Raw genomic sequence first — 57,671 nt, 5'->3', positions numbered from 1 at the left:
CGCATTTTTTGTCATCCGCCAATTCAATAGGGTACTTTTTGATTTTTGATTGGAGGAATCGTATGAAAACAGCAATTTCTAATAATACACAACACGCATGCCAGTCTTCTGTTGATCAATGGGCAGAAGAAATTCGTCCGTATTACAAAAATGGACAAAACGCTGGCTACATTCCAGCACTCGGAAAAGTGAATTCCTCTCAACTTGGTATCAGCGTGATAGGCCCAGATGGATCATCTGTACGATATGGTGATTGGGACGTTCCCTTTACCCTGCAAAGTATCTCAAAAGTCATCAGCTTTATAGCTGCCTGTTTAGGAAGAGGCGTTCCTTACGTCTTGGATCGGGTAGATGTAGAGCCAACTGGTGATGCATTTAATTCCATCTATCGTCTTGAGATGCATAAACCAGGGAAGCCCTTTAATCCAATGATTAATGCTGGAGCTATTACCGTATCCTCCATCCTTCCCGGAAAGACTTCTACAGAAAAGCTAGCATATATTTTCGATTTAATCGAAAACTTAATAGGAAAGCGTCCATCTGTTAATGAAGAGGTTTATCAATCAGAATGGGCAACTGCGCACCGTAACCGTGCTCTTGCTTATTACTTAAAAGAAACCAATTATTTAGAATCAGATGTCGAAGAGACATTAGAAGTGTACCTAAAGCAATGTTCCATCGAGGTCACAACAGAGGACATCGCCTTGATTGGACTCATTATTTCAAGTGATGGCTACCATCCCTTTAAACAAGTCCAAGTCATCCCAAAAGATATCGCAAGACTAACAAAGGCATTGATGCTGACATGCGGCATGTATAATGCATCTGGTAATTTTGCTGCTTTCGTAGGCGTACCAGCCAAAAGTGGCGTGTCTGGAGGAATTATGGCTTGCGTTCCGCCAAGCGCAAGAAGAGAATTCCCATTTCAGACAGGCTGTGGAATCGGTATTTATGGTCCCGCCATTGACGATTGTGGTAATAGTATTACCGGTGTTATGATGCTGAAAAAGCTCGCTAAAGAGTGGGATCTCAGTATTTTTTAAGAAATAGGATGAATTAGAAGAGGTGATGTTATGAATGGTTTATTAACAACAACAAATGGTTTTCTATGGTCATATATTATTGTTGCACTATTAATTATTGTCGGCCTTTATTTCACATTCAGGTCTCGTTTCCTTCAAGTGCGTATGCTTAAGGAAATGGTGATTGTTCTGAAAGAAGGAACAAATAAACAAAAATCTGGCGTATCACCGTTCCAAGCCTTTGCTATTAGTATGGCGGCTCGGGTTGGAACTGGGAACATTACTGGGATTGCGATCGCAATTGCCATGGGTGGTCCTGGCGCTATTTTTTGGATGTGGATTCTAGCCATTATTGGTTCTGCGTCAAGCTTTGTTGAAAGTACGCTTGCCCAAGTGTATAAAGTAAAAGATCCATCCGGCTTTCGCGGTGGTCCCGCCTACTATATTGAAAAAGGCTTAAAGAAACGCTGGATGGGGGTTTTGTTTGCTGTATTAATCACCATTTCTTTCGGTATTGTCTTTAATGCTGTACAGTCAAACACCATTACCATTGCTTTTGAAAATTCATTTGGCACAAATCGTTTGCTCGTAGGCGTCATTATGGCTATTGGATTTAGTATCATCATTTTCGGCGGGGTTAAAACGATTGCCAAGATGGCAGAATACATTGTGGTCTTCTTAGCTGTCGCTTATATTGGTATTGCTCTTTTTGTGATGATTACAAACATTACTGAACTGCCAGGAGTTATCCAAACGATAATTTCACATGCATTCGGTATTGAGCAGTTTGCAGGTGGTACCATGGGTGCCGTCATTATGGAAGGGATCAAACGGGGTCTATTCTCAAACGAAGCTGGGATGGGTAGCGCACCAAACGCTGCTGCAGCTGCCGTGACGAGCCACCCTGTAAAGCAAGGATTGATCCAAGCATTTGGTGTCTTAATTGATACACTGATTATTTGTACAAGTACTGCCTTTATCGTTCTTTTCTCAAGTGCATATAAAACGACAAAATTAACAGGTATTGAGCTTACTCAAGCATCTTTGAGTGAACACATCGGTCCTTGGGCTTCTGGTGTTCTTGCCATTATGGTTTTCTTATTTGCGTTTAGTACGCTGATCGGGAATTATTACTATGGTGAAACGAACATTGAGTTCCTTAAATCAAGCAAGGCCTGGTTGATTGGATACCGTATTGCGGTCATTGCCATGGTTTTATTCGGTGCTGTAGCAAGTGTTCCTTTTGTTTGGAATCTTGCCGATCTGTTTATGGGCTTAATGGTCATCGTTAACCTCATTGCCATTACCATGCTGTCCAAAGTCGCCTTTGCAGCATTAAAGGATTATTCAAGGCAGAAAAAAGAGGGGAAAGATCCAGTCTTTTATAAAAATGCCGTTCCAAACAATGAGAACATTGAATGCTGGGACGATGAACCTGCTTCGTTGAAAAAGAATCATATAGGGTAAATCACAAAAGCTCTGGTCCTCTGACCAGAGCTTTTTTCTTTAGTTCAAAAATTCGAGGATGAGTTTGTTTACTACTTCTGGTTTTTCATGATTGATCCAATGAGAAGCATCATCGACAAAAATCAGTTGACCATTAGGGCATATCTTCATCGTTTCCTTCGCCAGCTTTCTACTTAAATACTTGTCTTCCATCCCCCAGATCATGCGTACAGGTACTAAAATGCGCTTTGATATCGGCTTTTCAAAGCCTCCCTTTTTGATCGCACGATACCAATTCAGCATTGAGGTCATGGCACCTGGCTGCGTCCAAGCCAGCTTATAGCTTGATACATCTTCCTTCGTGAACAAATGGGGTCTTGCAGTCAGTCCAATGGCTTCATCCAGCTTTTGAAAGTGATTTTCTTGGAGTGCTGCCTCTGGAACATTCGGAAACTGAAAGAAAGCAATGTAGGAGCTTTTCTTCCACTGTGGCGGATAAAACGGAAGAACCTTCATCATCACCCGCGGATGCGGCATGTTGACAATGATGAGTTTCTCTACATATTGAGAACGTGTGGATGCTAAATGCCAAGCAACTGCTCCGCCCCAATCATGACCACCTACAATCGCCTTTTGGTTCGGACTAAGCCTCTTAATCAGCCCTACGATATCATCTCTCAATTGATCTAATACATAGGACTCGATTCCTTCTGGCTTTTCACTTAGATGGTAGCCCCTTTGATCAGGAACGACGACACGATAGCCTGCCTCGGCCAGGGGCATGATTTGGTTCTTCCAGCCGTACCAGAACTCAGGAAATCCGTGCAGCAGTATAAGCAGCGGTCCATCCTCAGGTCCAGCCATTGCTGTGTGAAGTGTTACACCGTTTGTTTGGATTGATTGAAATTCAATTTGCTCCATCCCTTTGCCACCTTTCTCCTTGTTCTTTTATTCTTCCAACATAGCATATTTTCCATTTTTCAGAAAATAAAAGCACTCCCAAAAAAACCTTCACGAAGGTGAAGGTCCAGATTGGTGACAAAGGGCTAAAATGATCTCGATTTTAGCCTTTTGTTTTCTTTTCAGCGTGATAGAAAACCTTTGCAGTCTAGAATGGACGAGTACTGGCGCGGAGCGAATTTGTCATTCGTGAGCACCAGCACGCAGGACTGACACCGAATGCGAGGGTTTGTCTACACGCTGAACCTTCACGAAGGTGAAGGTCTTGGTTCATTTCATATAATTCAGCACCCAGATCAACCCATTTTTGCGGTCCTGTACTTGTCCGTGAAGTGCCCCAAAGAACGTATCCTGTAATTCAACCAGTACATCTCCATCAGCTTCTAGCGCTTCATACACAGCCTTTAGTTCTTCTTCATTGTCAAACTGCATAATCAATCTGAGATGTTCGGGCTTTGGTGTGCGGCCAAACGTATCTGAAAAGTGAAGCAATGATTCTCCAAGGTGCAGTTCCGCATGTAGCACACGATCTTGATGTTCATTTAGAATATGAATATCACCACCAAAAATCCCTTGATAATATTGAAGAGATTCCTTCACATCGTCTACCACAATATAAGGACTAACACTAATCATATCCCTCATCCTCCTCTTGTTCCGTCCATCTTCTCTTTTGTAGCTTATCCCAAATCGTATGAAAAAAGGCACAAATCGTCAACGGATTTGCACCTTTTTCTCATGAAGATTTCGCTAATTCACTATGTTTGTTTGAATACGCTGCGTACATGACGACACCGATTAACAGCCAAACTCCAAAATAAAGCCACGTGCGGCCTGGTAAATTGAGCATAAGGAACAAGCAGCAGCCCATTGAAATAATCGGCAGGACTGGCACAAAAGGAACCCGGAATCCCCTCTCAAGCTGCTGATGGGTCTTTCTCAAAATAAGCACAGATAAACTCACCATCGCAAACGTCAATAAAGCACCGATATTCGCTAAATTGGACAAGTCCTTTAAATCAATAAACCCTGAAATAACAGCTGTCATGCCGCCAATCATCCATATGCTTGCAACAGGCGTATCGCTTTTGTTTGTCTTCGAAAACACTTTCGGCAAAAGACCATCTCGGCCCATCGCATAGGCAATTCGAGTCGCTGCATAATTATTGGCGAAAATCACAGCCATCAATCCAATGACCGCACCGACAGAAATAATACCGGCTACGCTATTTTGATGTACACTTTGCAGGACATAGGACATAGCCTCTGTGACATTCAGTTTTGTATAGTGCACCATACCCGTCATAATCAAACAAACGACAATGTAAATGATCGTGCAAATGAGCAATGAACCAATAATACCAATTGGCAGGTTCCGCTGTGGATTTTTCACCTCTTCTGCAGAAGCAGAAATCGCATCAAATCCTAAAAAGGCAAAAAACACAGCAGCAGCACCGGCAATGACGCCTTCTGCACCAAACGGCATGAACGGCTGCCAATTGGCTGGCTGTACATAAAATCCGCCTACTACAATGAAAAGAACAATAATACCGAGTTTCACAAACACCATGATATTATTGAATTTTTTACTTTCCTTCGTTCCTCTTGATAAGATCCACGCAATCAGTAAGGCAATGATAATGGCTGGCAGATTCATATATCCGCCTTGTTCGGGCCCCGCTAAAAATTGATGGGGAATCGAAATTCCAAACCCCTCAAGCAAGCTGTTGAAATAGCTCGACCAGCCACTGGCGACAGCCGAAGCAGTCAACATATAGACGGACAATAACGTCCATCCCATTAGATGCCCGATCAGCTCCCCCATCGTTGTATATGAATAAATGTACGCACTGCCGAATACAGGAAGCGCTGAAGCCATTTCTGCATAGCAAAGTGCTGCCAAACTACACACAATCGCTGCGATGGCAAAGGAGAAAATGACAGCTGGTCCTGCATCCTTAGCCGCTGTAATTCCAGTTAACACCATGACCCCCGTGCCGATCACTGCTCCTATACCAAGGAGCGTGAGATCGAGCCCGCCCAGTGTTTTCTTTACCTTTTGCTGCCTGCTCTGTTCTAACAAGTCGTGAATGTGTTTCTTACGAAGAATATGTCGCAAACCCTTTCCCTCCAAAACGTTAGAAAAACAAAAAATCACTCAAATTTCATTATAGCAGAATAGGTACTACGCATTCACAACCAATTCACGTAAATCTTTCTTCATGATTTTACCAAGCTTGTTTTTTGGCAGCTCCTGTGTGAAATGAATGGAGGGCACTTTGTAATCTGCCAAACGTTCCTGGCAATAGTTCACCACATCTTCTTCGCAAAAATCGACGGAATCGTCTTTTACGATATACGCACTTGGCACTTCACCATATAATTCGTCCGGTACCCCAATAACAGCTGATTCAATCACACCTGGAATTTGATCAATGACTTCTTCTACTTGGTCAGGATAGATATTATCCCCGCCGTAAAGAATCACATCTTTGTATCTACCTGTGATGAAAAGAAAACCGTCTTCATCTAAATATCCTGCATCTCCCATATGGAACCAGCCATCTTTGAGTACCTTCTCTGTAGCGTCAGGCTGATGATAGTAGCCTAAGAAATAAAATGGGCTTCTCATGACGACTTCACCAATTTCTCCAGCTGGCAATGTCTCGTCTGTCTCAGGGTGCACGATTTTCACTTCTACATCTGGATCCACTTTACCCGCAGAGCCCATTTTATCCTCGCCCATCGCTGGATGCCACGCACTCACAACCCATGCTTCCGTACTTCCATAGCCATGCATCATCTGAATGCCTACTTCTTTGTAATCTTTAATTAAGCGTACCGGCACCTTCGTACCGCCAGAAATTGCAATTTCAAAAGATGAGAGATCGTACGAACCGCGTTTCATTTCTTCTAGCATGTACGTGTAAGCTGATGGGAAAGCCATCATGAACGTAATTCTTTCTTTCTCAATCGTTTCTAAAATGCGTTTCGGTGTAGCATCATGTAAAAAGACAAGTGTATACCCTTCAATCGCGGCTGCAATCAGGTGATTAATTGAACTCATATGATACAACGGATGACTCGCCAAATATCGTTTTCCTTTCAGATCGAATCCTCGATTCCCACGTCTTGTTAAAAATTGATAGATTCGCCCATGTCCGACCATACATCCTTTTGGATTGCCTGTTGTTCCAGAGGTGAATAAAATCATCGCTAGATCCTCTTCTGATACCTCTACAGCAAGGTTACTGCCATCATTTGATGCCAAAATGTCTTCAAACAGCTGTGTTGTTTTCGCATTGACACCGGATTCCACCATCAGGCAATCTTCTAAAGATACATTCACTGCCGCAATGATGTCACGGAATTCACGGTCAAAAAATAAAGCCTTTGGTTCTGCTTTTTTCAAAATACCTTCCAACTCAAAGGAAGTAAGCTGCCAGCTAAGCGGAACTGCGACTGCACCTGCTTTGATGGCTGCCAGCATAATCGTTGAAAAGTGGTGATGGTTTTGGCAAATAAAGCAAACACGGTCCCCTTTTCGAATCCCCTTTTGATTCAGGTAGTGAGCAAGCTGGTCAATGCGCTTTGCATATTCTTCAAATGTATAAGACACACCCCCGCCAGTTACCGCTTCAATTTGTGAAGAGCGTTCCATTCTGTCGTTAAGTAATGCCTGTAATGTATTCAATATCTTCATCTCCAAACGTTTGATTTACAATAGCCAATTTCCAGTGAATGGGTTGGCAGATTTTATCTCATTCACATTCTAAAATAAAACCAGCTGAAAGTAAAATCATTTCATTTTGGAATTGTTCTTTATATTAATTGATAATACAGGTAATTTTATAGCCGTTTTCCATTTTGGTTTAAATGATGATAACTATTATGATAAGATAGACCTAGTAATTGATCGGGAAATGCAAATGCAATAGGAAAAGAGGTATGGAGAATGCAACATTTCGAGCTAGAGGCAAGTTTATTAGACCATGCGCTGACAAAGTATTTAAAAGCGACGAAACAAATAGATGAAGAGAACATCCCGAAAAACGTCACGAATGTGAAAGGGTTTATTTTACGCATCATTTATCGTCATCAATCATGTACTGTGAAAAATATTCTACAGGAAGTTTCATTATCTCCCTCTGCAACAACAACCGCTCTCAATCACTTAGAAGATGAAGGGCTCATTATCCGCTCTCGAAATAATAATGACCGTCGTACTGTATGGATTGAACTCTCTGAATCTGGTGAACAAATTGCAAAACAAATGATCGACAACCGCCAATTGCTTGTCAATCAGCTGTTCAACCACCTTTCAGAAGAAGATAAAAAAACATTTTTTGAATTAATTGAAAAAATGATGGACGAGCATACATTAAAGGCTTAGGGAAAAACCTAAGCCTTCTTTTTTATGGCTTTAAAATGACCTTTATACAATCATCCTTCTTATCATTAAATATATGATACGCATGAGCGGCATCATCTAACGGCAATTGATGTGTGATGATCGCTCTAGGATCAATTTCACCAGTTGTCACTTTTTGATAGAGCTTTGACATGTAGCCTCTCGCCGGAGCCTGTCCCATTTTCAGGGTGACGTTTCTTGCGAAAAAGGCGCCTAATGGGAACATGTTGTATAGGCCACCGTACACACCCGTCATCTGCACCGTTCCACATTTGCGGACGGCTTTTGTGGCAATTTGAATGGGTCCGATTGTTCCACCTTGCAGTTTGAGCTTCTGCTCAATTTTTTCAAGCGGTGACTTCTTCCCGTCCATTCCCACACAGTCGATTACAACATCGGCTCCGCCCTTGGTCAGCTCCTTTAACGTTTCTCCCATGTCGGGATCTTCTGTAAAATCAAATACTTCTACACCGCTCATCCGTTTTGCATGTCGCAGACGGTAATCAATGTAATCGACCGCAATCACACGTTCTGCCCCTTTTTGCCATGCAAATTGCTGCGCCATTAGCCCAACAGGTCCACAGCCTAACACAATGACCGTATCACCTTTTTTCACACCAGCATGCTCAACACTCCAGTAGGCAGTTGGAAGAACATCCGATAAGAACAACAATTGTTCATCCTCCAGCTCACAATCATCGGGGATCTTAAACGGGGTGTAATTGCCAAAAGGCACGCGTAAATATTCTGCCTGTCCTCCAGGATAGTTGCCATATTTCTCACTATATCCAAAAAGTCCACCCGAATCGTAGTGCGGGTTTGAGTTGTCGCATTGGCTTTCTAAGTGGTGATGACAATATTGGCATTGCCCACATGCAACGGTAAATGGAATAACGACACGGTCTCCCTTTTTTACTGCCGTAACATCCGGGCCAACTTCCTCCACAATCCCCATTGGCTCATGCCCAATCACATAGCCGATTGGAAGCGGGAAATTCCCCTGATACAAATGTAAATCAGATCCACAAATGGCTGTTGATGTTATTCGGATGATCACATCTTCCCGATCTTGAATCGATGGCGCATCTACTTTCTTCACTGCGATGCTATTTTTCCCTTGGTACGTAACAGCTCTCACATGCATTTCCTCCTTTAACGAAATCATCTGTACATAGCTTCACCTTAAATGGATGGTTCATGCATCAGATCAGGAATCCTTGAAAAACAAAAAAGCCCGTCGATCGGTTCGACAGGCGTTTATTCAATCATGTGTAACGCGTTACATATTTATCCTTTTTCAATAAAGACCAAATCATATTGAGAAGAAGTCTCTCGATCGATCATCAAGTTCCCTTCTTGAATAAAATAAGGACATATACTCGGGCTTTGCGCTTCTTCAAACTGCTCATACAACTGCTCAATCTTTCCTGGGAGCAGCAAAAGTAAAAATTTATTAGAATGAGACACGAATTCATAAGAGTGAACCGTATCCGGCGGTATATAGGCAAAGTCACCCGGCATCAGGCATATATCCTCTCCGTTCAACTGAAGATTCATTTTTCCCTCAACGCAATAGAGTGCTTCTGTATGTACTTGATGATAATGCGGGGGAAAATACTTTCCCTTCGCGCCTTCAATTACAAAATGAGTGAACCCGCCTCCAGTTGTTTCTGTTGTTGCGATCAGCTCATGTAGCTGACCATCCACAATATATTGCTTCCCTTCACCAGCCTCTAATACGTAAGGCTGCACCGCCTGAGGGAGCTGACTATGAAATAAAACGGAGGGCTTAGTTGTATTGGACAGCTGCCGGATACCATGCATCAATATGAGATCGCTTTCTTTTTCAGCTTGTTCAAAGCTGTCTGCATCGAAAGCAAGATCGATCATCGGCCATTCGTTCCGCTGAAGCTTTTTCCCAATTTGCTGATAGACATCTGTCATCTTTCCGCCCAACGTATATGAAATAAATCTTGTTTTGTGACTATGCATTCTGTAGCCATGGATTGTTTTGGGCGGGATATGAATATAATCGAAGGCTGTGACCATATATTTTTTACCGTCCAAGATCACCTCAAGCTTTCCTTCCAGCACAAATATGGTTTCAAATAAGTGCTCATGACAGTGAAGTGGAAAATAAGCTCCTTTCCCACCTGTGATTAAGACAAGCTCAAACAGCTGATTCGTTTGATTTGCTTCTGCCAGCACATGAACAAGCTGATTTTCCAGCCCATACAGTTTCCCTGAACCAGACACGGTATAAAAAGAGGTACCTTCGGATTGCTTGATCGATTGCGGTTGCTCCGACATCCCATCACTCCTCATGACGAATTGACTATCTTTATTATATAGACCAATTGATATAATAGATAGACAATATGCGAGAGATTTTACTCATCTCGCATAAATAAGTGTCTAAGGTAACATTTCACATGTTCTAACGGGGTCGTTTGTTTGAGTGCTGTGGTCATCGATAGACCCCCAATCACCATTGAATGAAGGAGAGAAGCCAACTCATCCGCTTTGTTTTCTTCATATCCGCTGTTCATGAGCTTTTCTTTCACAAGCTTTTGCCAGCGGATCATCTCTTGTTTACATGCAGTATGAAGCTGCGTATGTTCTGGCTTGGATTCTGCCGCCAGTAAGACAATCGGAATCCCTCTTTCATTTTCCTGCTCCGTAAATCCTCGGATGATGTTTGTCATAAAACGCTCGATGGCGAGATAAGGATCGTCCGAATAGGCAAAGCTTTCTTCAATTCGATTGATGACCTTTTGACTAATATATTCAACGGCTGCTATGGCTAGCTCTTCTTTTCCGTTTGGAAAATAATAATAAAGAGATCCTTTAGGCGTGCCGCTCTCTCTAATGATTTGATTCAATCCTGTCGCATGATACCCCTGTTTGCGCAAAAGAAGTGCGGCCGTTTGAATAATTCTATCCTTCGTACTCACGTGTGACACTCCTTTCCCTCCATAGACAAATGTCGTTTCAACGTATAAGTTGATTGGTTCCTTTCCAAATCGAGGATGTTTCCATTTCTGCTGCAAGTCGAAGCAGCCAATCCTCTTTCCCCTTAGGTGCTGTGACCTGTACACCCAAGGGCATGCCCGCCTCAGTAAGATGAACAGGGACGCTCATAGAAGGCTGACCCGTTAAGTTGGCAAGCTGTGTAAATGGTGTGTAGGTCAAACTCTTTAAGAACATGTCATAAATGAGATCCTGCTGCGCTTGCATTGAGAGAGATGACACACGTAAAAGTTGAGTAATTTCTTCTTTCGAATGCATCAACTCACCAACCTTAGGAGCTGAATAGGCAGTCGCTGGTGTCACAAAGAGATCATAGGTTTGATGAAATGACGCCATTTGTGCAGCCGCCATATCCCATGCATCAAGGCTTTCTGTGTAAGCAGCAGCGGTTACGTTCTTGCCAGCCTCCGCCAACACCCAAGCCACGATGTCTGTTTCTTCTGGATTGACTGGACGTCCTAATGAACGATTCAAGGACATGAAAAGTGCAGACATTTCTCCGCTGTTCATGACATAGTATTGCTGCATCAGATGAATCCCATCGATTGCCGGTTTGGCTTCTTCTACTTGGTGCCCTTGATCACTCAGCCATTTCACTGTTTGCTGCACCGCCTGCTTCGCTTCCTCGCTGACCTTCGTACCTACTGGAGATTCTACACTGTAAGCAATTCGCATAGAAGATGTCCGTTTCACTAGATCTTCCTGATAGCTGCCGGCGTATAATGGCGTTTGGAAAGCCGCTTCAGGCTGAATGACTTGAAGCAGATCCAGAAGGGCTGCACTGTCCCTCACTGTTTTTGTAAGTGTAAAGTCAATGGATGCCCCTTGCCACTGCCTTCCTGCACCTGGTCCTACCGGCGTTCTTCCTCTTGTTGGCTTGAGACCGAACAACCCTGTAAAGGATGCTGGAATCCGGATGGACCCCCCACCATCACTCGCTCCACCAGCAGGTACGATGCCGCTTGCAACTGCTGCTGCCGTCCCGCCACTTGAACCGCCAGGGGAATAGTCAGGATGCCAAGGGTTTCTCGTTGGACCATGTAAAGCAGGTTCTGTGACATTCCTTAATCCGAATTCTGGTGTGTTTGTATGACCCACCATAAGAAATCCAGCCTGCTTCAATCGCTGGACAAAATGGGAGTCCGTTTTTGCCTTTACATCCTTTAACAAAGCAGCACCAGCTGTCAGCGGTTCATTTTCCAGTCCTTGCGATATATTTTTCAGTACAAATGGAACACCCACAAACGGCTGATCCGTATGTAACGTCTTCATTTCTTTTACTACTTGATCTTGTCTTGTCTGAGTCAACGCATTTAGTTCAGGATTGACCTCATTCAATCTAGCAAATGCAGCTTGTACAAGCTCGTCTGGCGTTACCTGCTTATTCCGTACAAGTGCTGCCAAGCCTGTCGCATCGTACGTCATATACTCTTTTACGTTCATCAGCATATCCTACTTTCTCTTATTATGATCTCTCTATTGTCTACTAGTTTTATATGAATTTCAATTTCAGGTTACTTGTAAAAAAACTTTCTGACAAACATTATGATTCTTCTAACCATCCTTCTCATTTCTCCGATATAATAGAGAAAAAAAGACGGAGGTCATCGTATGCAAGGGGCTATCGCCTTGAAAAAGAAAATCGTCGTAGTCATCGCGTTTCTTCTTGCGTTGTCAACTGCTTCGCCTTACCATTCGCAGGCAGCTGCACCGCCAAAAGAAACAGATGTCATCATCGTCTATAAAAACCAAAAAGGAAAGCAAACAGCTATTGAAGAAAGTGAAAAAGTGAACGCACAGTACATACATCTTCCCGCTGTCGCTGTGACAGCAGATGAACAAGCGGTCACGTCACTCAAACAAGATCCCAACATCGCGTATGTCTCAAAAAACATAAAGGTCAAACTCGCTTCTTCTACGATGAAGCAAACCGCTGCCGCTACTGGTCAGAATTTTTTGGTTCAACAATCTTACAACCTGCAAAAGCTGAATGTAAAGCAAGCGATAAAAGAAGGCGTGACAGGGAAAAATGTGAAGGTAGCCGTTTTGGATACTGGTATTTCTCCACATGAGGATTTAAAAATATCCGGCGGTAAATCATTCGTGAACTACACATCTTCCTATAAAGATGATGAAGGACACGGCACACATGTCGCAGGAACGATTGGTGCCCTCAATAACGATTACGGCACAGTAGGCGTCGCTTCTGGCGCGAAGCTGTATGCTGTGAAAGTGTTAGATAAAAAGGGAGAAGGCGACTTGTACAGCCTGCTCCGAGGAATCGATTGGGCCATTAGCAACAAGATGGATATTATGAATTTAAGCCTAAGTTTTGAAGACAATATCCCCATCTTGCAATCAGCAGTGGATGCAGCATACAAAAAAGGACTGCTTGTGGTCGCTGCAAGCGGGAATGATGGGAAGAAGAATTTTATTAGCTACCCTGCCGCTTACAATAGTGTCATTGCCGTTTCTGCAACGAATGAAAAGGATAAGCTCGTTTCTCTCTCAAATACAGGGAAAGGCATTGAATTTTCTGCCCCAGGAGAGAAAGTCATTAGCACTTATTTAAAGAATGAATATTGGTATGCAACAGGTACATCGCAAGCTGCACCTCATGTCACAGGCATGCTGGCACTGTTGAAACAGCTTCATCCGAAGAAAACAAATGTACAGCTTCGCACTTTATTGCGCAGCTATACAGTGGATCTTGGCGCAAAAGGAAAGGATCCACAATTCGGCTATGGCCGCGTGCAATATATTCCCCAGTCTAGCTTTTTGAAGACTGCGACTAGCGCTGTCAAAACAGCCGAAACGTCTAAAAAGCAGGCAGATGTCAATCAAGCCAAAACGAGAATTGGCCGACTCACTGCAAGTAAACAAAAAACAGCACTCACCGAACGGGTGAAAAAGGTACAAGGAACCATTGATATCCGCTCCGCACGTGCAAAGGTTCAAACAGCCGAAAAAAGCAAAACACAAGGTGCCATTAAAAGCGCCCAAACGGCTATCAAAAAGCTAAACAAAGGCAAAGAAAAAACAAGCCTGCAAAACCGGCTCGACAAAGTTAAAAAACAGTTGGCCTATCAAAAGAAAGTAACAGACGCCAAACAAAAGGTGAAAAAAGCAGAAGCCAAACGAACAAAGAAAACAAAAGCAGCAGCGCAAACCGCTGTGAAACAGCTAAAAGCTTCTAAAACGAAAACAAGTTTACAAAAACGATTGAACCGGATTAAGGTGTAACAGAAAAAAACGATTCCTCGCTTTAAAGGAATCGTTTTTTTATTTCAACAGCGGCACAAACAAGCTGTGATGATATTTCCCATCGGCATCTGCCCTCACTTGATCCAGTATGCTTTCTAACGAAGCCATCACAGCCTCTAATGCTCGGCGCACCGAACCTTGTTCAAAATCCGCTAAACTCTCTGGCAGCTCATCTTCATCCAATACAAAAAAATCACCATTTGGAAGAACGAGAAGATCAACAATGAGGTCTTCAAACATGACCAGCTGGCCATTGAACCATGTATGCCCCACCATATTAAAATAAGAACCTAGTTCCTCCCCTTGATCATCTCTCCAGAAATACATATTGTAAGGACGATCCTTCCAATAGTAGGCGGTCGTATAGCTTCCTTTTGGAATCGTCAGCGTATCATCATCTGCACTCATCGTAAACGTCTCTTCAATTTTGTGAAAAAGCACCATTTTCTGTCCCTGTGCGTCTAACAGCTGACACGTATGTTCCACAACCTTCTGATCGTATTTGATTTTTCTCTCGATTACTTCATTCCACCGATCCACATGTAGCGAAATCAACATGTCACAACTCCCTCTTGCATCTAGTTTCTCTCTTTCCAGTATACACCGTTTTTTTATGAAAAAATAAAGGGTTGCTGCATTCACATATGGAAGACCTATGATGAGGTGAAATAAATGAACGGAATCACGATTCTTGAAAACCTGACACAGCTTGGACAAATCATCCTCATTTTTTGCGGCTATGCCCTATATAGGCAGCTGGTGAAAACGAAGAGAGAACGAAAGCTTCTCCTTATGAACGCATGTTAAAGTTCTTTGTAATGTTCGGTTTAATCTCATGGGGAGTATCCTATTGGGCGCTTGTACTGTGGGCGTAAATTGAAAAAGGAAGAGCTGTCCATTGAGGACATGCTCTTCCTTTTATTATGAGTGATGTGATGAACGTGCCGGCTGTTCTTTCTGGATGACATATTGATAGCTCTTGACATGCGTCCCATTTTGATTCACAAATTCTTTATCTAGTGCACGCTCAAAGCCCATTCTTTCATAAAGGCGAATGGCAGCCTGCATTTTATCAGATGTATGAAGGTACAGGACATTTTCGCCCCATGATTGCGTGAGTTCAATGCTTTTACGTAACAATGACTCTGCGATTCCTTTTCCTCTGACATCGGGATCTACCCCTAAAAACCGGACGATGGCTGATGTAATGCCCATTTCGGGTTTGTCATACGCTTGCTCTGATGATCGGAACATTTGAAGTGTCCCCACGACCTGACCTTCAAGCTCCGCCACAAGCATCAGTTCCATGTTGGGATTATCTACAGCTGCTGCAAGCGCAGCAGAATAATTTTGCCAGCCTTCCTCTGTAAATTGAGGCTCATACTGCGAATAGGATTTGATGAGTACGATTCTAATAGCCTTATGGTCTTCTTTGACTGCTTGACGAATGATCAGCTCTTGCTGCTCCATGTCAGCACCTCCTGCTCTCTATTGCTAGATATACGTATCATGCAAATACTGCATGTCGATGACCTTGTTCTTTTCTCTACTCATTCAATGTAAAGAGTCTGATTCGAAAGATCAATTATTTTGCACGAAATCATCTTTGAAAATTTCCATTGAAAAGGAACGCTTGATTCATTATGCTGTTTTGAGGAAGTATACGAGGAGTGTAATGTCATATGAGTTCTTTATCTTATCCCCAAGAATCGAAAAAAAACCGATTTCTCCTTGCCGCATTGCTTGGTTCTTTAACAGCCCTTGCACCGCTTGCAATGGATATGTATTTACCTGCATTGCCTCATATTGCGCGCGATTTTGAAGCAAGCACTGCTTTGTCCCAATTAAGTCTGATGGCTTGTCTTATTGGACTGGCGCTTGGACAACTGATTGCAGGCCCTATTAGTGATACGATCGGTAGAAGAAAGCCGCTGATGATCGGCTTAATCATTTTTATCGCTGCATCTCTTTTATGTACAGTGGTTTCGTCGATTTGGATGTTCATCCTCTTAAGACTGATTCAAGGACTCGCTGGTTCAGCAGGCATTGTCATTGCACGAGCCATTGTGCGTGATCATTATGAAGGATCAGAAATGACGAAATTCTTTGCACTGCTCATGTTGGTCAACGGGGTTGCTCCTGCAGCGGCACCTATCGTGGGCGGACAGATGTTACGCTTTACCACATGGCAGGGTGTGTTTGTTCTTTTAGGAATTCTCGGAGCCTTGATGCTGCTGAGATCCATTTTTTCACTTCAAGAAAGCTTACCTGCGGAGCGCAGACAGACAGGAGGCTTTCAACAGATTGTAAGTGCCATGAAAATTTTAGCGAGTGATCGTCTCTTTGTTGGGTATGCCCTCTCGCAAGGTCTTGTATTCGCAGCGATGTTTGCTTATATTTCTGGCTCACCGTTTGTGCTTCAGGAACTTTTTCACCTATCTCCACAAGGATTCAGTGCTGCCTTTGCGGTGAACAGTCTTGGGATCATCACAGCTGGACAAGTATTTGCCCGCGTCGCTGCGAAAATTGGCGAAGAGAAGGTTCTTCGCATTGGATTGCTGATAGCTGCTTTAGGCGGCGTCACCTTATTTTTGATGATCTCCATTGATGCAGGGTTGTATGGCATCCTTATTCCGCTCTTTTTCGTGGTCTCAAGCGTTGGAATTGTTGGCACCTCTGCCCCGTCTCTTGCGATGCAGCATCACGGCGCACATGCAGGAAGTGCAGCCGCACTCATCGGAGTGGCACAAATGCTGCTAGGCGCCTGCGTGACACCTCTTGTCGGATTAGCCGGAAGCCAAACAGCCTTTCCAATGGGCCTGATTATTATGCTTTGTGAACTAGGTGCACTTTGCTGTTATTTCTTCTTTGTAGTTCGAGCGAAAAAAAGACCCGCATAAGCGGGTCTCAGATTGTTGACAAAGGGCTAAAATGAACTTGATTTTAGCCCTTTGTCTTCTTTTTAGCGTGATAGAAAACCTTTGCAGCCCTAGGAAGGTCGAGTACTGGCGCGGAGCGAATTTGTCATTCGTGAGCACCAGCACGCAGGACTGACAAGAATGCGAGGGGTTGTTTACACGCTAAGACCCGCATAAGCGGGTCTCAGACCGTAGACAAACCCCACCTTTACTTCAAGTAAAAGTGGGGTTTTTACATTTTTTTGATAAAAACTCATGTTTTTTACGCTGGACATGGTCCTTTCCATGTCCAGTTTGCTAGCTTTTTGAGATTCATGGCAGCGAAAGTAAGCATCGCCTGCTTTGAAACTTTTTTGAGTCCACGAAGTTTCGTCCAACGCATACCATGCTTTTCTTTTGCATCCGCAAAAACGCGTTCTATTGTTTCTTTCCGTTTTGCATAGATGTCTTTATTCATTTGTGTCAGTCTCAGATGGTCTGCTTCATCTAGGTAATCCTGCCAAATATGCCGATGAATTTGTTTGGTGTGGTTTTGACTTTGGGTACAGTTATCTAAAAACGAGCAGGACTTACATACTTCTGAATCGGACGCATATTGCTTATAGCCTTCTCTAGTCGTTGTACGATAAGAGAGAATTTGCCCGTTGGGGCAAATGTAACAATCAAAATATGCATCATATACGTATTCATTCTTTTTCAAATAACCAGCTTTTGTTCTTGGACGAGTGTAGGGCATGACAGGTCTTATCTCTTGATCCATTAAGAACTTAGCGATGTAAGGTGTTTTATATCCCGCATCTACTGCGACTACATTTGGTTTTCCGACTTTCTCTGTCACCTTTGATACGAGTGAATCCAACATACGACTATCATGAACATTTCCGCCTGTGACCAGCGAACCTAAAATAAATCCTTTTGAATCACAAGCTGTATGAAAAGAATAAGCAAATGACTTTTCACGTTCACCCTTTACATAATAGCCACTCTCTGGGTCAGTTGTACTGACCTTCATTTCTTTTTTCTTCTCTTTATTCTGTAGGGGTAACGGCTTTTTTCCATGTTCCTCACGATCAACATTGATCTCCTCATGAAGCTGATTTTGATAACTTCTCGTCTCTACCCGAACGATTTTCTTTTCAAGTTTTTTCTTATTGGCATTTGCTTTGACATGAGTGGAATCAATAAAGGCAATAGACGGGTCAACGAACCCTTTTTTCATCGCTTCTCTTAAGATTCGGTAAAAAATTTGTTCAAATAAATCTGTATCGTGGAAGCGTCTCACGTAGTTTTTACCGAAGGTAGAAAAGTGCGGAATTTTCTCCGAAAACCCATATCCAATAAACCAACGATAAGCCACGTTGGTTTCAATTTCTTTAATGGTTTGACGCATAGAACGAATACCAAATAGATATTGGATTAAGACCATCTTAATGAGAACAACAGGATCAACACTTGGTCTACCATTATTAGAACTATAATGATCTTTGACAAGATCATAAATGAAATCGAAATCGATTGCTTGTTCAATTTTCCGCACAAGATGATCTTGAGGCACTAATTCATCTAAAGCCACTACTTCTAATTGATTTCTTCTTTCTTCTTCACGTTTCGATAACATGTTTATCCCCCACAGATTATTGTTATTACCCTTATTATACAAAAAAGCTTGTAGACTTTGTCTACAAGCTGAGACCCGCATAAGCGGGTCTTTCATTTATGGCTTGCTCCAATTGATCGTGCGGAACACATTGTTCTGGTCATTATTGTCATATGCATCTAGATCAAAGCCTGATATTCCAAAACCAATTGTCATGACAATTCCTCCGGCAACGGTGAAGATGATCCCCCATTTGATGCATTGTTTTTTTAAATCATTCACGTTCATACTCTCACAACCTTCTTTTTAAACATTCCCATGAATGCCTTAGTGGTTTGAAAAGTCATTTGAACAAATAGCTTTGTCAAATACACCGTAGCCATGCCGCATAATAATCCAACACCTAATAGAAAAATACCAACGCCAATTTGCGTCACCACCACATGCAAACCGTCCTGAAAGATAAACGGAGAACCAATGATGCTCCAAAAACCGCCGAGAAGACCAACTAGCGTCATTGTACCTGTCACGAGTGGGATGCACCAAATTACAATATACATAGAAAGAATTAGCAGGAAAACTGCGGCCAGAATACTACCCCATAATGGAAAGCCTAAGATGAGGATGGAGAGCCTTGTGGCTTTTTCTCCAAACGTGGGCACCTGAACGGTTTTAATTCCTTGTTCCTTCAAAATCCCTTCAGCAATCATCGCAGGCTGGCCCACTTGATGAACTGCCTCTTGTTCACTGTAGCCATCTTCCTGATAATCCTCGATCATTTCATCGTAATACTCGATGAACCGATCACTTTCTTTTTCGCCTAGACGATGCAGGTGCTTCTCTAGGCTAGCTAAAAATTCCTTTTTATTCATTGCCCTGTCCTCCAGAAATAAAGTCGTAAATCGCCATCACTTGATCCCATTCCGCTAAAAACTGCGCCATATGCTCACGGCCGCTTTGTGTCATCCGGTAGTATTTTCTTAATCGACTATTATGTTCCTGGGAATAGGTCTCCACATAATTGTTTTGCTCTAACCGCTTTAATATCGGATATAATGTCGATTCTGAAATCTCAATACAATGGGACATATCTTTAATCATTTGATAACCATAGGAATCGCCTTTCTTTAATACCGCCAGTACACAGAATTCCAGTAAACCTTTTTTTAATTGTGCATTCATGATTACAACTCCTAACCATTTATACTATACATTACATAGTATCATGTGACAAGAGGTATAAATATAAAAAAAAGAACCTTTTGAGGTCCTTTCGCTTTTATATATTCACAAATCCTTCTCCGAACACATCACGCACGTCATGGACAACAACGAATGCGTCTCGATCAATTTTCTTAATGATTTTCTTTAGACGCATAAGCTCCTGCTTTTGAATGACTGCATAGAGAATTTCCTTCGATTCCTTTGAATAATGACCGCGTCCGTTTAAAATCGTCACGCCTCGATCCAAGGTGTGATTGATTTCTTCGGCAATATCATCTTTGCATGAAGATATGATCGTCACTGCCTTTTTCGTGTTAAGTCCTTCTATCACGAAGTCCATCACCTTTGTTGCCACGTACAGCATGACAATCGTGAACATTAATTTTTCCGCACCAATAATAAAGTAGGAAGCAAATACGACGATCAGATCAAAGAACAAGATGGCGTAGCTCACGTTCCAGTCTAAATACTTGTTGGCAATTCTTCCAAGTATGGCAGAGCCCGCCGTAGTACCGCCTGCTCTTAGCACAAGACCAATCCCAATTCCAATGATGATTCCCGCGAAAATGGCTCCAATGATCAATTCGTGAACATTCACGACCCATGTTGTGGTCAGGTGTAAGAATAGGGAGTTACTTGCGACCGCAACCACAGTATAAATCGTCGTCTTCTTGTCCAAATATTTATACCCTACAAGCAGCAGAATGGCATTAAACACTAGGTTCGTCAGCCATGGTGCAATTTCAAACAAATAATAGAAAATGATGGACAGCCCCGTTACACCGCCTTCACCAAATTCAAGCGGAATGACAAACATGTTCACTGCGGCGGCAAATAAAAAAGAACCAATTAGAATCATTGCGATATCTTTTACACATTTTTTCAATTTCTTCTTTCCTCCTTTTTTAAGCATATAAAAAACCCTCTTTCTACACGAAAGAAGACAGTCGTTGAACAAAATAAAAATCAAAAGACAGCGCCTTTTGATGAAGCTTTCTGAAATGAACCTTTCCATAATATATATCTCTTTTTAGAGGCTGTCAATGACTTGGTTTTCTATTATTTTGACTGCATGTTTATGCATGAAAACCCGTATGTTTTCAGGGTTTTTCAGCGGTCATATGCTTTTTCCTCTCCTTGACAAAAACACTTTAGTCATTTAAACTACTGCCTCATATCATATCCATCATTTCCGACTAAAAAGGAGGGTGTTTCATTCGATGAATCCTATTCAAAGCCGTTTACAGGCTCACGCACCTTTAATTTTAGACGGTGCACTTGCAACAGAGCTTGAACGAAAGGGCTGCAATTTAAACGACAGTTTGTGGTCAGCTAAAATACTGATTGAACAGCCAGAATTGATTCAGCAAGTACACTTGGATTACTTCCAAGCCGGAGCTGACTGTGCCACAACAGCGAGCTACCAAACGACGATTGATGGTTTCGCTGAAAAAGGCTATTCAAAAGAAGAAGCCATTGAACTAATGAAACGATCCGTCACTTTAGCAAAAGAGGCACGCGATCTTTTTTGGCAGGATGAAGCCATTCGTAATGGGCGGACAAAACCATTTGTCGCAGGATCTGTAGGGCCATTCGGCGCTTATTTGTCTGATGGTTCAGAATATAAAGGAAATTACGGACTCACAGAGCAGGCACTCATTGATTTTCATAGACCAAGGATTCAGGCATTAGTAGAGGCCGGTGCAGATATTCTTGCGTGTGAAACGATTCCTTGTCTCATTGAAGCAACAGCCATCGCAAAGCTATTGCAAGATGAATTCAGTGGTGTCTCTGCTTGGATTACATTCAGCGCGAAGGACGACCTTCATATTAGTGAAGGAGATTTGCTCAGAGAATGTGTACAAGCACTGGAACCTTATGAACAGATCGCTGCTGTTGGCGTTAACTGTACGCCGCCGCAATATATCTCTTCTCTCATTCAAGAGATGAAAAAGGGGACAAGCAAGCCGATTGTCGTATATCCAAACTCTGGGGAATTATATGATCCTGAAGAAAAGGTATGGAGCGGGGATACGCCTCAGCATACATTCGGTGAATGTGCGCATCAATGGTATCAAGACGGCGCGCATATCATCGGCGGCTGCTGCCGGACGACGCCAGAAGATATCACGGACATCTTAAAACTTACCACATCATAACACCATGATTCATCACACATACTTCTAAGCAAAAGGGCGGGAAGACATGGAACAAGAACAAGATCAGTCACAACAATATCAACGAAAAATGACGAGCCGCCACCTGTTCATGCTTTCTCTAGGCGGCGTCATTGGCACAGGGCTCTTTTTAAGCTCTGGGTATACCATCAATCAAGCAGGACCCGCAGGAACGATCCTTGCCTATCTTGTCGGGGCATTAATTGTGTACCTCGTGATGCTCTGTTTAGGCGAGTTGTCTGTTGCCATGCCGGTTACAGGGGCATTTCATACGTATGCAACAAAGTACATTGGACCCGGCACAGGCTACACAGTTGCTTGGCTGTACTGGCTGACATGGACAGTCGCACTCGGGTCGGAATTTACAGCGGCAGGGCTTTTAATGCAGCGCTGGTTCCCAGACACATCGGTTTGGATGTGGAGCGGCGTCTTCGCTCTTCTTATCTTTTTACTCAATGCGTTTACAGTTAAGTTTTTTGCAGAATCAGAGTTTTGGTTTTCCAGCATTAAAGTAATGGCTATTATTCTCTTTATTATTCTTGGCGGAGCTGCGATGTTTGGCTTGATTCCATTAAAAGGCGGTGAAGCCGCTCCGTTCTTTTCTAACTTCACTGGGGAAGGTGGTCTTTTCCCAAACGGCTTTTTACCAATTTTAATGACGATGCTGGCCGTCAATTTCGCTTTTTCAGGTACGGAGTTAATTGGAATTGCTGCGGGTGAAAGCGTCAATCCTGACGAGACCATTCCTAGAGCGATCCGCACAACCGTACTGCGTCTTGTTTTGTTTTTCGTTGGAACAATCGTGGTGTTAGCTGGCTTGATCCCAGTAGAAGAAGCTGGAGTGATCAAAAGTCCATTTGTTGTGGTGTTTGATCGCATTGGGATTCCATATGCCGCAGATTTCATGAATTTTGTCATTTTGACAGCGATCTTATCTGCCGCAAACTCTGGACTATATGCGTCATCCCGTATGCTCTGGTCACTTTCTGAGGAACGGACACTGCCTAAAAAATTGGCGAAGCTGACATCAAAAGGAATTCCTTTAAATGCACTGATTTTAAGTATGATTGGCGGGATTCTTTCTTTGTTATCAAGTGTCATCGCACCAGAAACGGTTTACCTTGTCCTTGTTTCGATCTCAGGACTTGCCGTTGTGATCGTGTGGATGGGGATTGCTGCCTCACAATTTATGTTTCGGAAACGTTTTTTACAGGAAGGCGGAAAGCTTCATGATCTTTCCTTTCGAACCCCGCTCTATCCAGTGGTTCCGATTGCTGCCTTCTTCCTGTGTCTTGCCTCTGTGATCGGCATTGCCTTTGATCCAAATCAGCGGATTGCCCTTATCTGCGGCATTCCTTTCATTGCGCTCTGCTATGCTGCCTATTATGTAACAGCTTGGATTCAGAAAAAACGTGAAGAACCTGGTGTATAACGCCAGGTTTTTTCTATGAAAATAGTCTTACAAAAAAGGATATCACTAGTAAAAGAAGCACACTTTGGTATATGATAGGAATCTATGATTTTCAGGATGAACCAAGGGAGTTGTCACTATTATGGAAATGACTATTACAAGAGCATTAAGTGAACTGAAAATGTTAGATAAAAGAATCAACCGAACCGTTGATGAAGCCGTAATTGGTGGATTGATGATCGGGAAACATATACAGCACGGGTTTCAACATCAAGAAGAAATCGAAAAGAAAGCGAAGGCTGATGACCAATCGATTCAAGCATTAATCAAGCGCAGGAATGCCATCAAATCAGCCATCGTTGTGTCGAATGCGACCACAACGATTGATGTGGCGGGTGTCAGCATGACAGTGGCGGAAGCGATTGAACGGAAGACATCGATAGAATATGATATTCGCTATTTACGGAAATTGAAAAAGGTGTACACAGAGCTAGTAGATAAAGCAGAACAAACCAATGCAGATGTGAAGAAGAGGCTCGACCAGCATTTAGAAACCTTGTTTGGAAAAGATGGAAAAACACAAGCGGCTGCCAACCAAGAGATCGTCAAGTCGTTTCTCGCTGAAAATGAGGCAACGATCATCGATCCGCTTCATCTTCGAGTGAAGATTGAAAAGCTCTCGACCGAAATTGAGGATTTTCAAATGGAAGTTGATTTTTCCTTGTCAGAAAGCAATACGCTGACGAAAATACAGGTCGATTAATCAATTTTGTTAGTGAGCCGAAAATCGATAGAACTAAACACCTCCGAGGGAAAGGTTATTCCCTCCTCATCTGATCATCTCTGGATGATCCTTGATAAAAGCTCAAAGCTGAAAGTTCAAGGATCAACGTTCAAGTGTGAAAGTTCTTATCCATCAAAACTCAGAATTAAAAGTTAAACGCTCGATCAAATCTGGGAGTAACGGCTCATGAGTGTTTGTTTATCGACTCTTTCGGTTGCCGCCCAGCAGGTTTGCTAACAAAAAGAAAAGGATGTCACTTGATGACATCCTTTTTTCTATGAAATAAACGACAAGGCTTCAGCCAGGTCGTCTCTCCCAGCAGATTAGTAACGTGATGTATATGCCAAATGGTACACACTTGTGACATTTGAAGAAAGCTTGATGTCGTTTGAAGTGAATGTCACTGGAACGACATCGTAGTAATGTGTAGACCAGCCTGCATTATTGTATGATTGGTAGCCTGCACCGGCAGGAACTTGAAACGTCAGTGAAAATTGTCCGTTCCCGTCTGTTGTGCCTGTTGCTGTTTGAGCATATGATTTGATCGCTGCTTCAAAATAAAGCTGGATCGGCTGATTGGGCATGAGATTTCCACTTGCATCTTTTAGCGTTCCTTTAAACGTAGCTGGATAATAAGAACCCACGCGATATTTACTGCCATAGCCGTAATTCACTAAACCACTATCGGCTGCTGTGACACTTGTTACTTGAACGGATGCTGGTACTGCTCCTGTTTCCTCTGCATGTGCAAATGTTGGGAATACGAGAAGCAAAGATAGAAAGAAAGCAAACATGATTTTTTTCATCGATAAATCCTCCTTTTTTTTCCTACTATATTACTATCGACATTAATTGGTATTTTTCCAGTAACAAACAAAAAAACTTCCCTTTTTTTGAAAGGGAAGCTCTCCTCTTACTTTTTCACAACAACAACTTTCACCGCTTTGCTTTCTCTTTTTCTCACATCTGAAGCAGTCACATACAAGACTGTTTTGGCTTTTTGCGGTTTTATTTGGGCAGTAAATGCGCCCTTGTTATTTGTTTTTACTGTTTTGATGACTTTCTTTGATTTATTTTTTACTTTAATGGTCAATCCTGCACCCGCAGTCCCTTTGACCGTTTTACTTTTGACCGTTACTTTGCCCACTTTCGGCTTAGCTGGTGCTTTGCCTTTTTTGACGACTGTTTTGAGCGTCGTTGCTGCCTTTCCTTTTGAAATCTTAATGTGAAGAACTTTGTTTTTGTTCTGATGCTTGATCTTCACACTAAAGGTTCCATTTTTACCCGCTGTGCCTGTTCCAAGCAGGGTTTTACCTCTATACACAGAAATAGCAGCGCCAGCCTTTGCTTTACCTGTCACCTTTTGATGCTGATCCTCCACTTTGCTCACAGATGCATTTAGTTCGACAGCACTTAAAGCAGCAAATGCATTCAGTCTGCCATGTCCTGTCATCCAATCGACGCCTGGAATTTTCGGATCGACAATTGGCTCTTCATTTTCATCATAGAAAACGTCATCTGTGCCATCAACAGATGTAAAGGAGATATTATCAGCTGTGCTTTGCAAAATATTCCTTACTTGATTCGGCTTCAAGGTTGGATCTTTAGAAAGCAGTAATCCTGCTGCCGCTGCCACATATGGTGTCGCCATTGATGTCCCGCTCAGATATGAGACATTTCCATCTGGCATTAAGCTTGGAATATCAGATCCTGGTGCAGACATGCTCAGTCCTTTACCAAAGCTTGAGAATTCAGCAGCAATATCCATACGGTTGCTTGCGCCAATGGCCATTGCGTACTTTGATGTCGCAGGATAGCCCATTTCTGGAACGCCATCATTTCCACTCGCCACGACCACTAGTACATTTCTTTGCGCCGCGTAGTTCATTGCATATTCGATCACCCGGCTGTAGTAGCCGCCAAGACTCATGTTGATGACCTTCGCGCCTTTATCCACTGCATGCTTGATTCCAAGTGCAATATGCTCTGTATCTCCAAAACCATAAGCATCCAGCACCTTCACCGGAATGATGCCCGTATGTTGATTGAGACCTGCCATTGAGTAATGATTATCAGCTTTTGCAGCAATGATGCCCGCCACATGCGTACCGTGTCCATTGTCATCAATCGCATCTTTGTTTCGTCCAATGAGATTCGCACCTAAGTCCGTACGAACAGTCCCACTTAGATCAGTCAAACGACTGTCTACACCTGTATCCACAACTGCAATCAATGTTTGCTTCATTTTGCTTGTGCCAATCAATTTATTCATTTGATCAAACTTCACATCAGCGCCTTTTTTCCCGCTGTTTTGCCCGCTGTTTTTCAGAGGCCATTGGTATCCATACTGCACATCATTACTCAGTGCACGATAGGTTTGAACAGGCTCTGCAAATTCAACATTCGGCATACTGGACAGCTTTCTCGCAGTGCTTTTGATCACAGCTTTGCCTGCTTTTAAAGTCTTCCCAGCTGATTCTTGCCCTGCTGGCACATCATAGACATACATTCCTTTAAACAAAGGACTTACTGATTGCGATGTCACGCGGTTTTCTTGGATTCCATAGCTTTTCATCTTCTTTTTCGCCGATTGAAGTGTTTGGCCATCCTTTAGTTTAAAAATGATCTTATTCGTCTTCACATTCTCTTCTTTTACAAGCTTTTGCTTTTCTAATACATAACCGATCGATTTTCCTTCAAGCTGATCGATTCCAAGCTGTTGACTTACTGCTTCTAATTCCTTTTTTAAATAGGCAGGACTTACTTCTTTGAGCATATCAAAAAGGGAACGGATCGCCTGTTGTTCTCTCTCTGTCACAATATGACCGCTAAATGCACCATTTTTCTCTACGTCATTTAGCAGTGACTTTAATGTCAGCAAATGATTGTATACCTTTTGTTGCTCATTTTTTTGTTTGATGAGCTTCGATTTGAGAAACGGCTTTGTTTTTTGAAGCACTCGGCTCAGCTTCTGACCATTTGGTGTTTCATTAAAACGTTTATCTTCAATTGTGCGAATCGATTGGAGAATTTCGCGCCCGTATTTTTTCTCTATAATAATGATGTCAAACTCATCATCTTCTGGGAAAACAGGTTCAGAAGGCGGAAGGTTAGCTCCTTTATACCCGATTGTATATGCTGCATCCTCCTCCTCGTCACGGCTGTCTTCCTCTGACCCTAAGTAGAGCACTTTGACATAATAAGGACCTGACCATGCATGCGGGAAGTCTACCTCTGTCTCTCCACTTGCAGTGTCCACACGATATCTCGAATAAGTGTCATCCTTCATCGCTCTGTCTTTACTTGGATAGACCGATACGGATAACACTTGTTTACTTTTGACAGAAATTTTCATATGTGTATCTTTTGCCACCTCTTGTGCAGATGGCGTGATTTGGTACCATGACTCTTCCATTTCATTTTGTAATGTCCCTGAAATGACTTCACCATTTTTTAACCCAATGGCTTCATTGACATTTGTTCCTTTACTGGCAGCTGCTGCCTCGTATCCAGGTAATGCCGCCATACAGAGAATGATGGCCATGAGTACGATCACACAGGATTTGACCTGCTTCTTGAACATGAAAAGACCCCCTTATCTTTTGTCACACCTTGGAAGAATATCACAGAAATGCAATTAGTAGAATCTGTTTTTTACATAATTAAACTCGTTTTAAGCTAGGATTTGAGATAACAGAGTACAAGACAAATAGCTTCATAAACTTTTTGCCATTTCAAACGGAAAATGATGCTATTTAACCTTGCAGAAAAGTACATTACAATCAATTTGTAAGCGCTTAACAAACAAGAGAGAAGGGATCAGCTTGTTCCAAAAAGATCATGTTTTCACACAAGTAAACGGACGATCAAAGAATGAGATTTTACAATACATTGCCGAGAAAGCTGAAGACCTTCAGATTACAAACGATCAGGCGGGGTTATTATCAGATTTGTTGATTCGCGAAGACGAAGTTTCAACAGGACTTCAGCAAGGCTTCGCCATTCCTCATACAAAAAGCTCCGCTGTACAAACGGCATCACTTCTTTTTTTAGAGCTGGAACAACCGATTGAATGGGGCAGCTTCGACGATTTGCCCACAAGCTATTTATTTACACTGCTCGTTCCATTAGAAGAAGCAAATGTCACACACCTGAAATTACTGTCAGGGATTGCGACAAGCCTCATGGAACCGGCTTTCATCGAAAAAATACAACCAGGTCAAACCGCTAACTATTATTACGAAGTCATTGAACAACAATTGAAAGAGGGGATTACACAATGAAAATTGTCGGTGTCACTTCATGTCCAGCAGGGTTAGCTCATACACCAATGGCAGCAAAGGCATTAGAGAATGCGGGTAAACAGCTCGGTCACGAGATCAAAATCGAGCAGCAAGGAATTATGGGACAGGTAAATGGCATTACAGCAGAGGAAGCAAAGCAGGCAGACCTCTGTATCATTGCCTCCAATCAGCATATCAACGATGCGGAACGTTTCTCAGGCATTCCCACAGTACGTGTCGAGATTGGACGCGCTTTAAAAAATGCCGAGCAAATCATCACAAAAGCTGTAGCACTTGTTGAAAAGAAAAAATCTGAATCTTAATAAACGTGAGCAATGCCATATAGAAAGGAGCAAAGCAAAATGAAAGCAAAATTAAAAGTCATTGAAGGCCATCTCATGACCGGTATTTCTTATATTCTTCCTGTGATCATCGGTGCCTCCCTTATCGTTGGTTTAGCAAAACTAGTCGGTTTAGGATTTGGTGTTTCAGATTTAAACGCCTATAAGGATGCTGGCGGCATACTGCACGGTGCCTATTTAATGGAACAGGTTGGCTGGACAGGCATTGGCTTAATGAACGTCCTACTCGCTGGATTTATCGCCTATTCGATTGCGGATAAATCAGGGCTTGCAGCCGGCTTCATCGGCGGCGCCCTTGCCAGCTCAACAAATGCTGGATTTATTGGTGCTGTTATTGCAGGCTTCTTCGCAGGATATGCCGCTCTCTTTGTGAAACGAAAAATTCAAATTCAAGGCTCCGCAGCCGGACTTGTTCCTCTGCTCATCTTACCGCTTATTACCGTCGGCTTAACTGGACTTCTCATGTCCGTTCTGCTGGGCGGGCCATTAGGTGCTTTGAACACGGCTTTAATTGAATGGATCAAAGGTATGGTCGCTGACGGGACAAGCACACTCGCACTCGCTCTCATTTTAGGTGCGATGATTGGCTTTGACCTTGGGGGACCAGTGAATAAATCTGCTTGGATGGCTGGTAATGCGCTCTTCCTATCAGGCGTCTACCTTCCTGCCATTCTCGTCAATATTGCGATTGTCATCCCGCCGCTTGGATACGGGCTTGCGACATTGATTCGAAAACGCAACTTCTCTCCGACCTTTAGAGAAGCCGGACGTGGCGGTCTTGTCATGGGCATTATCGGTATTACAGAAGGGGCGATTCCTTTTACCCTTGTCAATCCATTAAAATTGATTCCGCTCAATGTTGTCGCATGTGCTGCTGGAAGCGGGGTCGCTGCATTATTAGGTGTTCATGATATCATGCCGCCAATTGGCGGGCTATACGGATTCTTCTCCGTCGGAAACTGGTGGGCCTATTTAATCGGAGCCCTCACTGGTGCACTCGTCATCGGTATTGGTGCCAACCTGCTTGTCAATTTCTCTGAGAAAAAAGAACCAAAAACGCCAGAGCATGATCAGAAACAGAAAGAAGAAGACGATTTTGACCTTGTACTAGAAGGATAATTTGCACATAGAAAGGTGTCGTTGATCAATGACTGTCAATGTACATGTGATTCCACATACTCACTGGGACCGGGAATGGTATTTCACCACCTCCCGCTCCCGTATCTACTTAATGAAAAGCGTAATGGACATTTTAGACACCCTTGAAACAGATGACAGGTTCCATTATTTCATGCTCGATGCCCAAGCATCCTTATTGGATGATTACTTGAAATGGCGCCCTGAGGATGAAAATCGAATCAAAAAGCTCGTCACAGCCAAACGTCTCATCATCGGCCCATGGTATACCCAAACCGACCAACTCGTCATTTCGGGTGAATCCATTGTACGGAACCTGCAATATGGAATTGAACGCTGTCAGCAGTTCGGTCATGTGATGAAAGTCGGCTATGTCCCTGACTCTTTCGGTCAATCCGCACAAATGCCTCAAATTTACCACGGATTTGGTATTGTGGATACGGCTTTTTGGCGCGGTGTTTCAGATCATATGACGAATCACACCGAATTCAATTGGCAAGGTGCTGACGGAAGTGAAGTCTTTGCGGTGAACCTGCCATTTGGCTACTACTACGGTGGAAATATTCCTGAAAAGGATGAGGACTTACAAGCCTTTTTATCTGAAAAAATCGGTGCGTTGCAAGCTAAGGCCACCACAAAGAATGTCTATTTCCCAAATGGCTTTGACCAGGCACCAATCCGCAAAAATCTGCCTGACTTATTAGAAAAAGCCAATGAACTGGACGAGCATCACTATCAAATCAGCAGTTTAGAAGATTACATTGCAGCAGTGAAAAAAGAGCGGACGTCTTTTGAAACATTACAAGGAGAGCTCATTCATGCGAAGCACATGCGAATTCACAAATCTATTTTTTCAACACGAGCTGATTTAAAAATCTTAAACAATCAAATTGAGAACTATCTTGTCAATGTGATGGAGCCGATCCTCACGATCAGCTATTCACTTGGACACGACTACCCGCATGACACGGTTCGTGATATTTGGTACCTCATGTTTGAAAATGCAGCGCATGACAGCATTGGCGGATGTAATAGTGATACGACGAATCAAGACGTCTTTTTCCGCTACAAGCAGGCAAAGGAAATCGCCGAGAACCTTGTGGACCTACACATGCGCCTCATTGCCATCCGACTGCAAACTGAGCAAGAAATTACACTCACGTTATTTAATACCTTGCCTTCAAAACGTTCTGAAGTCATTGAAGTTGAAACCTTTATCACGGAACGTCCATTTACACTAAAGGATGCACATGGGAGAACACTTCCGTACACAGTGAAAAGCAAAACCGATGTCACAGATTATGTGCTGGCACAGCAAATTTCCCTTAACCCAAGTAAAGAAGTGTACATGCCAAAGCAGGTATGGAAAGCCGTTTTACTGATCGAAGCCACCAGCTTACCATCCGTTGGTTATACACAAGTCAGCATGGTTTTCGATGAATCGAGCGAATCTGTATGGGAACAAACAGAAGGACATGCGATTGAAAATACGTATTATCGCATTACAGCAAACGATAATGGATCACTGGACATCACAGATAAACAAACTGGCCGGACATTTTCTGAGCAAATGATCTTTGAAGACAATGGAGACGATGGGGATTCTTACAACTATTCACCACCGCGTGAGGATCTATATGTGTCATCTATAGACCTTTCTTCAGCAGATATCGCAGTGTCTAAAAGCGGCTTGCAGGAAGAGCTCACTGTCCAGCTTACTCTTACTGTTCCATATGACTTAGAAGAGCGCTCTCAGCAAACGGTCACGACTTCACTCCCGATTACAGCGAAGGTGGCATTAAACAAAGATGAGCCTGTCATCCGTTTTCATGTCGATGTCGACAATCATGCGTTAGACCATCGTCTGCGTGTCCTCTTTGATACAGGCATCGCATCAAAAGTATCACTGAGCGATCAGCAGTTTGGAACCATCGAACGCCCAACTGAGCTCACGCAAGAGCTTGAATGGTGGAACAATGAACATTGGGAAGAAAAACCGATCACCATTGAACCGATGCAATCCTTTACTGCACTTCGTGATGAAGCATACGGTGTCGCTCTATTGACGGACTGCGTGAGAGAATACCAAATCACAGGAGAAGACTACACAACGATCGCGTATACGCTCTTCCGCTGTTTCGGAAAAATGGGGAAAGAAAACCTCCTTTACCGTCCAGGACGCGCATCTGGTGAAAAAATTGTAGAGACACCTGACGCTCAGTTGCAAGGGGCGCTGTCGTTCTCATTTGGCATGCACTATAGCAAGGACGCTGTCAGCGAGGGGTACTTAGCGCAGCTCGCCAAGCGGTATACCACACCAGTTCAATACTACGAACGGGCAGATTTTTTAAACGGGCGTTTAATTTTCTCTTTCCGAGATGAAAAAGAAGACTTACAATCTACTTATAGCCTGCTTGACATCGAAACAGACGGAGCCATTCTTAGTGCTCTGAAAAAAGAAGAGCATGGAAAAGGCATTGTCATCCGTCTCTTCAATCCATTTTTGACGCGTCAAACAGCCGCTTCAATCAATAGTTCATCTCTACAACACGGAGAAACAGCGAATTTAGGCGAAACACCTGAAGGACATATACTCAAAGCACAACATGGATCATTACACATTGAACCGCTCACACCTTGTCAGGTACAAACCTACATTGTAAAGAAAAAATGAACATGTAGGGGCGGGATCCATTTGGATTCCGCCCCTCTTTAATGGAGGGCATTGATCATGCGAATTGGAGGCATTGAAGCAGGCGGAACAAAATTTGTCTGCGGCTACGGAACAACAGACGGAACGATTGAACATATGACTTCCTTTGCAACAGGAAACCCAATTGAAACATGCCAGCAAGTGATCGATTACTTTACAAAGCATCCTGTCGATGCCATTGGCATTGGGGCGTTTGGGCCCGTCGATGTAAAAGAGCACAGCCCAAGCTATGGGACGATTTTAGAGACACCCAAAACAGCTTGGCGCCAATTCCCTTTCCTCTCTACCTTAAAACAAGCACTTGGGCTCCCGATGATGCTTGATACCGATGTGAATTGTGCAGCACTCGGGGAAGCCCGCTTTTCGCTTGAAGCAGAAAAGCCTGCTTCTTTGGTCTATATCACTGTGGGAACTGGGATTGGTGGCGGTGCCTATATTGAACATCGCCTCATTCACGGGTTGCTGCATCCAGAAATGGGTCATATCACAGTGCAGCGGCACCCTCATGATTCCTATGGTGGCTGTTGCCCTATACATCATGACTGTTTAGAGGGACTGGCATCAGGTCCTGCCATAGAAGGGCGCTATCATACACTGGCACCCATGCTGCCAGAGGATCATTCTGCCTGGTCACTTCACGCCTACTATCTCGGGCAGATGACCGCCAATTTATTACTCACCCTTTCACCAGAACGCATCATTCTCGGCGGAGGTGTGATGAAACAGCCCGCTATGCTGCCGCTCATTATTGAGGAAACAGAAAAGCGGCTTCATGGGTATTTACAACTGCCAAAACCTTTAAATAAAATTATCACCAAGCCATCCTTTGATGGATTATCAGGTTTAATGGGCGCTATCGCTCTTGGTGCTGATGCCTTAAAGGCACAAGGAGCCGCGCAATGATGATGACAGCAGATCCTCGAACCTATCAGCTGATCCAGCGGCTATTTGAAACGAAGGGGTTCGTGAAGCTAGAGGAGCTCACTGCCTCTTTTCGCTTATCTGACCGATCCATCCGTCATTTAATCAAAGAAGCAAATGAGCAATTAAAGGAAGCAGGAGCCAAGATTAAAACGATCCGCGGAAAGGGATACACCCTATTAACGAGTGATCAAGATGCCTTCCTGCTTTGGCTTCATCAGCAGAAACTTCCTGCCCGCTCACTCGTCCCCGTCATGCCAGAAGAGCGTGTACGATTCATCATGAGGAAGCTATTGCTTCAACAGGATTACTTAAAAATTGACCAGCTAGCCGAAGAATTGTTTATCAGCCGCATGACAGTCAGCAGTGATTTGAAAAAAGGACGAGAGCTGTTAGCCCGTTACGGTATGGCTCTTGTGTCAAAGCCCGGATTTGGCTTGAAAATTGAAGGAGACGAGCTACAAAAAAGAACATGCTATGCAGACTTACTCCTTGAAGAAGAGCCTGCGCTTTCTCATATCACCGAGCGGGAGCAGCTCCATTTTCCTGATATTTCTCTTGAAACCATTCGATCGATTGTCCTGACGAATCTGCATCAAGAGTCATTGCTCATTAAAGACATTGCCTTAAAAAACTTAGTCATTCACTTAGCGATTGCGATTCAGCAGACACGAAAAAACCAGCGGATACCCGCCAGTACCACTCGTACACAACGATCACCTGTTTTGATGAGAATTGCTCAAAAGATCATACATCAAGTGAGTGATACCTTTCATGTCACCTTGTCGGAGGATGAAACAGATTACTTAGTCATGCATCTATTGGCAAATCAAACGTGGAAAGAAGCCGCCCAGCATCAGACGACAGTGGAGGTTCAGCAGGCGGTTGCGGTCTTTCTACAGCACATTGAGAAAATGAGCGGCCATCGATTTGCAGATGACAACATCCTGCAGCAAGACTTGATGCTTCATATGAAACCATTATTAAATCGAATCCAATATGGCGTATCCTTACAAAACCCGCTGTTGCATGAAATCAAAACGTCCTATCCATACCCGTTTGATTTGGCTGTCAGCGGGCTGAATGCCTTACAGCTGGTGCGGACGCCAAATGAAGATGAGGCGGCATATGTTGCCCTGCATATCGCTGCTTCATTTGAAAGAAGTCAGCTCGACACATCGCAAAAAAAGAGAGCGATTATCGTGTGCGGGTCTGGATTAGGGACGGCAAGACTGCTTGAAATTAAGTTGAAGACAGCCTTTCAGCATGAACTGGACATCGTCGAGCTTTATTCCTATCAGGATTATCTCATGAGCACCACCCTTCCCTGTGATGTCATCATTACAACTGTCCCACTCGCATCAAAGGGAAAACCAGTGATACAGGTCAGCGCCTTTTTTGAACAACATGATGTACAGCAAGTGAATGAGGTCATTCATTTATTAAATGGACACGGGACTCCCTCGCAAGAACTGATGGCGTTTTTTCAAGAACGATTGACCATATTGAATGCTGACCTATCCGGTAAGGACGAGGTATTAGACGCATTATGCAGCCGTTTAGAAACGTATCACCTAGTATCGTCTTCTTTTCGATCCTCGGTGCTTGAGCGGGAGCAAATGTCATCTACCTATCTTGGAAAAGGAATTGCCATGCCGCACCCGCTCATCACAAATGAAGGCACATCCTGCGTAGCCATTGCACACTTAAAACAGCCGATTGATTGGCAGGGAAACCAAGTATCACTTGTCTTTTTATTAGCCATTCATAAAGATGACGCAGCCTACATGAATCAATTCTTTGAACAGGCCGTCGATTTACTGGACAATCCAAACCGCATTCACTCCCTGAATCAATCAAAAACCTTTGATGAGCTAATGAATGCGTTGTTTCAATAAGATCAAACAAAAGGCCGCCCAGCTGTTGATGAGGCGGCCTTCGTGTGATTGAGAATCATCAATCGTATATGACATTTTTTCCTTCTTCACTTAATTTCTTTAAAGAGCTCAGCATATGTTCAATTTCTTCATCGGAATGTCTTTCCCATGAACCTAATTCTGCGACGATTTTCAAAGGGGATTTCGACCGATAAGAACGTGTTGGGTTGCCGGGAAATCTTTTGTCTGTCAAATTCGGATCATTTTCAAACTTGCCTAACGGTTCTACAAGATAAATTCTCTCTTTCGCATCAGATCTTGCTAATTCAGCACCCCATTTGGCTGCGTTTAATGTTCCGGTGAAATAAATATGGTTTGATTTTTTCTCCTGAAAATTGGATAAATACTGCGGTTCAAGCAGATCCCCAATCTTCAATTCTGCTTTCGTCCCATGAAAAAATGGACCAGGGTCTAAAACTTGTTGCTTGTCATTCATACAGCCACGCCCCTTATCGTTTTTGACTTGCGTATAACAGTATACGGCTTCATATGGGCGAGAAACAGTCTATAAATGAGATGATATTCGGGGTATAATGATAGTAGAGAGTAAGATGTGATTTGTCACCTCCAGAAAGTTAAAAAACAGCAAGAATACATACAAAGCAGTCTTATTAAAATAGATAAAAAGCTATTAGAAGCCATAAGAGAAACTCAAGAAACTAAAAAATTAATTGCGGCAACGAAGCAGGATGAAAAAAACATAATCATTTAAATTTTTCAGGAAAGGTGTAATGAGATGATGAAAGATAGGGATAAGATTTGTCATATTTATGCTCAAAAAAGTTGGCATATGGATTCTTATATTATTGGTAATCGTGAGGGTTTATTAGAATTAAAGAGTGCTATTGACCAAGCATTGAAAAGTAATGTTGGTCAAGCTGAATTGTTTCCATCAGATTTAGAGGATTATACAACTTACGTTGCTTTAGTCGATGACAAGGAAGAGTTGGATTCACTTATTATGCCTTACATTGATGAGGATAATGATGATGAAAACTTGATACATCCAGTTGATATAGTTACAAGTCATGAAGAGAAAAAAAACCCTAAAAATTAGGGGTTTTTTAGTGTAATATTGTTTCTCCTGGACTTGCTTTGTATTTCTTTGGTACTGATGCTCTGAGAGCATGGTGTATTTTATCTTTTGGGGCTACATGGAAATGCCAATACCAAGTTGAAGTTTTTGGTATTAAAGGGATTTTTCCATTGTCTACAGCAAATACTCTTGTTGTTTTTTTCTTTCCTTTGTGTAGGACGACAACTAAACTTCTAAGTTGTCCTTTATCATTTCTTACATCCCATTTAATTTTGTAATTTTTACCGAATCCTTTTATTCGATTTTTTAGATATTTAAGTGCTGTTCTTGCGCCTTTTGATCTGATGACCATTAAAGCTACCCTTCCTACGGTCATTGCGATTGGTACGAAGAATATTGGTAGTGCTTGTGTTGTGATTTCACTCTGACTACTTTTGGAGTCAAGTTGTTTCATTCGGTTTTCTAAAGCTAAAAATTCTTCATTGTTGAAATATTGATCAATCACTTTATTTTGTTCTGACTCTGTCATGTTTTCAAATTCTTTTTCTGTAAATGGAAGGCTTTCTATGTATTCCCCCATTTTCATTTCAAGTTCGTCTAATTCTTTGTTAGCTTGTTCATTTTGTAGAACCGTCGGTGTTACTAACGCTTCTAATTCTTGTGAATGGATAGAGTGTGTTTCTGCTGATGCTTCTGATGAAAATGGAGACCCTATTGATATGACAAGCGCTAGGGTAATTAGGACTAAGAGTGTTTTTTTGAACATTTTGTTTATATTCCTCCTTTTGTATTAAATTCCAAAATCAAGGGTATCAAATCAAAATGAGTGTATCAATGTATTTAAGATAGATTTAAGAAAATTACTTTTTTGGTTGCGGTGTCCGCAATCATTTTTTTATTCTTTAGAACTTCGTTTTGATGAAAATTTCTGTGGTAGACAAATGATACAAGCCGAAATGCATATGGTCCTTAACAATGGCGCAAGATATTCTCAACACAATAGCAAAGAAAGCTATATCAGTTTTTTTACAAAGTAGCGCAATGTTTATACAGGCAGGCCTTCCACCTGATGTAGCATTCGAAACAGCAAAATTTCTTCGGATTATAAAAGAAAGTAGTTTATTAGGCTGTTAAAATCAGGCTATCTTTTTAAAACAACTCAAATAATATGATCTTGCCAATAAAATGAAATCAAAAAAGCCAACCACCTCATAAGGTGATTGGCTTTTTCATATGTTATTCCCCGATGTTCTCTCCATTTTGCTGAATTAATGTTTCATACCAGTAAGAGCTCTTTTTACGAATTCGCTTCAGGTCTTTTAGGTCAAATTCATCACGGTTGACGTAGATGAATCCGTAGCGCTTGGAGCATCCTTGGTGTGTGCTGATTAGATCGATTGCAGACCACGGGCAGTATCCGAAGACCTCGACGCCGTCTGTGATCGCCCATTTGATTTGCTCGATATGTTTTTCTAAATAATCAATTCGATAGTCATCTTGAATCGATCCATCTTCTTCTAATTTGTCGAAAGCACCTAATCCGTTTTCCGTGATAATAAGAGGTAGCTGATAACGGTCATAAATCTCACGCATCGTTGATCGGAAGCCGACAGGGTCAATCTCCCAGCCAAACGCATTTTTACTGAGGAACGGGTTGTTGCCGCCTTTGTATACGCCATCTTCACCAGATTTCAAATGCTGATCTCCGCCGCGAGCAAATTCATCGTTGCCATCTCCTTTACTCGCTTCAACCGTTTGAGATGTGTAGTAGTTAAAGGCAATGAAGTCTGGCTTCGCACTTTTCAAAATATCCATATCTCCCTCTTCAATGACAGGAAGAATGTCTTTTTCTTTCATGTATGCCCAAGCAAGGTTGTTATAGCGGCCGTAGACAGCCATATCAAGATACAGCCAGTTGCGGATCGCATTGTAATTCGCCGCAGCAAGTACATCCTCAGGCTTTGGAGAAGCCGGATAAATGAGCGCAATGTTTGGCGCTGGTCCAATTTTCGCTTCAGGCAGCATTTGATGACAAAGCGTCATGGCTTTCGCTTGAGCGACGAGCATATGATGGTTCTGCTGATACAGTTCTTTTTTCGGATTTTCTAAATTTGGATCAAGTGTACCAAGCGCTGATCCATGTAAGATCATCATGTTTTGTTCATTAATGGTCAGCCAATATTTCACCTTCTGACCATACTCCTGAAATAGAACCTTTGCATACCGTTCAAACGCATCGACTGTCGCACGATTTGACCAACCGCCTTTTACTTGAAGTGCATGAGGCAGATCAAAATGATACATTGTCACGATTGGTTCAATATCATAACGGCGCAACTCATCGATGAGAGAATGGTAGAATTCAATCCCCTTTTGATTGATCTCCCCATCTCCATTTGGAATGATCCGTGTCCATGCAATAGAGAAACGATAAGCCTTCAAACCCATTTCTGCAAACATCTTCACATCCTCTTTATAGCGGTGATAGTGATCGCTTGCGACTTTAAAATCTGTTGTTCCTTCAGGGTAACTTGCTCTCATATCAATGACAGATGGTCCTTTGCCATCCTCGTTCCATGCACCTTCTACTTGATAGGCGGAAGTAGATCCGCCCCAGAAAAAGTCCTTTGGAAATGGTGTTAGTGTTGAATATCTCATATTTTTTCCTCCTTTTGATTAAACGAGATGTAAAAATGATTGCCCAGGTGTAATTTGTTTTTCTTCTGTTTCTATGATATCGCTAAACTCACCTGAATTGGTAATAATCACTGGTGTTGTGACGGACAGGCCGGAAGCTTGGATGGCTTCAATATCAAACTCCGCAAGCAGTTCGCCCTCAGTGATGGTTTGCCCCTGTACGACCTTCGGGGTAAAATGCTGACCGCCTAATTGTACGGTATCAAGTCCAATGTGAATGAGCACTTCTGCTCCGCTTTCAGAAGTAAGGCCGTACGCATGACCTGTTGGGAACACCGTTGTCACGACTCCTGATACTGGTGCAAACAGCTTGCCTTCTGATGGAATGATGGCTGCACCCTTTCCTAATGCACCGGATGAGAATGCCTTATCCTGCACTTCCTCTAGCTTGATTACCTCACCCTTTAAAGGACTTTTCACATGAGCTGCTTTGACCCCATGTTCGTTTTCCATTGTTGGCGCGGAAGCCGGTGCCGGTGTTTCATCTTCATCTACTGGATCCTTAAATCCAATCAAGTAAGTCAAGACGATGGATAGAACAAACGAGACCGAGATTCCGATGATGAATCCTGTAAAACCTTGTCCGTAGAAAATCGGAAGTGTCAGTAAACTTGGAAGTCCTGACGCAATCGCAATACTTTGTGAATAACCGATGATTGCACCGCCGACTCCGGCAGAGATAACGGCTGCAATAAATGGTTTTTTCAAACGAAGCGTAACCCCGTATACAGCTGGCTCTGTGATCCCAAACACGGCAGAAACCGCTGTCGATCCAGCCAATGATTTCAGCTTTTTATTCTTTGTTTTCAACATAACACCAATGGAAGCACCGGCTTGTGAAAATACAGCTGGCGCAGTCGCCGGCTTGATATGGTCTTTCCCATGGACGGCGATATTATTTAAAATGACTGGCACTAGACCCCAGTGGATACCGAAGATCACAAGAACCTGCCATGCCATCGCAATTAAAGCACCTGCAAGTGTAGGACTAAAGGAGAATACTTTCAGCAAGACAGCGGCAATGCCGTTCCCTGCATACACACCAAATGGTCCAAATACAATGAGTGTCAGCGGAACAACCGTGACAAGTAAGATCAGTGGTGTAATAAAGTTTTTGACACTTTCATGAATGACTTTGTTAAAGAAACGTTCGATATATCCCATGACAAACACTGCCAAAATGATTGGAATAACCGTTGATGTATAAGACATTAAGACGACTGGAATACCGAAGAAGGTCACATCTCCGCCGCCTTTTGACAATTCTTGAATGGTAGGGTAAATAAGTGCACCAGCAATCGTCACAGCGACAAATGGATTCGCTTTAAACTTCCTCGCCGAAGTGAATGCGAGCAGTAATGGCAAGAAGTAGAACAAGCTGTCAGACGCAGCAAATAAAATTTGATACGACGTATCTTCAGGTGATAACCATTTTGCATTGATACAGATACCTAATAGACCTTTTAAAATACCAGCACCCGCCATAACACCGAGAAGTGGTGTGAAAATACCAGAGACAATGTCGACGAATTTTCCGAAAAGGCTCGTGCTCTCTCCACCAGATTTTGCAGATGAAGAAGTGGACTCCTCTAATAGATTCGTAAACTCTCCAATCTCTCGATAAACCTCTGGTACAGTATTCCCAATGACGACTTGAAATTGACCACCGCTTTCCATAACGGTTACAACGCCATTTAATTTTTCAATGGCTGCTTTGTCTGCTTTTGATCGGTCATTTAATGTGAAGCGAAGTCTCGTAGCGCAATGGACCAGTGAATGAACGTTTTTCTCTGTGCCAATGTGTTTCATAATGTCTTCTGCTAATTGACGATAACTCATACAAAAACCCCCTTTTTTTCAAAAAAATACGTTTTTAGGCAAAATAAAAACCTAAACGGGCACCAAAAATAGTCGCAACTTGCTATTGCGCTTTTTCAGTGAACGTTTAGGTTTTGCCTGCCGAACAGTCACAATCCTCTAAGACGATCATTGTGAAACCGTATTCTTTTATGTTTATGAGCAAATAGTACCACTCAACTTTTCTCATGTCAACGCTTTCTTTTAAAAACCACCTTTAATTTTCTCGTTTGATCAATCGATTCAAATGAATGGATAGATACAGCATCTCCTCTGATGTAAGGTCTCGGTGATAGGTTTGATAGACGTATTCTGCGATTTTCTTTGCACATTCGTATGCCTTTGGATATTTTACCTTGATCAGTTGATACAAGTCCTGATCTTCGCTGACAAGCATTGTTTCGTTAATCAGACGCTGGACGAAAAAGCGTAAATGCGTGAGAAAACGATAAAAGTTGAGTGAGTCTTCATCAAATTCCATATTGAGGTGATATTTCACAATGGTGAGAATGGCATTTACTTCTTTTGTGATATTGACCGTTGTATTCATGTCCTCATTGAGCTCTGCATTAATGATATGCATAGCAATAAAGCCTGCTTCATCCTCAGGCAATTCAATATGTAGACGCTCTTCAATCATCTCAAGGCAGTCCTTTGCGACAAGAAATTCATCTTTGTATAAGCGTTTAATCTCCCAAATGAGCGAATTCTCAATGAGATGATTTTTCTTCAATCGTTCGATGGCGTAATGAATATGGTCTGCGAGTGATACATGCAGACTTTCGTTTAATCTTCGGTTCAGTTTTGTATGTGCATATTGAATCATTTCTTCGGTCACCTTGACCACATCATACGGAACCTCCAGAAGCAGCATTTTCATCCGCTCATGAACGGAATGATCCTCTAGGCGGAAGACTTTATCGATTAATGATTCGTCTACCGGATCCCCAGGTCGCCGCTGGAACGCGATACCTCTCCCCATGACGACGATTTCTTTTCCTTGTTCATCTATTACACTAATGACATTATTGTTTAGAACTTTTTGTATTTGCAACCCCAAACACCTCCGTCTATGAACCACAATCTTCACTCAAAATATGCTCTCATCTTAACACAACTGTCAAATCACTTGGTGTTTTTATCTGACTTTGGCAATAGATTTCACCATGATTATACCCTTTCATAGCTGGTCTGATCCTTCAATTGACTGCATACAATACTCCAAGGAGGTGACCTTCAGTGAAGGCTTTTTTCTGGTCAGCATCATTTTTATTCATGCTTCTATTCACACTCGTTTTTCTAGGAATCGTGTTTTTGCTTAGTGGACAAGGTATGAATCTACTTTGGAAGTATGTACTCATCTCATTTGTCACAGCAGCGGTTTTGCGCGCTGTCACCACTTGGCTGAGGCAGCATGTGATGCATCATTTATCAAAATAAAACGGCTGCCCGTAATATTCAGGCAGCCGTTCCTTTATTCTTTGGATGATGCGGCTTCTTGCGAAGAAGTACGCAGCTCATCATTGATTTTTTTCGCATCCTCTAGAAATTCTGTTTCAAATCCACTTTTGAGTGCCCACATATAAAACAGCAAGGAAACCACTGTAATAAGAGCCATATCCCAACCATAATGAATGACATTATAACCGCCGAATTTGTCACTACCAAGGCAGGAAATGGTCATCATCACAAGTAAGTACACGACCATCCAAGCACCCGCTTTGAAGTTACGGCCGAAGCCTTTCCACTTCGATTTTGCTTGATAGTAAAAATAGATCGGAAGACCGATGAGAATAATGAATAGCACCTGACCTGTTAACGGCCATCTCGCCCAATAAAGCGTCAATGACGCAAAGACAAAACCGAGAGGAGCGATGATGCTGAGTCCTTTTATTCGAAGCGGACGATATAAATCTGTCCCTGTCTTTCTCAGCGTCATGACCGTTACTGGTCCTGTCAGATAAGAAATAAGTGTCGCAACTGATATGATTTCCGCTAGTACACCCCAGCCTCTAAATAAAAACAGAAAGATAAACGAGACAGCTAAGTTAAAAAACATCGCTGGACGAGGCACGCCATAAATAGGGTGCAGACGACCAAGTACACTTGGCATATACTTATTTTTTTCCATTCCATAAATCATGCGAGATGTCGTCGCCGTATACGTAATCCCTGTACCAGAAGGGGATACAAACGCATCTGCATATAAAATCAGAACCAGCCAGTTAATCCCAAGCGCAATGGAAAGGTCAGCAAATGGTGAGTTAAAATTCAAATGGCCCCATCCATTCACAATCATGGACGGATCGACAGCACCGATAAAGGCGATTTGTAAAAGCACATAAATCACAGTCGCAATCAAAATGGATCCAACAATCGCAATCGGAATGGATCGCCCTGGATTTTTCGCCTCACCCGCCATATTAATCGGGCTTTGGAATCCATTGAAGGCAAACACAATTCCTGATGTCGCAACAGCTGTCAGCACACTCGCCCAGCCGTTAGGAGCAATACTTGTTCCAGAAGTAAAATTCTCACTATGAAAACCTACGAATAAGAGCGCACCAATGGTTAACCCTGGAATGACAATTTTAAACACGGTAATGAATGTATTCGCTTTTGAAAATAATCCTACTGTCCAGTAATTAAGTAGAAAGTAAATCACAAGCAGCACACTGGCGACCATGAGTCCTTCTGTCGTCAACACCCCTTTTGTGACCAAATGGGTTGTCCACTTTGCCCATTCCCAAGGCCAAGAACTCATATATTGGACAGAAGCCACCGCCTCAACCGGAATGACGGAGACAATAGCGATCCAGTTTGCCCAAGCCGCAATAAATCCAATAAAAGAGCCGTGTGAATATTGCGTATATTTCACCATTCCGCCTGCCTCTGGAAACATCGATCCGAGTTCACTATAAGACAAAGCGATAAATAAAATCACAACCATCCCAATCAACCATGATAAAATAGCCGCAGGGCCGGCAATTTGAGCGGCACGCCAAGCACCGAATAGCCATCCTGAACCAATGATTGAGCCAAGACCTACCATCATTAAAGCGAAAGTTCCCATTCTACGATGTAAATGATTCATGTTCATAACACCTTTCGATTAAAATACAAAGCATGTGCCCAAATAAGCGCCTTTCTTTCATTGCAGTTCAACTTTTATTCAATTAACAAATATTTCTTTAACTAAATCTTTACCCTTGTTCATTTTTTCGCCTGCTTTATTATCTCTCAATTCTCCATTTTCTGAAATAGTCGAACATGCTTATTTCTCAAGAAAGCGCTTTTCCAATGATTCAATCTAGTAGACTGAATAACTACCTTTACCCTTATTTTGAAAAAAACAAAACAAAAAAGAAAGAGGAAATGAATCCCTCTTTCTTCTGTATAGAAAAAAGGATAGAGGAGTCCTCTATCCTTGTGAGATCGCTTGTTCTTGTTCAATCACAGCTAATCTTTCTTTCACTTCTTCGTCAGACAGGTTGTGCTGTTTCACATATAGGTTACGTTCACTTGTACGACATTCATGGCTACAACTGCGCATATATTTATGCTCACTTTCTTCTGTTGCAATCATTTTGCGGTTACATGCAGGGTTTGCACAGTTCACATAACGCTCGCAAGGCTCACCAGTGAAGAAATCTTTTCCGACAACCACATGCTCTGTTTGATTCACAGGTACTGTTAAGCGAGTATCAAACACGTAGCATTGACCATCCCAAAGCTTCCCTTGAACTTCTGGGTCTTTTCCGTACGTGACAATTCCGCCGTCAAGCTGAGATACATCTTCAAAGCCTTCACGCTTTAACCAGCCTGAGAATTTTTCACAACGTACACCACCTGTGCAATACGTCAGAATTTTTTTCCCTTCAAGAATCTCTTTATTGTCACGAATCCACTCCGGTAATTCACGGAACGTCTCAATATCAGGACGAACAGCCCCTCTAAAGTGACCAACATCAAACTCGTAATCATTACGTGCATCAATCACAACGGTATCAGGTGATTGCATTTGCTCGTAAAATTCAACCGGGCTAAGATGTTTACCTGTTAATTCTAACGGGTTCACATCATCTTCAAGGCTCAGATTCACTAGTTCATTTCGATGGCGGACGTGCATTTTTTTAAACGCATGACCGTCTGCTTCATCAATTTTGATCGGCATAGACGCAAAGCGCGGATCTTCTTTTAATGCTTCCATGTACTTGTCCGTTTGCTCAATGGTACCAGAAACCGTTCCGTTGATGCCTTCTGATGAGATAAGGATACGGCCTAATAATCCAAGTTCCTTACAGAATGCTAAATGCTCTGCTGTAAACGTCTCTGGCTCCTCGATGGGGACATATTGATAGTAAAGTAAGACTCGATATTGCTTTTCCATATATATAAACACCTCTTAAATTTAATCAAAACATACCGTTCTTTATCATACAGGAAATACATACCTAAAGGCAATGACAGCGACTCAATTCCATAAAACGGTAGGGTCTTTCTTCTCATATTTGACAGAACTTTCTGTAAAATGAGATGATCTATAAAATATGATGTTGTAAAGGAGTAGAACGCAATGATCCAGCCAGAAGATATCGTCAGAAGCGGTCCAAACCAATTTATTTCTCAAAAAGGCATTTATCATGAACTCGATTCACTTATTTCTTCATCCTTCCAGTCGCCCGCTGTCGTGACCGGATACGATTCATTTCATGCTTTTTCACAGTACACAAAGCTTCCGTCTCATTGGCCTGTTGTCCAGCACAAAGGATACAGTTCACCCAATGCCATCACTCGAATTGCAGAAGAACTGCAAGAGGCAGATGTGATCATTGGGATTGGAGGTGGCACGATTTTAGACACCGCCAAGTCAGTAGCTGAGGCTCTTCAAATTGAAGTCATCATGGTTCCAACCATCCCGGGAACATGCGCTGCATCTACACCGCTTAGCGTTATTTATGATGACAAGGGGAATTTCATGAGAGTTGATTACCATAAACGGTCCAGCTACCTCACCCTCATTGATCATACTTTTTTGCTCTCTTCTCCTCTTCCCTACCTTCAAAGTGGGATTGGGGATACGCTGGCTAAATGGTATGAAGCAGAAGCCATTATTCGAAATGCTAAGGATTCCTTGCCGCTCATGGTGCATGCTGCACTAAAACAGGCGGTATACGTGAGGGATATTCTTGTTTCCCATAGCGAAGAAGCTGTCCACAGCTTGCAAACGGGTCAACTTTCGCAAGCATTTGCAGATGTAACGGATACTATTATTACATTAGCCGGCACGGTCGGCGGGTACGGGGGACGCTACGGCAGAATGGCAGGAGCTCACGCCATCCATAACGGATTGACATTTATTGAAGAAACACATCACGTATTGCATGGTCAAAAAGTGGCCTATGGCATTCTTGTTCAGCTTGCCGCAGAAAATCGAATGAGTGAAGTAGAAGAGCTACTTGAACTTTATGAAACACTCGGATTACCTAGAAATATGCGTGAGCTTGGCATCACAGCTCAGCTGGAAGAAGCCGCAAAAACAGTGGCAAACCATGCTGCACGAGCAGACGAAACCTTTTGCTTAATTGGTGACTATTCCAAAGAGCAAATTGTCGACGCCATTCAAGTCATTGAAAACGTATCAGCCGCAAAAAATCGTTAAATAAAAAGGCACAGGCATGCCACCTGTGCTTTTCTTTCGATTAAAAATCAAAGTTATCTGGATCTGGACCTGTGCGCTCATCTTCATTAAGCTGATCGATGACGCCCATCTCATGTGCGGACAGCTCGAAATCGAAGACTTGTGTGTTTTCGATGATTCGGCTCTTCGTCACAGATTTTGGAATGGTGATAATACCATGCTGCAAGTCCCAGCGAAGAATAACTTGTGCCACGGATTTGTCATGTTTTTTCGCAATATCCTGAAGAACAGGGTGGTTCAGCAACTTCCCGCTGCCTAATGGTGACCACGCTTCTACATGAATCCCTTTCTCCTTGCAGTAGTCTCGTAAAGGCTCCTGCGTTAGCTTAGGATGTAGCTCGATTTGGTTGACCATTGGCACAACTTCTGCTTCTTCTAACAGATCATCTAGATGGTGCTGATGGAAGTTACACACACCGATGGCTCGAACGCGTCCATCCTTATACAGCTTCTCTAGTGCTTTCCAAGTTTCTTTATATTTACCTTCAACCGGCCAATGAATTAAATAAAGGTCTAATACATCTAGCCCAAGCTTGTGCATACTTGTTTCAAAGGCTTCAAGTGTTGATTCATAACCTTGATCACGATTCCACACCTTTGTCGTAATAAACAGATCATCGCGAGAGATGCCTGATTGCTGAATGGCTTTGCCTACCCCTTCTTCATTTTGATAGGCTGCTGCTGTATCGATGCTACGGTAGCCCGCTTCAAGAGCGTCTGTGACTGCATTTACAGCCTCATCCCCATCTTTTACCTGCCATACGCCGAAGCCTAGCTTCGGCATTTTTACTCCGTTTGCTAATGTGACTGTATCTGTTAATCCACTCATCAAACAAACCTCCGCTTCATTTTTGCTTACCAAGCACTATACCCGAATTTTCTATTGATCATGCATGAATGTTCGTTGGTGTTATTTGATATATTGTCCTATATCGACCTGATGGCGTCAACGATTTGGTATTCGCTGTTTTAATCTTTCTTTTTAGAAAAATTATATGTCTCTAAAAAGCTTAGGTCATAAAAAGTCAGACGATAAGTTTCCTGTTCATTCTCGTACACTCTGATCCAATAAGACTCTTTTGTGGCTTCCTTGGTTTTCTTTAATGTCACATCTAAAAGTTCCTTCAACAGCTTTTGAATGTCTTCTTTCTTGTCCAAAACAACACGTTTATGATCATGCTCAATTTGAATTTTAGTCACCTTATTTTGATCAATCGAGACCACATCATCGAATGTAGCATTGATCATAAAATAAATACCAATTCCTATTGAAACAACGAAATCCAATCATCCTCTTCAGAGAACACTTGAATCCCATGCTGTTTCAGCAAAGCGGACGTCACACCATCTCCCGCTTTTGTCTTCCCATTAAACTCTCCCTGATAAATCATCCGGCTCCCGCATGAAGGGCTATACTCTTTTAGCACAACCGCTGTTGCTTTCAGAGACTGAACCTGTTCCAGCGTGGCTTTTGCACCTTTTACATACATCTCTGTGACATCAGTTCCATGAACATCGACAACAGTAGCCTGTCCCCGCAAAACATCATGTCCATCTCCGCCAATGATCTCTGCCGGTGGTCTAGGCGTAGAGAAGCCGCCTAGCAGTTCAGGACAAACTGTCACAGCCTTTCCTTCCTGCACAAACTCTTCAATTCGCTGATCTAATCGATGGCTGCCATTATACCGAACTTTCAATCCAGCAAGACAAGCGCTGACCACAATCACGTCTGTTCCTCATTTTTATGGATTGAGCGTTTTTTACTGATCGAAAAATAAATACTTAACGGTAAACAAAATATTGTGTACACCAAAAAGGGCAGGGCACAATACAAAACAGCCGCCCAAACAGGTTCTTCAACTCCTGTGATGCCAAAAAAGTAAACAAATAATAGCAAGCTGACAAACAATCCCACGAACGGCATGATGGTTGCTGACTTTTTAAAATTCTCCATCATTTCTTTCCCCAAAGAAGCTCCCTCCCTTTTTACATGATCACAAATAACGTCAATATATGTTAATTTTACCATATAAAAAACCGAAATCATCTCATTTTTACGATGGTTTCGGTTTTTTCAATCTATATTTTTTCTTTCCATGCCTTTAAAAAGCGCTCAATTACTTGTAATTCATCTTCATGAAACTGCTGGAGAAATTCTAAGTAGGACGCGACAGCTTTCTCATGTAATTCATCATGCAGCGCCGCCAATTGCGTGCCTTTTTCTGTCAATGAATAGTAGACTGACTTCTTATCCCCTTGCCGGTGGCAATAGTCCACCATGCCTTTATCAATTAGTTTTTTCACAGCCTTTGTAATAGCGGGCTTTGATAGTTTCAGTTGTTGAGAAAGAAATGTATTATTTGATTCGTTTGGATTGGCTTGAATCATCGATAAAATGTGTAGCTGTGTGAGTGTCCAATCTTGCTTGAGTGTATCAGTCGTGGTAATCAGTGGATCTGTTGGATCATTCCTTCTCTTTTCCCTATGAATTATCAGATCTTGAATCGCTTTTAATACAATCTGCTCTTTAGTCTCCATCTGATACCTCCACTCTTAACTGGTTAATAAAATGGTACTAATAATTAAGATAGGAGTCAAAAGAAATGTCAGTGTAATAAAAAGAACAGGCCATCAGACCTGAAAATGATGTATGTACTTTTCTACTAGATGACCTATAATGTCACAGCCCCTCTTTCTTTTATTTGCTATAATTCATGGGGGGATGTCATCCAATTTTTGATGAAAAAGGTGAGCTAATGAAAATCGAACAACAAATCGCCATTCGTCAGTTAGAAGAAAAGATCGACCTGTTTTCTTCAACTGTAAACGGAACGTTCCTCACAACGGACGATTTCGTTCTATCTAATACTCATATATCGACAGACACATTCAATTTGCTATTACCGACATCGGCGCACATTCAAGATCCGCAAAAAGTGAAAAAAACGATCGAACACTTGCAGTCTCAGAAACAATCATTCAGTACGTGGGTGGATCATCGTTTGCTTCATCCTGATTGGACCAATTTACTACAGGAATACCAGCTTGAAGAGGTTGAACGCAATACGATCATGATGCTTGAGCAGACAGAGGGCATTGACCCAGCTACATCTTCACCGCTTACAATCAAAGAAGTACTTGATGACCAGACACTGCTTGATTACAAAAATATCTTTATCGAACTATTCAAAGAGTCACCGGAGGCCATCGCCTTAGAGATCTATTTCCAGCGTTTTTCGCTTGAAGCTATACAATCACGTGCTCGCATGTTCGTCGGATATGTAGACCACAAACCGGTCACAACAGGCTTATTACTTGAAGCCACCGATAGCTACGGAATTTATGATGTCATCACAAGGGCAGAGCACCGCGGAAAGGGACTTGGCAGTGACATGTTTCATTATCTTCTGACCCAGACAGAAAACAAACAAAAGTGCGTCATGTTACAAGCATCAACTGACGGCAAAAATATTTACCAACGTGCCGGCTTCCAACCAATCGGCGAAATGGTTGTTTTTGAATAGAATAAAGTAGAACAAAAAAAAGCTGCCTATCATTAGGCAGCTACAATTTGTTGACAAAGGGTTAAAATGATCTTGATTTTAACCCTTTGTCTTCTTTTCAGCGTGATAGAAAACCTTTGCAGCCCTAGGAAGGACGAGTACTGGCGCGGAGCGAATTTGACATTCGTGAGCACCAGCACGCAGGACTGACACCGGATGCGAGGGTTTGTCTACACGCTGAAGCTGCCTATCATTAGGCAGCTATTCAGCACGATGCTGACGATCCATATAAAGTGGTGGTCTCTTCAACGAAATTACCGCACAGCTAAAGGCAATCAGCACAAACACTGCACCGAATTTCGCCAGATCAACAGATGAACCGGTCATCGTAAATAGGACACCACCAACCGCTGATCCAATCGAGATACCAATTTGCAAGGCCGATGTATTTAAGCTTTGCTGAATATCAGACGTGACAGGATCGGTTTGAATCAAATAACTCTGCAAGGCAGGCGTTAATGCCCAGCTAAGCGCTCCCCATAGGACAACCATGATCATAAAGAGAACAAACACACCCGCTGTATAAGGAATGATAAACATCACAACAGCAAACGCGATTGTCACCAGCAAAATGGCTTTCCCTGAACCTAGCTTGTCACTGAGCCAGCCGCCAAATCCATTCCCGCCAATAGAGGCAAGCCCGAAGACCAAATAACAAATACTAATCCAGAACGGGGTCATATGCAAAACTTCCATTAAAAACGGAGTGAAATAAGAATAAAGCATATAATGACCTGCAAGCATAAACAAACTAATCAAGTGTGCACTAAAAATTTTGGGATGCCCTAAAGAGCGAATTTGCTCTCTTAGAGGTGTTACTTTTTCAACAGGCATTTTCTCTAATAGGAAATAGATCAGCACCATCGATATCGCTGATAAAATACTGATTCCTAAAAACATCACTCTCCAGCCAAAGCTCTCTGTAATAAAAATGCCGATCGGTACACCGAGAACAAGTGAAGAACTAATCCCAATAAAAATCAGCCCTAATGCCTTCGCACGATGCGCTGGTTCCACTAATTTAGCAGTGATCGTCAGTGACAACACCACTACTAGCGCTGTACTCATCGCGATCAATACCCTAGAGATCATGACAAGGGCAAAGGTCGAACTAAAATATGTGAAGACATTCCCTATTGTAAACACCAATAAAGCGATTAAATAAAGACGCTTTCGTTCAATTTTAGCTGTGGCAGTCAACAGCACAGGTGCTGAAATGGCATACACAATGGCAAATACGGTGATTAGCTGCCCAGCTGTCGCAAGCGATACATTCAAATCCTCTGCAAGACTTGGCAATATGCCTCCGACAACAAGCTCAACTAATCCTACTGCAAATGTAGAAACGGCTAATAAATATACTCTCCAGTTCATGTCTAACATCCCTTCTCTATATCATCGCTTTCACTTTTGATACAGGGTGAAGACAAACAAAAAAACCCTGATTACAAAAAAGGAAAGCACGCTTTTGTAATCAGGATTTATCGGATCCTGGTAGAAACCCTCAAACCATATTATTGAGGTTATACAAGTCTATTTTTTTCTTCAAATATAGTAGCATATGCTTACATAACTGGCAAGCTATAAAAATAGGAAATGACTGCAAATTCAAGATCAAACAAACCACTCAGAACAGCATGAAAAGAAACGCCAGTACAACTTGCTTTCTCCTGCATTTACAGGTAAACTGATGAAAAATCAACGAACATTCATCAACGTAGATCTGGAATAGTAGCTTGAATCGATCTTTAACAGAGAGGGAACGGTGCTGAGAAGTTCCTACTGACATCTTCAAGTGAACCTGCCGATTTAGTTCTGTTTCATACAGCGGTTCATACCGTTATCATGATCAAGTGTAAAGCTGTGCTTTAAATTAGGGTGGTACCACCAGGAATGGTCCCTAACTTAAAGCACAGCTTTTTTGTTTTTTAAAAGGAGGAATATGCAATGTCAAAGAAACAATTTGTTGAAAAAATCACAAGCATGGAAGAGGACTTTGCCCAGTGGTATACAGATGTTGTCACAAAGGCGCGTCTCGTCGATTATTCAAGCGTTAGAGGCAGTATGATCATTCAGCCATACGGCTTTAAAATCTGGGAGAATATTCGCGACGAACTTGACCGCCAAATTAAAGAAACAGGGCATGAGAATGTGTATATGCCGCTCTTTATCCCAGAAAGCCTGCTTCATCAGGAAAAAGATCATATTGAAGGCTTTGCTCCTGAAGTGGCGTGGGTCACACATGGCGGTGAATCCGAATTACAGGAAAGGCTCTGCGTCAGACCAACCTCTGAAGTACTATTCGCAGAGCATTACAAAAACATCATTCATTCTTACCGTGATTTACCGAAGCTTTATAACCAATGGGCGAATGTCGTCCGCTGGGAAAAGACCACACGTCCATTCCTTAGAACACTTGAATTCCTATGGCAGGAAGGACACACATGTCATGAGACGGAGCAAGAAGCGATTGAGGAAACAGAAAGAATGCTTCACATCTACGCTTCTCTTTGCGAAGAGCTCCTTGCCATTCCTGTCATTAAAGGGAGAAAAACAGAGAAGGAAAAATTCGCTGGTGCCCGCTTCACCTATACGGTTGAAAGCCTGATGCATGATGGAAAAGCGCTGCAAACAGCCACTTCTCACTTCTTCGGAAACGGATTTGCCAAAGCATTTGGCATCGAATTCTTAAACCGCGAAGGAAAGCTAGAGCATGTCCAGCAAACCTCTTGGGGCTTTACGACAAGAATCATCGGTGCCATGATCATGGTGCACGGCGATGACAGAGGACTCGTCCTTCCGCCAAACATTGCACCAACCCAAGTGCGAATCGTGCCAATCGCCTCTCACAAGGAAGGTGTGCTTGATCATGCCTACGAATTAAAAGATCGACTCACCCGCATCGCACGTGCTGATATCGATGCAAGTGATAAACAGCCTGGCTGGAAATTCAACGAATGTGAAATGCAGGGCATTCCTCTACGTGTCGAAGTAGGACCTAAAGACATCGAAAAAGGACAGGTGATGCTCGCAAGACGAGACACTGGAGAAAAGCAGGCTGTCACCTTAGATGCACTTGAACAAACCATTACATCCACGCTTGAAGATATTCAACGGACGATGTACGAAAAGGCGAAAGAACGATTACATGAAAAAACATCAACAGCTCACACCATCGAAGACATTGAGCACACTCTTTCAGAAGAAAATCGATTGATTAAAGCCATGTGGTGTGGTGACGAAGCCTGTGAGAACGACATCAAAGAAAGAACAGGGGCGACCTCACGCTGTATCCCATTTGAACAAGAACCTGTTTCTGACACTTGTGTCTGCTGTGGAAAACCTGCATCTGATATGGTGTTCTGGGCGAAAGCCTATTAGAATATGAACGATAAAGAAGCATCTCTCATGATGCTTCTTTTTTGTTAAAAAGACCCAAACACCCATTGACCTCATCAGCACGATCCCCTATAATTCATATTAATATAATCGGTTTTTAAGACTTTAAATGGAGTGGTGATATATGAAGCGCTGGCCCTCACTGTTTGCTGAACGCTGTCCTAAATGTAAAACAGCATTAGAAGTCTCTAAGTCCAATGCCCTGCAAGGCAAAGTCGTGAAAACATGCCCCAACCTTCATTATCAAAAAGAGTATCACCCAGCACTTGAAACATATATCGAGCACGATGACATCAAATAAAAAAGACCAACACATTTGCTTTGTTGGTCTCTTCTTTATAATAAATCCAGCCAAATTTTGATCGCTGTCGCCGTAATCATCGCAGCAAGTGCCCATTGTAAGTAGACGGCGTTGATTTTCTGACCGACCTTAGCACCAATCGGAGCGGCGATTAAACTTGCCAGCATCAGCACAACCGCAGGAAGAAGCATGACTTGACCCGTCAATACCTTTCCAGCCGATGCACCGATCGCAGAAAGAAACGTAATCGCAAGGGACGACGCAATCGTCATCCTGACAGGAATTTTTAAAATAGACAGCATCACCGGTACCAATATAAATGCTCCGCCCGCGCCTAGTACCCCGGAAACACTACCAATCACAAAGGCAATACCTGCCGCAAGTCCTTTATGAAAAGTGACTTCTTCCTCTGCATCTGCACGCTGTCCCTTTTTTGGAATCAGCATGAGAACCACAGCCGCAATTGCAAGCAATCCATAGACGAGATTCATCCCATTCTCTGGCATGAAGTGAGATACATAACTGCCTAGTAAGCTGCCCGCCAATATACTGCTCCCCATATATAAAATCAACGACCGATGTAAAAATCCGCTTTTACGATAGGCCAATACCCCACCGAGCGTCGAAAAAAGCACTTGAATGGCGCCAATGCCTGATACCTCGTGTGCCGAAAGTGCCATCACACCGACAAGTGGCGGGATATAAAGAAGCATAGGATAGTTAATCACAGATCCCCCGATCCCCACCATTCCTGATAAGAAGGAACCAATACATCCGATGATAAAAAGTGTAATCAAAAACGCAAAATCCACGCTGGTCTCCTCCTTTGCAAAAGGAAAAGGGGATCTTCAGCAGATACCCCTACATCCTTTAGGACCCTTTTCTCACCCAGAACTTCAGCACATGTCCTTCTTCCGTCTGCGTGATCAATTCATGTCCACTTGACTTCGCCCATGCTGCTAAGTCAGCTTTAGCTCCTTTATCTGTTGCATGTATTTCTAAAACTTGACCTTCCGCCAAGTCGTTCATTTTTTTCTTTGTTCGAATAATCGGCATTGGGCATGCAAGCCCTGTGACGTCTAACATTTGATCTGATGTCATTTCGTTGTTCCTCTCCTCTTATTTTATTGGACATTACCGAATCGCACAACGGTTTGGACCAATTTCCATTTCACGCTGCGCTTCATCGTCTGGGCTCAGCTTCCCCATATTGGTTTGACGAATGTCTTGATAGGCGTTTGGTTGTGCAGGTAGGTTCTTCGTGACCATTTCTCTAAATACGGCTTCATCATCAATATTCAGTCCATGATTTTCTTCAAATAGAACGCCTAGCTCCTTCCAAACGCTTCCGTCTTCATTAACTTCATCCATGATCATGAAATGCGCTGGCAACACAATCAATTCTTTTGAAAGTGCGCCATATCGGTCATATAGGGTTTCTCTCAAATCACCTACCCAGTCCTCCGCCATTCCAGCGAGGTCGGGTCTTCCAATCGAATCCACGAACAAAATATCACCTGAAAGAAGATATTGATCATCCACGATAAAAGATGTTGACCCAATCGTATGCCCCGGTGAGTAAAGGGGATGAATATCAATGGTAGCCGCTCCTATCGCGATGTGCTCTCCTTCTTCAAGACGGTTATATTCAAAGATCACTTCTTCTGCATCTTTTGGCGGTAGCCAGTAGCTAGCACCAGTCTGTTCAGCCAGTTTTTTCCCGCCAGAAATATGATCCGCATGAAGATGAGTGTCCAACACTTGGGTGATAGAGACATCGTGCTTCTTAGCAAAACGGATATAGACATCAGTCATTCTAGCTGCGTCTACAATTGCGGCTTCTCCATTCGACATGATCATATAAGATAGGCATCCCTTGCCCATCCGCACAAATTGATACAACTCTCCACCGCCGCTTAAATCACCAATCTTCACTGGCTCTAGATGCTCACTCCACGCCTTCATACCGCCTTCTAAATAATGGACCATTCTGCCCGCCTCTGACAGCATCTCCGCGACCATGATAGAGGAGCCTTCCTTGGCACAAACCACCAACACTTCACGATCATGAGGAATGTCATGCAAAATGCCCTCTACTCCTTCAAGGAGATCAAAATAAGGCACATTCATATGAACGATTGCTTCCCCTTCGATCTTCCAGTCCTGTACATCCGCTTGATTTCGCACATCTAGCAAAAAGAGCGGTTCCTTGTTCACGATCTTTTTTGTTAACTGCTCTGCAGTCATCGCTTTTACCGTCATGTTTCATTCAGCTCCTATTTTTCAATCGCTCCTGTCCAGCTATTCATGCCTGGCACAATATTTGTCAATTGATGAAATCCTTTTTCTTTTAACTTTTGCGCAGCTAATTCACTTCTTCTGCCTGAATGACAGATCAGGTAAATGTCCGTCTCCCGGCTCAATTCTTCCGCACGTTGATCCACCTCACCAAGAGGAATATGAACAGCTCCTGGAATATGCCCCGCCTCGTATTCATCTAGCTCTCGCACATCTAAAATCACCAAAGATGGATCTTCTTTTACTTTCTGTTGAAAAGTCTCCAAAGACATTTCCGAAATCATGGACTTCCCTTCTTTCTGTTGTTCTCCGCCTTTACGAATCAAATGATGGAGCACCTGGCCTTCTACTGTTGTTCCTAAAAATTCGTGGCCGGCACTTTTTGACCATGCCGCCAGATCCGCTGTTGATCCTTTATCGGTAGCTTGCACCTCCAGTACATCTCCTGGTAAAAGCTCATTCATTTGTTTTTTTGTTTTTACAATCGGCATTGGGCATGCCAGTCCTTTTGCATCTAAAATGACAGTTGGTTGCTGCATGTCATGTCCTCCTCAATATAGGGGTGGGGGTATATTATATTGCGCATTTAATGCCAAGCATTCATGCCACCCTTGATGTTGGTAATCTGAGTAAATCCCTGTTTCTTCAATATTTTCGCTGCCTGCATACTTCTCATTCCGCTTTGACATATGACATAGACTTCTTAATTTCTCTCAAGCTGAGAAGCTCGTTTCTTCAAATGAGACAACGGGATGTTTTGAAAGCCTTTGATATGATTTGTTTGAAATTCAATAGGAGACCGCACATCAATGAGCTGTTGACCTTTGCTTTTCAGCTTCTTTTTCAAATGACCTGCATCTATTTGCTTCACACCTCGTACCGGCAGAAAGCGGCTTACGAGTAATCCAATTACGATGATGAGTAAAATCGTCTGCACCATCCTGCTTCACCTCACTAGATAAATAAATTCACACGCCCGATTTCAGCCTCTGCTAAATATGCAGCTACACCAGCATATTGAATGTCATCCAATAATTCTTTCTCCTGTAAACCTAAAAGATCCATCGTCATTGTACATGCCACGAGGTTAATATCCTGCTCCTTCGCCATCTCAATGAGCTGCGGCAAGTTCATGGCATTGTGCTTTTTGATTACATGCTTGATCATTTTCGGCCCCATTCCCGCAAAATTCATCTTGGAAATCCCCATGCGATCAGCCCCG

General features: G+C 42.7%; 56 protein-coding genes, 1 pseudogene and 1 riboswitch (1 of these 58 cut by a window edge). Of the genes and pseudogenes, 21 read left to right on the top strand and 36 right to left on the bottom strand.

Annotated features, from left to right (window positions below):
• The first annotated feature begins 62 nt into the window (after positions 1-62).
• Complete coding sequence (locus MKX52_RS01560; protein WP_012008818.1) at positions 63-1,043, top strand: glutaminase; 981 nt, start codon at positions 63-65, stop codon at positions 1,041-1,043.
• 30 nt (positions 1,044-1,073) lie between these two features.
• Positions 1,074-2,489 (top strand): alanine/glycine:cation symporter family protein, encoded by a 1,416-nt coding sequence (locus tag MKX52_RS01555; protein WP_342491330.1) that lies wholly within the window; start codon positions 1,074-1,076, stop codon positions 2,487-2,489.
• A gap of 39 nt (positions 2,490-2,528) precedes the next feature.
• Here the strand turns inward: MKX52_RS01555 and MKX52_RS01550 are convergent, their stop codons facing one another.
• The 4 genes from MKX52_RS01550 to MKX52_RS01535 all read right to left on the bottom strand — a co-directional run bounded on the left by MKX52_RS01550 (position 2,529) and on the right by MKX52_RS01535 (position 7,122).
• Positions 2,529-3,389, bottom strand: a complete 861-nt coding sequence (locus MKX52_RS01550; protein WP_342491329.1) for an alpha/beta hydrolase — start codon at positions 3,387-3,389, stop codon at positions 2,529-2,531.
• Between the two features lie 309 nt (positions 3,390-3,698).
• Positions 3,699-4,064: a VOC family protein gene (locus MKX52_RS01545; protein ID WP_058015219.1), complete on the bottom strand. Its 366-nt coding sequence runs from the start codon at positions 4,062-4,064 to the stop codon at positions 3,699-3,701.
• 100 nt (positions 4,065-4,164) lie between these two features.
• A complete protein-coding gene (locus tag MKX52_RS01540; RefSeq protein WP_012008814.1) occupies positions 4,165-5,547 on the bottom strand; it encodes an amino acid permease in 1,383 nt (460 codons plus the stop codon).
• A gap of 66 nt (positions 5,548-5,613) precedes the next feature.
• Positions 5,614-7,122, bottom strand: a complete 1,509-nt coding sequence (locus MKX52_RS01535) for an AMP-binding protein (protein WP_119124359.1) — start codon at positions 7,120-7,122, stop codon at positions 5,614-5,616.
• A 261-nt stretch (positions 7,123-7,383) separates the two neighbouring features.
• Here MKX52_RS01535 and MKX52_RS01530 point away from each other — a divergent pair, with 261 nt between their 5' ends.
• On the top strand, positions 7,384-7,821 hold the full coding sequence (locus MKX52_RS01530) for a MarR family transcriptional regulator (protein WP_012008812.1): 438 nt from the start codon (positions 7,384-7,386) through the stop codon (positions 7,819-7,821).
• A 22-nt stretch (positions 7,822-7,843) separates the two neighbouring features.
• Here the strand turns inward: MKX52_RS01530 and MKX52_RS01525 are convergent, their stop codons facing one another.
• From MKX52_RS01525 to MKX52_RS01510, 4 genes are all read right to left on the bottom strand, one after another.
• Positions 7,844-8,977 carry a zinc-dependent alcohol dehydrogenase gene (locus MKX52_RS01525; protein ID WP_058015216.1) on the bottom strand — a complete coding sequence of 378 codons (1,134 nt, stop codon included), beginning with the start codon at positions 8,975-8,977 and terminating at the stop codon, positions 7,844-7,846.
• 149 nt (positions 8,978-9,126) lie between these two features.
• Positions 9,127-10,149 carry a quercetin 2,3-dioxygenase gene (locus MKX52_RS01520; protein WP_251184016.1) on the bottom strand — a complete coding sequence of 341 codons (1,023 nt, stop codon included), beginning with the start codon at positions 10,147-10,149 and terminating at the stop codon, positions 9,127-9,129.
• Positions 10,150-10,229: 80 nt separating this feature from the next.
• On the bottom strand, positions 10,230-10,793 hold the full coding sequence (locus MKX52_RS01515; protein ID WP_144504170.1) for a TetR/AcrR family transcriptional regulator: 564 nt from the start codon (positions 10,791-10,793) through the stop codon (positions 10,230-10,232).
• Between the two features lie 37 nt (positions 10,794-10,830).
• Positions 10,831-12,312: an amidase gene (locus tag MKX52_RS01510; RefSeq protein ID WP_342491328.1), complete on the bottom strand. Its 1,482-nt coding sequence runs from the start codon at positions 12,310-12,312 to the stop codon at positions 10,831-10,833.
• 186 nt (positions 12,313-12,498) lie between these two features.
• Here MKX52_RS01510 and MKX52_RS01505 point away from each other — a divergent pair, with 186 nt between their 5' ends.
• Positions 12,499-14,112, top strand: a complete 1,614-nt coding sequence (locus MKX52_RS01505; protein WP_342491327.1) for a S8 family serine peptidase — start codon at positions 12,499-12,501, stop codon at positions 14,110-14,112.
• A 39-nt stretch (positions 14,113-14,151) separates the two neighbouring features.
• Here the strand turns inward: MKX52_RS01505 and MKX52_RS01500 are convergent, their stop codons facing one another.
• A complete protein-coding gene (locus MKX52_RS01500) occupies positions 14,152-14,691 on the bottom strand; it encodes a DUF402 domain-containing protein (RefSeq protein ID WP_186304906.1) in 540 nt (179 codons plus the stop codon).
• A gap of 114 nt (positions 14,692-14,805) precedes the next feature.
• Between MKX52_RS01500 and MKX52_RS01495 the strand changes: the two genes are divergently transcribed.
• Positions 14,806-14,940, top strand: coding sequence for a hypothetical protein (locus MKX52_RS01495; RefSeq protein ID WP_342491326.1), 135 nt, complete (start codon positions 14,806-14,808; stop codon positions 14,938-14,940).
• Positions 14,941-15,054: 114 nt separating this feature from the next.
• Here the strand turns inward: MKX52_RS01495 and MKX52_RS01490 are convergent, their stop codons facing one another.
• Positions 15,055-15,603 carry a GNAT family N-acetyltransferase gene (locus MKX52_RS01490; RefSeq protein WP_342491325.1) on the bottom strand — a complete coding sequence of 183 codons (549 nt, stop codon included), beginning with the start codon at positions 15,601-15,603 and terminating at the stop codon, positions 15,055-15,057.
• Between the two features lie 212 nt (positions 15,604-15,815).
• On the opposite strand from MKX52_RS01490, the gene MKX52_RS01485 reads away from it, so the two are divergent.
• Positions 15,816-17,033, top strand: coding sequence for a multidrug effflux MFS transporter (locus MKX52_RS01485; protein ID WP_342491324.1), 1,218 nt, complete (start codon positions 15,816-15,818; stop codon positions 17,031-17,033).
• Positions 17,034-17,313: 280 nt separating this feature from the next.
• On the opposite strand, the gene MKX52_RS01480 is transcribed toward MKX52_RS01485, so the two are convergent.
• The 5 genes from MKX52_RS01480 to MKX52_RS01460 form a co-directional block, all read right to left on the bottom strand.
• Complete coding sequence (locus tag MKX52_RS01480; RefSeq protein WP_342491323.1) at positions 17,314-18,669, bottom strand: IS1182 family transposase; 1,356 nt, start codon at positions 18,667-18,669, stop codon at positions 17,314-17,316.
• 96 nt (positions 18,670-18,765) lie between these two features.
• Positions 18,766-18,936: a hypothetical protein gene (locus MKX52_RS01475; protein ID WP_186303706.1), complete on the bottom strand. Its 171-nt coding sequence runs from the start codon at positions 18,934-18,936 to the stop codon at positions 18,766-18,768.
• Positions 18,933-19,520, bottom strand: a complete 588-nt coding sequence (locus MKX52_RS01470) for a DUF1700 domain-containing protein (RefSeq protein ID WP_144500214.1) — start codon at positions 19,518-19,520, stop codon at positions 18,933-18,935. The genes MKX52_RS01475 and MKX52_RS01470 overlap by 4 nt, the downstream gene beginning before the upstream one ends.
• Positions 19,513-19,830, bottom strand: coding sequence for a PadR family transcriptional regulator (locus tag MKX52_RS01465; RefSeq protein ID WP_012008800.1), 318 nt, complete (start codon positions 19,828-19,830; stop codon positions 19,513-19,515). The genes MKX52_RS01470 and MKX52_RS01465 overlap by 8 nt, the downstream gene beginning before the upstream one ends.
• A gap of 97 nt (positions 19,831-19,927) precedes the next feature.
• On the bottom strand, positions 19,928-20,758 hold the full coding sequence (locus tag MKX52_RS01460) for a YitT family protein (protein ID WP_034320763.1): 831 nt from the start codon (positions 20,756-20,758) through the stop codon (positions 19,928-19,930).
• 334 nt (positions 20,759-21,092) lie between these two features.
• Between MKX52_RS01460 and mmuM the strand changes: the two genes are divergently transcribed.
• From mmuM to MKX52_RS01445, 3 genes are all read left to right on the top strand, one after another.
• Complete coding sequence (gene mmuM / locus MKX52_RS01455; protein WP_342491322.1) at positions 21,093-22,031, top strand: homocysteine S-methyltransferase; 939 nt, start codon at positions 21,093-21,095, stop codon at positions 22,029-22,031.
• A gap of 46 nt (positions 22,032-22,077) precedes the next feature.
• Positions 22,078-23,481, top strand: coding sequence for an S-methylmethionine permease (mmuP, locus tag MKX52_RS01450; protein ID WP_342491321.1), 1,404 nt, complete (start codon positions 22,078-22,080; stop codon positions 23,479-23,481).
• A 121-nt stretch (positions 23,482-23,602) separates the two neighbouring features.
• Complete coding sequence (locus MKX52_RS01445; protein ID WP_342491320.1) at positions 23,603-24,223, top strand: hypothetical protein; 621 nt, start codon at positions 23,603-23,605, stop codon at positions 24,221-24,223.
• Positions 24,224-24,567: 344 nt separating this feature from the next.
• On the opposite strand, the gene MKX52_RS01440 is transcribed toward MKX52_RS01445, so the two are convergent.
• Positions 24,568-25,050: an Ig-like domain-containing protein gene (locus MKX52_RS01440; RefSeq protein ID WP_144468912.1), complete on the bottom strand. Its 483-nt coding sequence runs from the start codon at positions 25,048-25,050 to the stop codon at positions 24,568-24,570.
• 107 nt (positions 25,051-25,157) lie between these two features.
• Entirely contained in the window at positions 25,158-27,827 is a 2,670-nt protein-coding gene (locus MKX52_RS01435; protein ID WP_342491319.1) for a S8 family serine peptidase, read from the bottom strand.
• 241 nt (positions 27,828-28,068) lie between these two features.
• On the opposite strand from MKX52_RS01435, the gene MKX52_RS01430 reads away from it, so the two are divergent.
• From MKX52_RS01430 to MKX52_RS01405, 6 genes are read left to right on the top strand one after another with little or no spacing between them, the layout of a single operon-like run.
• Entirely contained in the window at positions 28,069-28,527 is a 459-nt protein-coding gene (locus MKX52_RS01430; protein WP_144495032.1) for a PTS sugar transporter subunit IIA, read from the top strand.
• Positions 28,524-28,850 (top strand): fructose PTS transporter subunit IIB, encoded by a 327-nt coding sequence (locus tag MKX52_RS01425; protein ID WP_012008793.1) that lies wholly within the window; start codon positions 28,524-28,526, stop codon positions 28,848-28,850. The genes MKX52_RS01430 and MKX52_RS01425 overlap by 4 nt, the downstream gene beginning before the upstream one ends.
• Before the next feature lie 39 nt (positions 28,851-28,889).
• The gene (locus tag MKX52_RS01420) at positions 28,890-30,008 is read left to right on the top strand and encodes a PTS fructose transporter subunit IIC (RefSeq protein ID WP_342491318.1); all 1,119 of its coding nucleotides are present in this window, start codon (positions 28,890-28,892) and stop codon (positions 30,006-30,008) included.
• Positions 30,009-30,036: 28 nt separating this feature from the next.
• Entirely contained in the window at positions 30,037-32,700 is a 2,664-nt protein-coding gene (mngB, locus tag MKX52_RS01415) for a mannosylglycerate hydrolase (protein WP_342491317.1), read from the top strand.
• A 57-nt stretch (positions 32,701-32,757) separates the two neighbouring features.
• Positions 32,758-33,642: an ROK family protein gene (locus MKX52_RS01410; RefSeq protein WP_342491316.1), complete on the top strand. Its 885-nt coding sequence runs from the start codon at positions 32,758-32,760 to the stop codon at positions 33,640-33,642.
• Complete coding sequence (locus MKX52_RS01405) at positions 33,639-35,558, top strand: BglG family transcription antiterminator (RefSeq protein WP_342491315.1); 1,920 nt, start codon at positions 33,639-33,641, stop codon at positions 35,556-35,558. Before MKX52_RS01410 ends, MKX52_RS01405 begins: the two co-directional genes overlap by 4 nt.
• Before the next feature lie 58 nt (positions 35,559-35,616).
• On the opposite strand, the gene arr is transcribed toward MKX52_RS01405, so the two are convergent.
• Positions 35,617-36,033: an NAD(+)--rifampin ADP-ribosyltransferase gene (gene arr / locus MKX52_RS01400; RefSeq protein ID WP_088003794.1), complete on the bottom strand. Its 417-nt coding sequence runs from the start codon at positions 36,031-36,033 to the stop codon at positions 35,617-35,619.
• Between the two features lie 300 nt (positions 36,034-36,333).
• On the opposite strand from arr, the gene MKX52_RS01395 reads away from it, so the two are divergent.
• Positions 36,334-36,654, top strand: coding sequence for a hypothetical protein (locus MKX52_RS01395; protein WP_342491314.1), 321 nt, complete (start codon positions 36,334-36,336; stop codon positions 36,652-36,654).
• Between the two features lie 7 nt (positions 36,655-36,661).
• On the opposite strand, the gene MKX52_RS01390 is transcribed toward MKX52_RS01395, so the two are convergent.
• The 4 genes from MKX52_RS01390 to MKX52_RS01375 form a co-directional block, all read right to left on the bottom strand.
• Complete coding sequence (locus MKX52_RS01390; RefSeq protein WP_342491313.1) at positions 36,662-37,399, bottom strand: hypothetical protein; 738 nt, start codon at positions 37,397-37,399, stop codon at positions 36,662-36,664.
• Positions 37,400-37,869: 470 nt separating this feature from the next.
• Entirely contained in the window at positions 37,870-39,291 is a 1,422-nt protein-coding gene (locus tag MKX52_RS01385) for a glycoside hydrolase family 1 protein (protein ID WP_088003791.1), read from the bottom strand.
• Positions 39,292-39,309: 18 nt separating this feature from the next.
• On the bottom strand, positions 39,310-41,169 hold the full coding sequence (locus MKX52_RS01380) for a beta-glucoside-specific PTS transporter subunit IIABC (RefSeq protein WP_342491312.1): 1,860 nt from the start codon (positions 41,167-41,169) through the stop codon (positions 39,310-39,312).
• Between the two features lie 235 nt (positions 41,170-41,404).
• The gene (locus MKX52_RS01375) at positions 41,405-42,241 is read right to left on the bottom strand and encodes a PRD domain-containing protein (RefSeq protein WP_088003787.1); all 837 of its coding nucleotides are present in this window, start codon (positions 42,239-42,241) and stop codon (positions 41,405-41,407) included.
• Between the two features lie 185 nt (positions 42,242-42,426).
• On the opposite strand from MKX52_RS01375, the gene MKX52_RS01370 reads away from it, so the two are divergent.
• A complete protein-coding gene (locus MKX52_RS01370; RefSeq protein WP_342491311.1) occupies positions 42,427-42,627 on the top strand; it encodes a hypothetical protein in 201 nt (66 codons plus the stop codon).
• Positions 42,628-42,661: 34 nt separating this feature from the next.
• On the opposite strand, the gene MKX52_RS01365 is transcribed toward MKX52_RS01370, so the two are convergent.
• Together MKX52_RS01365 and MKX52_RS01360 are read right to left on the bottom strand one after the other, a co-directional pair.
• Positions 42,662-44,281: an APC family permease gene (locus tag MKX52_RS01365; RefSeq protein ID WP_342491310.1), complete on the bottom strand. Its 1,620-nt coding sequence runs from the start codon at positions 44,279-44,281 to the stop codon at positions 42,662-42,664.
• A gap of 327 nt (positions 44,282-44,608) precedes the next feature.
• Complete coding sequence (locus MKX52_RS01360) at positions 44,609-45,577, bottom strand: rhodanese-related sulfurtransferase (protein ID WP_342491309.1); 969 nt, start codon at positions 45,575-45,577, stop codon at positions 44,609-44,611.
• Positions 45,578-45,766: 189 nt separating this feature from the next.
• On the opposite strand from MKX52_RS01360, the gene MKX52_RS01355 reads away from it, so the two are divergent.
• Positions 45,767-46,849, top strand: a complete 1,083-nt coding sequence (locus tag MKX52_RS01355) for an iron-containing alcohol dehydrogenase family protein (RefSeq protein ID WP_342491863.1) — start codon at positions 45,767-45,769, stop codon at positions 46,847-46,849.
• A gap of 40 nt (positions 46,850-46,889) precedes the next feature.
• Here the strand turns inward: MKX52_RS01355 and MKX52_RS01350 are convergent, their stop codons facing one another.
• From MKX52_RS01350 to MKX52_RS01330, 5 genes are all read right to left on the bottom strand, one after another.
• Positions 46,890-47,717: an aldo/keto reductase gene (locus tag MKX52_RS01350; RefSeq protein ID WP_342491308.1), complete on the bottom strand. Its 828-nt coding sequence runs from the start codon at positions 47,715-47,717 to the stop codon at positions 46,890-46,892.
• 140 nt (positions 47,718-47,857) lie between these two features.
• A complete protein-coding gene (locus MKX52_RS01345; protein ID WP_342491307.1) occupies positions 47,858-48,175 on the bottom strand; it encodes a hypothetical protein in 318 nt (105 codons plus the stop codon).
• Positions 48,154-48,615, bottom strand: coding sequence for a DUF523 domain-containing protein (locus MKX52_RS01340; protein WP_012008777.1), 462 nt, complete (start codon positions 48,613-48,615; stop codon positions 48,154-48,156). Before MKX52_RS01340 ends, MKX52_RS01345 begins: the two co-directional genes overlap by 22 nt.
• On the bottom strand, positions 48,612-48,857 hold the full coding sequence (locus MKX52_RS01335) for a hypothetical protein (RefSeq protein WP_342491306.1): 246 nt from the start codon (positions 48,855-48,857) through the stop codon (positions 48,612-48,614). The genes MKX52_RS01340 and MKX52_RS01335 overlap by 4 nt, the downstream gene beginning before the upstream one ends.
• Positions 48,858-48,967: 110 nt before the next feature.
• The gene (locus tag MKX52_RS01330) at positions 48,968-49,426 is read right to left on the bottom strand and encodes a MarR family transcriptional regulator (RefSeq protein ID WP_003216997.1); all 459 of its coding nucleotides are present in this window, start codon (positions 49,424-49,426) and stop codon (positions 48,968-48,970) included.
• Positions 49,427-49,644: 218 nt separating this feature from the next.
• Here MKX52_RS01330 and MKX52_RS01325 point away from each other — a divergent pair, with 218 nt between their 5' ends.
• Complete coding sequence (locus MKX52_RS01325; RefSeq protein ID WP_342491305.1) at positions 49,645-50,412, top strand: GNAT family N-acetyltransferase; 768 nt, start codon at positions 49,645-49,647, stop codon at positions 50,410-50,412.
• Between the two features lie 240 nt (positions 50,413-50,652).
• Here the strand turns inward: MKX52_RS01325 and MKX52_RS01320 are convergent, their stop codons facing one another.
• Entirely contained in the window at positions 50,653-51,825 is a 1,173-nt protein-coding gene (locus MKX52_RS01320; protein WP_060595432.1) for an MFS transporter, read from the bottom strand.
• A gap of 77 nt (positions 51,826-51,902) precedes the next feature.
• A riboswitch (purine riboswitch) is annotated at positions 51,903-52,002 on the bottom strand.
• Between the two features lie 396 nt (positions 52,003-52,398).
• On the opposite strand from MKX52_RS01320, the gene proS reads away from it, so the two are divergent.
• On the top strand, positions 52,399-53,832 hold the full coding sequence (gene proS / locus MKX52_RS01315) for a proline--tRNA ligase (protein ID WP_342491304.1): 1,434 nt from the start codon (positions 52,399-52,401) through the stop codon (positions 53,830-53,832).
• Positions 53,833-53,974: 142 nt separating this feature from the next.
• The gene (locus MKX52_RS01310) at positions 53,975-54,151 is read left to right on the top strand and encodes a hypothetical protein (protein WP_012008772.1); all 177 of its coding nucleotides are present in this window, start codon (positions 53,975-53,977) and stop codon (positions 54,149-54,151) included.
• A 35-nt stretch (positions 54,152-54,186) separates the two neighbouring features.
• Here MKX52_RS01310 and MKX52_RS01305 read toward each other — a convergent pair whose 3' ends face one another.
• The 6 genes and pseudogenes from MKX52_RS01305 to MKX52_RS01280 all read right to left on the bottom strand — a co-directional run.
• Positions 54,187-54,963, bottom strand: a complete 777-nt coding sequence (locus MKX52_RS01305) for a sulfite exporter TauE/SafE family protein (RefSeq protein WP_216889166.1) — start codon at positions 54,961-54,963, stop codon at positions 54,187-54,189.
• A gap of 58 nt (positions 54,964-55,021) precedes the next feature.
• On the bottom strand, positions 55,022-55,252 hold the full coding sequence (locus MKX52_RS01300) for a sulfurtransferase TusA family protein (protein WP_012008770.1): 231 nt from the start codon (positions 55,250-55,252) through the stop codon (positions 55,022-55,024).
• Between the two features lie 33 nt (positions 55,253-55,285).
• Positions 55,286-56,413: an MBL fold metallo-hydrolase gene (locus MKX52_RS01295; protein WP_144468925.1), complete on the bottom strand. Its 1,128-nt coding sequence runs from the start codon at positions 56,411-56,413 to the stop codon at positions 55,286-55,288.
• Between the two features lie 14 nt (positions 56,414-56,427).
• A complete protein-coding gene (locus tag MKX52_RS01290) occupies positions 56,428-56,988 on the bottom strand; it encodes a sulfurtransferase TusA family protein (RefSeq protein ID WP_211063420.1) in 561 nt (186 codons plus the stop codon).
• A gap of 47 nt (positions 56,989-57,035) precedes the next feature.
• A pseudogene (locus tag MKX52_RS01285) lies at positions 57,036-57,389 on the bottom strand (rhodanese-like domain-containing protein).
• A 14-nt stretch (positions 57,390-57,403) separates the two neighbouring features.
• On the bottom strand, positions 57,404-57,671 hold the 3' portion of the coding sequence (locus MKX52_RS01280; protein WP_342491303.1) for a DsrE/DsrF/DrsH-like family protein. Its footprint extends 215 nt past the window's final position; the window shows 268 of its 483 coding nt (coding positions 216-483); the start codon falls outside the window, past its right edge; the stop codon is at positions 57,404-57,406.

The sequence above is a fragment of the Bacillus sp. FSL R5-0422 genome (assembly GCF_038610765.1).
Lineage (GTDB): Bacteria > Bacillota > Bacilli > Bacillales > Bacillaceae > Bacillus > Bacillus pumilus_O.
Note: the sequence above shows the minus strand (reverse complement) of the source record. Positions and strands in the feature narration are given on the sequence as shown.

Bases quoted from the DNA above. Each gene is read 5' to 3' on its own strand.
- MKX52_RS01560 (WP_012008818.1), top strand. From the start codon at position 63: ATGAAAACAGCAATTTCTAATAATACACAACACGCATGCCAGTCTTCT.
- MKX52_RS01555 (WP_342491330.1), top strand. From the start codon at position 1,074: ATGAATGGTTTATTAACAACAACAAATGGTTTTCTATGGTCATATATT.
- MKX52_RS01550 (WP_342491329.1), bottom strand. From the start codon at position 3,389: ATGGAGCAAATTGAATTTCAATCAATCCAAACAAACGGTGTAACACTT.
- MKX52_RS01545 (WP_058015219.1), bottom strand. From the start codon at position 4,064: ATGATTAGTGTTAGTCCTTATATTGTGGTAGACGATGTGAAGGAATCT.
- MKX52_RS01530 (WP_012008812.1), top strand. From the start codon at position 7,384: ATGCAACATTTCGAGCTAGAGGCAAGTTTATTAGACCATGCGCTGACA.
- MKX52_RS01520 (WP_251184016.1), bottom strand. From the start codon at position 10,149: ATGTCGGAGCAACCGCAATCGATCAAGCAATCCGAAGGTACCTCTTTT.
- MKX52_RS01510 (WP_342491328.1), bottom strand. From the start codon at position 12,312: ATGAACGTAAAAGAGTATATGACGTACGATGCGACAGGCTTGGCAGCA.
- MKX52_RS01500 (WP_186304906.1), bottom strand. From the start codon at position 14,691: ATGTTGATTTCGCTACATGTGGATCGGTGGAATGAAGTAATCGAGAGA.
- MKX52_RS01495 (WP_342491326.1), top strand. From the start codon at position 14,806: ATGAACGGAATCACGATTCTTGAAAACCTGACACAGCTTGGACAAATC.
- MKX52_RS01490 (WP_342491325.1), bottom strand. From the start codon at position 15,603: ATGGAGCAGCAAGAGCTGATCATTCGTCAAGCAGTCAAAGAAGACCAT.
- MKX52_RS01485 (WP_342491324.1), top strand. From the start codon at position 15,816: ATGAGTTCTTTATCTTATCCCCAAGAATCGAAAAAAAACCGATTTCTC.
- MKX52_RS01480 (WP_342491323.1), bottom strand. From the start codon at position 18,669: ATGTTATCGAAACGTGAAGAAGAAAGAAGAAATCAATTAGAAGTAGTG.
- MKX52_RS01475 (WP_186303706.1), bottom strand. From the start codon at position 18,936: ATGAACGTGAATGATTTAAAAAAACAATGCATCAAATGGGGGATCATC.
- MKX52_RS01470 (WP_144500214.1), bottom strand. From the start codon at position 19,520: ATGAATAAAAAGGAATTTTTAGCTAGCCTAGAGAAGCACCTGCATCGT.
- MKX52_RS01465 (WP_012008800.1), bottom strand. From the start codon at position 19,830: ATGAATGCACAATTAAAAAAAGGTTTACTGGAATTCTGTGTACTGGCG.
- mmuM (WP_342491322.1), top strand. From the start codon at position 21,093: ATGAATCCTATTCAAAGCCGTTTACAGGCTCACGCACCTTTAATTTTA.
- mmuP (WP_342491321.1), top strand. From the start codon at position 22,078: ATGGAACAAGAACAAGATCAGTCACAACAATATCAACGAAAAATGACG.
- MKX52_RS01445 (WP_342491320.1), top strand. From the start codon at position 23,603: ATGGAAATGACTATTACAAGAGCATTAAGTGAACTGAAAATGTTAGAT.
- MKX52_RS01440 (WP_144468912.1), bottom strand. From the start codon at position 25,050: ATGAAAAAAATCATGTTTGCTTTCTTTCTATCTTTGCTTCTCGTATTC.
- MKX52_RS01435 (WP_342491319.1), bottom strand. From the start codon at position 27,827: ATGTTCAAGAAGCAGGTCAAATCCTGTGTGATCGTACTCATGGCCATC.
- MKX52_RS01425 (WP_012008793.1), top strand. From the start codon at position 28,524: ATGAAAATTGTCGGTGTCACTTCATGTCCAGCAGGGTTAGCTCATACA.
- MKX52_RS01420 (WP_342491318.1), top strand. From the start codon at position 28,890: ATGAAAGCAAAATTAAAAGTCATTGAAGGCCATCTCATGACCGGTATT.
- mngB (WP_342491317.1), top strand. From the start codon at position 30,037: ATGACTGTCAATGTACATGTGATTCCACATACTCACTGGGACCGGGAA.
- MKX52_RS01410 (WP_342491316.1), top strand. From the start codon at position 32,758: ATGCGAATTGGAGGCATTGAAGCAGGCGGAACAAAATTTGTCTGCGGC.
- MKX52_RS01405 (WP_342491315.1), top strand. From the start codon at position 33,639: ATGATGATGACAGCAGATCCTCGAACCTATCAGCTGATCCAGCGGCTA.
- arr (WP_088003794.1), bottom strand. From the start codon at position 36,033: ATGAATGACAAGCAACAAGTTTTAGACCCTGGTCCATTTTTTCATGGG.
- MKX52_RS01395 (WP_342491314.1), top strand. From the start codon at position 36,334: ATGATGAAAGATAGGGATAAGATTTGTCATATTTATGCTCAAAAAAGT.
- MKX52_RS01390 (WP_342491313.1), bottom strand. From the start codon at position 37,399: ATGTTCAAAAAAACACTCTTAGTCCTAATTACCCTAGCGCTTGTCATA.
- MKX52_RS01385 (WP_088003791.1), bottom strand. From the start codon at position 39,291: ATGAGATATTCAACACTAACACCATTTCCAAAGGACTTTTTCTGGGGC.
- MKX52_RS01380 (WP_342491312.1), bottom strand. From the start codon at position 41,169: ATGAGTTATCGTCAATTAGCAGAAGACATTATGAAACACATTGGCACA.
- MKX52_RS01365 (WP_342491310.1), bottom strand. From the start codon at position 44,281: ATGAATCATTTACATCGTAGAATGGGAACTTTCGCTTTAATGATGGTA.
- MKX52_RS01360 (WP_342491309.1), bottom strand. From the start codon at position 45,577: ATGGAAAAGCAATATCGAGTCTTACTTTACTATCAATATGTCCCCATC.
- MKX52_RS01350 (WP_342491308.1), bottom strand. From the start codon at position 47,717: ATGAGTGGATTAACAGATACAGTCACATTAGCAAACGGAGTAAAAATG.
- MKX52_RS01330 (WP_003216997.1), bottom strand. From the start codon at position 49,426: ATGGAGACTAAAGAGCAGATTGTATTAAAAGCGATTCAAGATCTGATA.
- MKX52_RS01325 (WP_342491305.1), top strand. From the start codon at position 49,645: ATGAAAATCGAACAACAAATCGCCATTCGTCAGTTAGAAGAAAAGATC.
- MKX52_RS01320 (WP_060595432.1), bottom strand. From the start codon at position 51,825: ATGAACTGGAGAGTATATTTATTAGCCGTTTCTACATTTGCAGTAGGA.
- proS (WP_342491304.1), top strand. From the start codon at position 52,399: ATGTCAAAGAAACAATTTGTTGAAAAAATCACAAGCATGGAAGAGGAC.
- MKX52_RS01310 (WP_012008772.1), top strand. From the start codon at position 53,975: ATGAAGCGCTGGCCCTCACTGTTTGCTGAACGCTGTCCTAAATGTAAA.
- MKX52_RS01300 (WP_012008770.1), bottom strand. From the start codon at position 55,252: ATGACATCAGATCAAATGTTAGACGTCACAGGGCTTGCATGCCCAATG.
- MKX52_RS01295 (WP_144468925.1), bottom strand. From the start codon at position 56,413: ATGACGGTAAAAGCGATGACTGCAGAGCAGTTAACAAAAAAGATCGTG.
- MKX52_RS01290 (WP_211063420.1), bottom strand. From the start codon at position 56,988: ATGCAGCAACCAACTGTCATTTTAGATGCAAAAGGACTGGCATGCCCA.